General features: G+C 66.9%; 54 protein-coding genes and 2 tRNA genes (1 of these 56 running past the window's edge). 30 read left to right on the top strand and 26 right to left on the bottom strand.

Annotated features, from left to right (window positions below):
• Positions 1–288, bottom strand: partial view of a transcription termination factor Rho gene (gene rho / locus L0D17_RS04965; RefSeq protein WP_039458919.1) — the start only. Its footprint begins 993 nt before the window's first position; only the first 288 of its 1,281 coding nucleotides appear in the window; it begins with the start codon at positions 286–288; its stop codon lies off the left edge, out of view.
• A complete protein-coding gene (gene fsa, locus L0D17_RS04960; protein ID WP_243094176.1) occupies positions 285–956 on the bottom strand; it encodes a fructose-6-phosphate aldolase in 672 nt (223 codons plus the stop codon). Before fsa ends, rho begins: the two co-directional genes overlap by 4 nt.
• A gap of 409 nt (positions 957–1,365) precedes the next feature.
• Here fsa and ileS point away from each other — a divergent pair, with 409 nt between their 5' ends.
• Genes ileS through nfo form a run of 5 tightly spaced genes read left to right on the top strand, consistent with a single transcriptional unit; the run spans position 1,366 to position 7,419 of the window.
• Entirely contained in the window at positions 1,366–4,497 is a 3,132-nt protein-coding gene (gene ileS, locus L0D17_RS04955; RefSeq protein ID WP_243094174.1) for an isoleucine--tRNA ligase, read from the top strand.
• Positions 4,498–4,501: 4 nt separating this feature from the next.
• Entirely contained in the window at positions 4,502–5,056 is a 555-nt protein-coding gene (locus L0D17_RS04950) for a Uma2 family endonuclease (protein ID WP_243094173.1), read from the top strand.
• A 12-nt stretch (positions 5,057–5,068) separates the two neighbouring features.
• A complete protein-coding gene (locus tag L0D17_RS04945) occupies positions 5,069–6,106 on the top strand; it encodes a M24 family metallopeptidase (RefSeq protein ID WP_243094170.1) in 1,038 nt (345 codons plus the stop codon).
• Entirely contained in the window at positions 6,107–6,595 is a 489-nt protein-coding gene (locus L0D17_RS04940; protein WP_243094169.1) for a septal ring lytic transglycosylase RlpA family protein, read from the top strand. It abuts the gene before it with no gap.
• Positions 6,592–7,419 (top strand): endonuclease IV, encoded by an 828-nt coding sequence (gene nfo, locus L0D17_RS04935; protein ID WP_243094167.1) that lies wholly within the window; start codon positions 6,592–6,594, stop codon positions 7,417–7,419. The genes L0D17_RS04940 and nfo overlap by 4 nt, the downstream gene beginning before the upstream one ends.
• On the opposite strand, the gene L0D17_RS04930 is transcribed toward nfo, so the two are convergent.
• Genes L0D17_RS04930 through L0D17_RS04915 form a run of 4 tightly spaced genes read right to left on the bottom strand, consistent with a single transcriptional unit; the run spans position 7,387 to position 11,325 of the window.
• On the bottom strand, positions 7,387–7,605 hold the full coding sequence (locus L0D17_RS04930) for a hypothetical protein (protein ID WP_243094166.1): 219 nt from the start codon (positions 7,603–7,605) through the stop codon (positions 7,387–7,389). The genes nfo and L0D17_RS04930 overlap by 33 nt on opposite strands.
• A gap of 9 nt (positions 7,606–7,614) precedes the next feature.
• The gene (locus L0D17_RS04925) at positions 7,615–8,274 is read right to left on the bottom strand and encodes a site-2 protease family protein (RefSeq protein ID WP_243094164.1); all 660 of its coding nucleotides are present in this window, start codon (positions 8,272–8,274) and stop codon (positions 7,615–7,617) included.
• On the bottom strand, positions 8,271–8,876 hold the full coding sequence (locus L0D17_RS04920; protein ID WP_243094162.1) for a zinc metalloprotease: 606 nt from the start codon (positions 8,874–8,876) through the stop codon (positions 8,271–8,273). The genes L0D17_RS04925 and L0D17_RS04920 overlap by 4 nt, the downstream gene beginning before the upstream one ends.
• The gene (locus L0D17_RS04915; protein ID WP_243094160.1) at positions 8,854–11,325 is read right to left on the bottom strand and encodes a CBS domain-containing protein; all 2,472 of its coding nucleotides are present in this window, start codon (positions 11,323–11,325) and stop codon (positions 8,854–8,856) included. Before L0D17_RS04915 ends, L0D17_RS04920 begins: the two co-directional genes overlap by 23 nt.
• 57 nt (positions 11,326–11,382) lie before the next feature.
• Between L0D17_RS04915 and L0D17_RS04910 the strand changes: the two genes are divergently transcribed.
• Positions 11,383–11,476 (top strand) — tRNA-Ser (locus tag L0D17_RS04910).
• Between the two features lie 23 nt (positions 11,477–11,499).
• On the opposite strand, the gene L0D17_RS04905 is transcribed toward L0D17_RS04910, so the two are convergent.
• Complete coding sequence (locus L0D17_RS04905; protein WP_243094159.1) at positions 11,500–12,741, bottom strand: Gfo/Idh/MocA family protein; 1,242 nt, start codon at positions 12,739–12,741, stop codon at positions 11,500–11,502.
• Positions 12,742–12,784: 43 nt separating this feature from the next.
• Positions 12,785–12,859: transfer RNA gene (locus L0D17_RS04900), tRNA-Ala, on the bottom strand.
• 165 nt (positions 12,860–13,024) lie between these two features.
• Here L0D17_RS04900 and rpsB point away from each other — a divergent pair.
• The 8 genes from rpsB to L0D17_RS04860 all read left to right on the top strand — a co-directional run bounded on the left by rpsB (position 13,025) and on the right by L0D17_RS04860 (position 19,366).
• On the top strand, positions 13,025–13,810 hold the full coding sequence (rpsB, locus tag L0D17_RS04895; protein WP_243094158.1) for a 30S ribosomal protein S2: 786 nt from the start codon (positions 13,025–13,027) through the stop codon (positions 13,808–13,810).
• Positions 13,807–14,397 carry a translation elongation factor Ts gene (tsf, locus tag L0D17_RS04890; protein WP_243094155.1) on the top strand — a complete coding sequence of 197 codons (591 nt, stop codon included), beginning with the start codon at positions 13,807–13,809 and terminating at the stop codon, positions 14,395–14,397. The genes rpsB and tsf overlap by 4 nt, the downstream gene beginning before the upstream one ends.
• A gap of 55 nt (positions 14,398–14,452) precedes the next feature.
• The gene (gene pyrH, locus L0D17_RS04885) at positions 14,453–15,157 is read left to right on the top strand and encodes a UMP kinase (protein ID WP_243094154.1); all 705 of its coding nucleotides are present in this window, start codon (positions 14,453–14,455) and stop codon (positions 15,155–15,157) included.
• 12 nt (positions 15,158–15,169) lie between these two features.
• Positions 15,170–15,727, top strand: a complete 558-nt coding sequence (gene frr / locus L0D17_RS04880) for a ribosome recycling factor (RefSeq protein ID WP_039456448.1) — start codon at positions 15,170–15,172, stop codon at positions 15,725–15,727.
• Between the two features lie 69 nt (positions 15,728–15,796).
• Positions 15,797–16,627 carry a phosphatidate cytidylyltransferase gene (locus L0D17_RS04875; RefSeq protein WP_039456446.1) on the top strand — a complete coding sequence of 277 codons (831 nt, stop codon included), beginning with the start codon at positions 15,797–15,799 and terminating at the stop codon, positions 16,625–16,627.
• On the top strand, positions 16,624–17,727 hold the full coding sequence (dxr, locus tag L0D17_RS04870) for a 1-deoxy-D-xylulose-5-phosphate reductoisomerase (RefSeq protein WP_243094152.1): 1,104 nt from the start codon (positions 16,624–16,626) through the stop codon (positions 17,725–17,727). The genes L0D17_RS04875 and dxr overlap by 4 nt, the downstream gene beginning before the upstream one ends.
• Positions 17,724–18,734 (top strand): M50 family metallopeptidase, encoded by a 1,011-nt coding sequence (locus tag L0D17_RS04865; protein WP_243094150.1) that lies wholly within the window; start codon positions 17,724–17,726, stop codon positions 18,732–18,734. Before dxr ends, L0D17_RS04865 begins: the two co-directional genes overlap by 4 nt.
• Positions 18,734–19,366: a glycosyltransferase family 2 protein gene (locus tag L0D17_RS04860; RefSeq protein ID WP_243094148.1), complete on the top strand. Its 633-nt coding sequence runs from the start codon at positions 18,734–18,736 to the stop codon at positions 19,364–19,366. Before L0D17_RS04865 ends, L0D17_RS04860 begins: the two co-directional genes overlap by 1 nt.
• On the opposite strand, the gene L0D17_RS04855 is transcribed toward L0D17_RS04860, so the two are convergent.
• From L0D17_RS04855 to L0D17_RS04830, 6 genes are all read right to left on the bottom strand, one after another.
• Positions 19,347–19,874 (bottom strand): hypothetical protein, encoded by a 528-nt coding sequence (locus tag L0D17_RS04855; RefSeq protein WP_243094146.1) that lies wholly within the window; start codon positions 19,872–19,874, stop codon positions 19,347–19,349. The two genes, L0D17_RS04860 and L0D17_RS04855, sit on opposite strands and share 20 nt — an antisense overlap.
• Positions 19,875–20,660 (bottom strand): pyrroline-5-carboxylate reductase, encoded by a 786-nt coding sequence (gene proC / locus L0D17_RS04850; RefSeq protein WP_243094144.1) that lies wholly within the window; start codon positions 20,658–20,660, stop codon positions 19,875–19,877.
• Entirely contained in the window at positions 20,657–21,856 is a 1,200-nt protein-coding gene (locus tag L0D17_RS04845; protein WP_243094143.1) for an RsmB/NOP family class I SAM-dependent RNA methyltransferase, read from the bottom strand. Before L0D17_RS04845 ends, proC begins: the two co-directional genes overlap by 4 nt.
• Positions 21,853–22,125 carry a stage V sporulation protein S gene (locus tag L0D17_RS04840; protein WP_014515944.1) on the bottom strand — a complete coding sequence of 91 codons (273 nt, stop codon included), beginning with the start codon at positions 22,123–22,125 and terminating at the stop codon, positions 21,853–21,855. Before L0D17_RS04840 ends, L0D17_RS04845 begins: the two co-directional genes overlap by 4 nt.
• Positions 22,126–22,217: 92 nt before the next feature.
• Entirely contained in the window at positions 22,218–22,655 is a 438-nt protein-coding gene (locus L0D17_RS04835) for a type II toxin-antitoxin system RatA family toxin (RefSeq protein WP_243094141.1), read from the bottom strand.
• A gap of 9 nt (positions 22,656–22,664) precedes the next feature.
• On the bottom strand, positions 22,665–23,099 hold the full coding sequence (locus L0D17_RS04830; protein ID WP_243094140.1) for a regulatory protein RecX: 435 nt from the start codon (positions 23,097–23,099) through the stop codon (positions 22,665–22,667).
• Positions 23,100–23,122: 23 nt separating this feature from the next.
• Between L0D17_RS04830 and L0D17_RS04825 the strand changes: the two genes are divergently transcribed.
• The 6 genes from L0D17_RS04825 to L0D17_RS04800 all read left to right on the top strand — a co-directional run bounded on the left by L0D17_RS04825 (position 23,123) and on the right by L0D17_RS04800 (position 30,405).
• A complete protein-coding gene (locus L0D17_RS04825; protein ID WP_243094138.1) occupies positions 23,123–23,806 on the top strand; it encodes a metallophosphoesterase in 684 nt (227 codons plus the stop codon).
• Positions 23,807–23,813: 7 nt separating this feature from the next.
• The gene (locus L0D17_RS04820) at positions 23,814–24,092 is read left to right on the top strand and encodes an Lrp/AsnC family transcriptional regulator (protein ID WP_243094137.1); all 279 of its coding nucleotides are present in this window, start codon (positions 23,814–23,816) and stop codon (positions 24,090–24,092) included.
• Between the two features lie 65 nt (positions 24,093–24,157).
• On the top strand, positions 24,158–24,643 hold the full coding sequence (locus L0D17_RS04815; protein WP_243094209.1) for a CPBP family intramembrane glutamic endopeptidase: 486 nt from the start codon (positions 24,158–24,160) through the stop codon (positions 24,641–24,643).
• A gap of 137 nt (positions 24,644–24,780) precedes the next feature.
• Entirely contained in the window at positions 24,781–27,972 is a 3,192-nt protein-coding gene (locus tag L0D17_RS04810; RefSeq protein ID WP_243094134.1) for a serine/threonine protein kinase, read from the top strand.
• Positions 27,969–29,030 (top strand): DUF444 family protein, encoded by a 1,062-nt coding sequence (locus L0D17_RS04805; RefSeq protein ID WP_243094133.1) that lies wholly within the window; start codon positions 27,969–27,971, stop codon positions 29,028–29,030. The genes L0D17_RS04810 and L0D17_RS04805 overlap by 4 nt, the downstream gene beginning before the upstream one ends.
• 1 nt (position 29,031) lies before the next feature.
• On the top strand, positions 29,032–30,405 hold the full coding sequence (locus L0D17_RS04800) for a SpoVR family protein (RefSeq protein WP_243094132.1): 1,374 nt from the start codon (positions 29,032–29,034) through the stop codon (positions 30,403–30,405).
• Here the strand turns inward: L0D17_RS04800 and L0D17_RS04795 are convergent.
• Genes L0D17_RS04795 through pdo form a run of 3 tightly spaced genes read right to left on the bottom strand, consistent with a single transcriptional unit; the run spans position 30,402 to position 32,252 of the window.
• Positions 30,402–31,190 carry a TlpA disulfide reductase family protein gene (locus L0D17_RS04795; RefSeq protein ID WP_243094130.1) on the bottom strand — a complete coding sequence of 263 codons (789 nt, stop codon included), beginning with the start codon at positions 31,188–31,190 and terminating at the stop codon, positions 30,402–30,404. The two genes, L0D17_RS04800 and L0D17_RS04795, sit on opposite strands and share 4 nt — an antisense overlap.
• Positions 31,190–31,561, bottom strand: a complete 372-nt coding sequence (locus L0D17_RS04790; RefSeq protein ID WP_039456401.1) for a rhodanese-like domain-containing protein — start codon at positions 31,559–31,561, stop codon at positions 31,190–31,192. Before L0D17_RS04790 ends, L0D17_RS04795 begins: the two co-directional genes overlap by 1 nt.
• Position 31,562: 1 nt before the next feature.
• A complete protein-coding gene (gene pdo, locus L0D17_RS04785; RefSeq protein WP_243094128.1) occupies positions 31,563–32,252 on the bottom strand; it encodes a protein disulfide oxidoreductase in 690 nt (229 codons plus the stop codon).
• 172 nt (positions 32,253–32,424) lie between these two features.
• Between pdo and L0D17_RS04780 the strand changes: the two genes are divergently transcribed.
• The 4 genes from L0D17_RS04780 to L0D17_RS04765 are packed head-to-tail and all read left to right on the top strand — an operon-like array spanning position 32,425 to position 36,133.
• Positions 32,425–33,861: an MBL fold metallo-hydrolase gene (locus L0D17_RS04780; RefSeq protein ID WP_243094127.1), complete on the top strand. Its 1,437-nt coding sequence runs from the start codon at positions 32,425–32,427 to the stop codon at positions 33,859–33,861.
• Positions 33,862–33,872: 11 nt separating this feature from the next.
• Complete coding sequence (locus L0D17_RS04775) at positions 33,873–34,529, top strand: rhodanese-like domain-containing protein (protein WP_243094125.1); 657 nt, start codon at positions 33,873–33,875, stop codon at positions 34,527–34,529.
• The gene (locus L0D17_RS04770; protein WP_243094123.1) at positions 34,526–35,269 is read left to right on the top strand and encodes a sulfite exporter TauE/SafE family protein; all 744 of its coding nucleotides are present in this window, start codon (positions 34,526–34,528) and stop codon (positions 35,267–35,269) included. Before L0D17_RS04775 ends, L0D17_RS04770 begins: the two co-directional genes overlap by 4 nt.
• 15 nt (positions 35,270–35,284) lie before the next feature.
• Positions 35,285–36,133: a nitrilase-related carbon-nitrogen hydrolase gene (locus L0D17_RS04765; RefSeq protein WP_423247948.1), complete on the top strand. Its 849-nt coding sequence runs from the start codon at positions 35,285–35,287 to the stop codon at positions 36,131–36,133.
• Here L0D17_RS04765 and L0D17_RS04760 read toward each other — a convergent pair.
• Positions 36,130–37,047, bottom strand: a complete 918-nt coding sequence (locus tag L0D17_RS04760) for a peptidylprolyl isomerase (protein WP_243094121.1) — start codon at positions 37,045–37,047, stop codon at positions 36,130–36,132. The genes L0D17_RS04765 and L0D17_RS04760 overlap by 4 nt on opposite strands.
• 13 nt (positions 37,048–37,060) lie before the next feature.
• Here L0D17_RS04760 and hemE point away from each other — a divergent pair, with 13 nt between their 5' ends.
• The 6 genes from hemE (at position 37,061) to L0D17_RS04730 (ending at position 48,254) form a co-directional block, all read left to right on the top strand.
• Positions 37,061–38,086 (top strand): uroporphyrinogen decarboxylase, encoded by a 1,026-nt coding sequence (hemE, locus tag L0D17_RS04755; protein WP_243094207.1) that lies wholly within the window; start codon positions 37,061–37,063, stop codon positions 38,084–38,086.
• Entirely contained in the window at positions 38,083–39,036 is a 954-nt protein-coding gene (gene hemH, locus L0D17_RS04750; RefSeq protein ID WP_039456380.1) for a ferrochelatase, read from the top strand. Before hemE ends, hemH begins: the two co-directional genes overlap by 4 nt.
• On the top strand, positions 39,024–40,403 hold the full coding sequence (gene hemG / locus L0D17_RS04745) for a protoporphyrinogen oxidase (RefSeq protein ID WP_243094119.1): 1,380 nt from the start codon (positions 39,024–39,026) through the stop codon (positions 40,401–40,403). The genes hemH and hemG overlap by 13 nt, the downstream gene beginning before the upstream one ends.
• Before the next feature lie 7 nt (positions 40,404–40,410).
• On the top strand, positions 40,411–42,651 hold the full coding sequence (locus L0D17_RS04740) for a diguanylate cyclase (RefSeq protein ID WP_243094117.1): 2,241 nt from the start codon (positions 40,411–40,413) through the stop codon (positions 42,649–42,651).
• A gap of 84 nt (positions 42,652–42,735) precedes the next feature.
• The gene (locus tag L0D17_RS04735) at positions 42,736–45,318 is read left to right on the top strand and encodes a bifunctional diguanylate cyclase/phosphodiesterase (protein WP_243094116.1); all 2,583 of its coding nucleotides are present in this window, start codon (positions 42,736–42,738) and stop codon (positions 45,316–45,318) included.
• Positions 45,315–48,254 carry an HD domain-containing phosphohydrolase gene (locus L0D17_RS04730; protein ID WP_243094115.1) on the top strand — a complete coding sequence of 980 codons (2,940 nt, stop codon included), beginning with the start codon at positions 45,315–45,317 and terminating at the stop codon, positions 48,252–48,254. Before L0D17_RS04735 ends, L0D17_RS04730 begins: the two co-directional genes overlap by 4 nt.
• Here L0D17_RS04730 and L0D17_RS04725 read toward each other — a convergent pair.
• From L0D17_RS04725 to L0D17_RS04690, 8 genes are all read right to left on the bottom strand, one after another.
• On the bottom strand, positions 48,251–48,550 hold the full coding sequence (locus L0D17_RS04725) for a metal-sulfur cluster assembly factor (protein ID WP_039456366.1): 300 nt from the start codon (positions 48,548–48,550) through the stop codon (positions 48,251–48,253). The genes L0D17_RS04730 and L0D17_RS04725 overlap by 4 nt on opposite strands.
• Positions 48,547–49,698, bottom strand: a complete 1,152-nt coding sequence (locus tag L0D17_RS04720) for a hypothetical protein (RefSeq protein WP_243094114.1) — start codon at positions 49,696–49,698, stop codon at positions 48,547–48,549. The genes L0D17_RS04725 and L0D17_RS04720 overlap by 4 nt, the downstream gene beginning before the upstream one ends.
• A gap of 50 nt (positions 49,699–49,748) precedes the next feature.
• A complete protein-coding gene (locus L0D17_RS04715) occupies positions 49,749–50,585 on the bottom strand; it encodes a protoglobin domain-containing protein (RefSeq protein ID WP_039456361.1) in 837 nt (278 codons plus the stop codon).
• Positions 50,582–51,019, bottom strand: coding sequence for a hypothetical protein (locus L0D17_RS04710; protein ID WP_039456359.1), 438 nt, complete (start codon positions 51,017–51,019; stop codon positions 50,582–50,584). Before L0D17_RS04710 ends, L0D17_RS04715 begins: the two co-directional genes overlap by 4 nt.
• Positions 51,019–51,813: a DUF2249 domain-containing protein gene (locus L0D17_RS04705; RefSeq protein WP_243094113.1), complete on the bottom strand. Its 795-nt coding sequence runs from the start codon at positions 51,811–51,813 to the stop codon at positions 51,019–51,021. The genes L0D17_RS04710 and L0D17_RS04705 overlap by 1 nt, the downstream gene beginning before the upstream one ends.
• Before the next feature lie 8 nt (positions 51,814–51,821).
• Entirely contained in the window at positions 51,822–52,040 is a 219-nt protein-coding gene (locus L0D17_RS04700; protein WP_243094112.1) for a DUF2249 domain-containing protein, read from the bottom strand.
• Between the two features lie 93 nt (positions 52,041–52,133).
• Positions 52,134–53,465, bottom strand: coding sequence for an MFS transporter (locus tag L0D17_RS04695; RefSeq protein WP_243094111.1), 1,332 nt, complete (start codon positions 53,463–53,465; stop codon positions 52,134–52,136).
• Complete coding sequence (locus L0D17_RS04690) at positions 53,462–54,790, bottom strand: MFS transporter (RefSeq protein ID WP_243094110.1); 1,329 nt, start codon at positions 54,788–54,790, stop codon at positions 53,462–53,464. Before L0D17_RS04690 ends, L0D17_RS04695 begins: the two co-directional genes overlap by 4 nt.
• Positions 54,791–54,941: the final 151 nt, after the last annotated feature.

Raw genomic sequence — 54,941 nt, 5'->3', positions numbered from 1 at the left:
GCGGATGAGCCCGGCGGATACGATGGCCACCCGGGACTCGAGGTTGTACAGGTTTTCCGTCAAGAAGCCGTAGCCGTCGGGGCTGATCTCCAGGTAGCCCTTGACCAACTGCAGGCCCTCCCCTTGGGTCTGCCGCTCCAGGAGGGCCATGATCAGCTGGTCCTTCTTCATGCGCTTGTAGTTCTCAATCCCCGCCTCCTGGGCCAGGAGGTGCAGCTCGGGCAGGATCTTGCTGGCCAGCTCCTGGTAGGTAAGCGGGGTTTCGGGGGTTTCCGCTCTTCTCCTCATGGCTTAACCTTCTCCCAATCCTCCATAAAGCGCTTCAGGCCGATTTCCGTGAGGGGGTGCTTCAGAAGCTGCTTGAAGACGGCGTGGGGCATGGTGGCGATGTCCGCCCCCAAAAGGGCGGCCTCCGTCACATGGCGGGGATGGCGGATGGAGGCGGCGATGACCTTCACGGGCAGGTCCTGCACCTGGATCATCTCCACGATCTCCCGCAAAAGCTCCCCCCCGTCCCAGGAGATGTCGTCCACCCGGCCGAGGAAGGGGCTCACGTAGGCCGCCCCGGCCCTGGCTGCCAAAAGGGCCTGGTTGGCGGAGAAGATGAGGGTCATGTTCACCCGGATCCCCTCGGCGGAAAGGCGCTTGCAGGCCTTGAGGCCCTCCTCGGTGGTGGGAAGCTTCACCACGATGCTCGGGTGGATGGCGGCCAGGCGCCTGCCCTCCGCCACCATGGCCTCGGCCTCCAAGGCCGTCACCTCCGCGGAAACCGGGCCCCCTGCGGCCTCGGCCACCGCGCGCAGGTGCTCCGCTAGGCCCTCCTCGCTCAGGCGTTCCCCCCGGGCGGCGAACTCCTTGGCCACCAGGGTGGGGTTGGTGGTGACCCCCGAGAGGACCCCCCAAGCGGCGATCTCCCGTATTTCCTCCAGATTGGCAGTATCCAGGTAAAGCTCCATGACGCGCTCCTTGTGTGCGGGAAAAGGACCGGCTTAGCCTGAGTCTAGCAGACCTCTTCGGGGCGTTGTCAAGGGAGGGGAAAGGCTGCTAGCATGGCCTTAGCCGCCAACGGGGGATTTTACCCCAGGGGGCACAGGTTGTAAAGGCGAGGATGGGGAGAGTACCCCTTCCCAATAGCCCAAAGCGAGCCGGGGAGGGTGGGAGCCCGGCGGTGCGGGAAGGCGGGAAGATCACCCCGGAGCCGCGGGAGGAAAGGGGGCATCCCCGAGTAATGCCCGCCGGGTGGCGCCCGTGATCGCGCCCTAACGAGGGCCTGGGAGGCTTCTCCCAGGAAGCGCGGTGGTACCGCGGAAGCCTAAGCGCTTTCGTCCGCGCCTTGGGGCGCGGGCGTTTTGTTGGGAGGTGGGCATGTTCAAGGAAGTGGGCGAACCGAACTTTCCGGTGCTGGAAGAGGAAATCCTGGCCTTCTGGAAGCGGGAGAAAATCTTTGAAAAGAGCGTGGAAAACCGCAAGGGCGGGCCCCGCTTCACCGTCTACGAAGGCCCCCCCACCGCCAACGGCATGCCCCACGTGGGCCACGCCCAGGCCCGAAGCTACAAGGACCTCTTCCCCCGCTACAAGACCATGCGGGGCTACTACGTGCCCCGTAGGGCGGGCTGGGACACCCACGGGCTTCCCGTGGAGCTGGAGGTGGAAAAGAAGCTGGGCCTCAAGAGCAAGCGGGAGATTGAGGCCTACGGCATTGAGCGCTTCAACCAAGCCTGCCGGGAGTCCGTCTTCACCTACGAGAAGGAGTGGGAGGCCTTCACCGAGCGCCTCGCCTACTGGGTGGACCTAAAGGGGGCTTACGCCACCCTCCAACCCACCTACATTGAGAGCATCTGGTGGAGCCTCAAAAACCTCTTTGACCGGGGGCTCCTCTACCGGGACCACAAGGTGGTGCCCTACTGCCCCCGCTGCGGCACCCCCCTCTCCTCCCACGAGGTGGCCCTGGGCTACAAGGAGATCCAAGACCCCTCCATCTACGTGCGCCTGCCCTTGCAGGAACCTGCCGGGCTTGGCCTATCCCAAGCGAGCCTCCTCGTTTGGACCACCACCCCCTGGACCCTGCCCGGGAACGTGGCGGCAGCGGTCCACCCCGAGTTCACCTACGCCGCCTTCCAGGTGGGGGAGGAGGCCCTGATCCTGGAAGAAGGCCTGGGCCGGAAGCTCCTCGGGGAGGAAACCCCCATCCTCAAAACCTTCTTGGGCAAGGAGCTGGAGGGCCTGGCCTACACCCCCCCTTACCCCCAAGGGGTGGAAAGGGGCTACTTCGTGGTCCTGGCGGAGTACGTGAGCCGGGAAGACGGCACGGGCATCGTCCACCAGGCCCCCGCCTTCGGCGCCGAGGACCTGGAGACGGCCAGGGCCTACGGCCTCCCCCTTTTGAAAACCGTGGACGAGGAGGGGAAGCTCCTGGTGGAACCCTTCAAGGGCCTCTTCTTCCGCGAGGCCAACCGGGCCATCCTCAAGGACCTGAGAGCCCGGGGCCTTCTTTTCAAGGAGGAGCCCTACCTGCACAACTACCCCCACTGCTGGCGTTGCTCCACTCCCCTCATGTACTACGCCACGGAAACGTGGTTTATTCAAAACACCCGCTTCAAAGAGGAGCTCCTCAAGAAAAACCAGGAGATTAACTGGGTTCCCCCCCACATCAAGGAGGGGCGGTACGGGGAGTGGCTCAGGAACCTGGTGGACTGGGCCCTAAGCCGCAACCGCTACTGGGGCACGCCCTTGCCCATCTGGGTCTGCGAGGCCTGCGGCAAGGAGGAGGCCATCGGGAGCTTCGCCGAGCTCCGCAAGCGGGCCACCGGCCCCCTTCCCGAGCCCTTTGACCCCCACCGGCCCTATGTGGACCGGGTGGAGCTCGCTTGCGCCTGCGGGGGCACCATGCGGCGGGTGCCCTACGTGATTGACGTCTGGTACGACTCCGGGGCCATGCCCTTCGCCTCCTTGCACTACCCCTTTGAGCGAGAGGAGGAGTTCAAGGAAAGCTTCCCCGCCGACTTCATCTCCGAGGGCATTGACCAGACCCGGGGCTGGTTCAACTCCCTCCACCAACTCGGGGTCATGCTCTTCGGCTCCATCGCCTTTAAAAACGTGATCTGCCACGGCCTCATCCTGGACGAGAAGGGGCAGAAGATGTCCAAGTCCAAGGGGAACGTGGTGGACCCCTGGGACATCCTCCGGGAGTTCGGGGCCGACGCCCTGAGGTGGTACATCTACGTCTCCGCCCCGCCCGAGGCCGACCGCCGCTTTGGCCCCAACCTGGTGCGGGAGACGGTGCGGGACTACTTCCTCACCCTGTGGAACGTGTATAGCTTCTTTGTCACCTACGCCAACCTGGACCGCCCGGACCTCACAAACCCGCCCCCGCCCGAGGCCCGTCCCGAGATGGACCGCTGGCTTCTGGCTCGGCTCCAGGAACTGAAGCACCGGGTGACGGAGGCCCTCGAGGCCTACGACCCCACCACCTCCAGCCGCGCCATCCGGGACTTCGTGGTGGAGGACCTCTCCCAGTGGTACGTGCGCCGGAACCGCCGCCGCTTCTGGAAGAACGAGGACGCCCTGGACCGGGAAGCGGCCTACGCCACCTTGTACGAGGCCCTCCTCACCGTGGCCAAGCTCACCGCCCCCTTCACCCCTTATTTGGCCGAGGAGCTCTGGCAAAACCTGGCGCGGAGCGTGGACCCCATGGCGCCAGAAAGCGTTCACCTCACGGACTGGCCCGAGGTGGAGGAGGCCCTTTGGGACCGGGAGCTCGTGGCCAAGATGCGGGCGGTCCTCAAGGTGGTGGAACTCGCCCGCGCTGCCCGGGCGAGAAGCGGGGTGAAGACCCGCATGCCCCTTCCCCTCCTCCTCGTCACCGCCCCCACCCCCTTGGAGCGGGAAGGCCTCAAGCACTTCGCTGAGGAAATCGCCGAGGAGCTCAACGTCAAGGAGGTGCGGGTTCTGGAGCCGGGGGAGGAGGTGCTTACCCACCGGGTCCTCCCGAACCTAAAGGCCCTGGGCCCCAAGTACGGCAGGCTCGTCCCCAAGATCCGGGAAGCCCTGGAGCGGGAGGGAAATCGGGTGGCCGCCCTGGCCCTCAAGGGCGAGGCCATCCCCCTCGAGGTGGAGGGCGCAACCCTCACCCTCCTGCCCGAGGAGGTCCTCCTCGAGGCCCAGGCCCCCCAAGGGTACGAGGCCCTGGAGAAGGAGGGGTACGTGGCGGCGCTAAAGGTGGAGGTGACCGAGGCGCTTCGCCTGGAAGGCCTCGCCCGCGACCTCATCCGCCACCTGCAACAGGCCCGCAAGGAGATGGGCCTGAAGGTTTCCGACCGCATCCGCGTGGGCTACAAGGCGGAAGGCTCCTACCAAGAGGCCTTGAAACGCCACGGGACCTGGATCGCCGAAGAGGTTTTGGCCCGGGAGTTCGGCGAGGGGCTTTTCCCCGGGCACACCACGGAGGTGACGGACGAGGAGGGTAGGGCGCGCTTTAGCCTGGAGCGGGTAGACTGAGGCCATGGGCGAGCCCGCCCGCAAAGGGCTGGACCTCGAGGCCTACCTCCGGTTGGAAGAGGAAAGTCCTTGGCGCCACCACCTGGTGGAGGGCTCCCTCTGGGCCATGGCCGGGGCCGGGCGGGCCCACAACCAGCTCCTCACCCGCCTCCTCCTCCGGCTTGCCCCGTCCGCCCTGGCCCAGGGGTGCGAGGCCTACGCGGCAGACCGCAGGCTAAAGGTCGCCGAGGACACCGTCTTCTACCCCGACCTCATGGTGGTCTGCGCCCCTTCCTCCTCCCCCCTCTACGAGGAAGCCCCCTGCCTCTTGGTGGAAATCCTTTCCCCGAGTACGGAGGCGCTGGACCGAGGGAAAAAGCTTTGGCACTACCTTCGCCTTCCCAGCCTGACCGCCTACCTCCTGGTCCACACGGAACGGGTGGCCCTGGAGGCTTACTTGCGCGAAGGAGAGGGTTTCCGTTACCTGGCCTTGGGGCCAGGGGACGCTCTCACCCTTTCCTGCCCCCCGGTGACCCTCGAGGTGGCCGCCCTCTACGAGGGCGTGCGCTTGGGGGAGTGATATAGTACCCCCGTGCAGGACCTCAGGAACCTCCTAGCGCCCCTAGGGCTTGACGCCCTCTACATCACCCGGCCGGAGAACGTCCGCTACCTTTCCGGCTTCCCCCACCCGGAAGACGCCCAGGTCCTCATCGCCGAGGAGGGGGCCTTCCTCCTCACCGACCCCCGCTACCCCGAGGCGGAACGGGAAAGCCGCATCCCCGCCAAGGTCCTTCGGCGGGAGGAGAAGGAAGCCCTCCTCCAGGGCCTAAAGGGGCGGGTGGGCTTTGAGGCGGAACACCTCCCCTACGCCGCCTTGGAGCGCCTCCGGGAGCTCTCCCCAGCGGAATGGGTGCCCACCAAGGGGGTGGTGGAGCGCCTCAGGCTCAAGAAAACGCCGGAAGAGGTGGCCGCCATCCAGAGAGCCCAAGCCTTGGCGGAGGAAGCCCTGGCCCACGCCCTCTCCCTCCTCAAGCCGGGGGTGGAGGAGCGGGAGGTGGCCTTGGAGCTGGAGTTTTTCCTAAGGCGACGGGGGGCCGAGGGCGTGGCCTTCCCCCCCATCGTGGCCTCGGGGGTGCGGGGGGCCCTTCCCCACGCCGGGGCCTCGGAAAAGCGCCTGGAGGCGGGGGAGCTCGTCACGCTGGACCTTGGGGCCAAGGTGGCGGGGTACCACTCGGACATGACCCGCACCGTGGCCCTGGGCAGGGTGGAGGGCGAGCTCAAGCGCGCCTTCCAGGCGGTGCTTTCCGCCCTGGAGCGGGCCTTGGAAGCCTTAGGCCCTGGCCGCACCGGCAAGGCAATAGACGCCCTGGCCCGGGAGGAGCTTGGGCGCTTTGGCCTGGACCGCTACTTCGTCCACTCCTTGGGCCACGGAGTGGGGCTTGCCGTGCACGAGGGACCCGCCCTTTCCCCTTACACCGAGGAGGTCCTGGAGCCAGGCATGGTGGTCACGGTGGAGCCAGGGGTTTACCTCCCGGGGGTGGGCGGCGTGCGGATTGAGGAGCTCGTCCTCATCACCGAGGACGGGATTGAGCTTCTTTCCCGCTACCCTCGAGGCTGGCAGGAGGTCTAGGTGCGCCTACTTCCCTTGGCCTTTCTCCTCCTCCCCGCCCTGGCCCAGACCTACACCGTGCAAAAGGGGGACACCCTCTTCCGCATCGCCAAGGCCCACGGCCTCAGCGTGGCGGAACTCAAGCGGCTTAACGGCCTCTCCTCCGACCTCATCCGCCCCGGGCAGGTGCTCCGTGTAAGCGCCAAGGAAGCCCCTTCCAACCGCTTCCAGCAAGAGGGCCTCGCCGTCTGGTACGGCCCCGGCTTCCACGGCAAGCGCACGGCGAGCGGCGAGGTCTACAACATGCACGCCCTCACCGCCGCCCACCCCAGCCTCCCCTTCGGCACCCGGGTGCGGGTGACCAACCTCAAAAACGGACGGAGCGTGGTGGTGCGCATCAACGACCGCGGCCCCTTCGGCGGCCGGTACATCATTGACCTCTCCTACGCCGCCGCCAAGGCCATCGGGGCGCTCTCCGCCACCCGAGTACGGCTGGAGGTGCTCCCATGAGGCGCTACGGGTTTCACCTCTCCATCGCCGGGAAAAAGGGAGTGGCGGGGACGGTGGAGGAGGCCATGTCCCTGGGGCTCTCCTGCTTCCAGATCTTCGCCAAAAGCCCAAGGTCCTGGAAAACCCGCACCCTCTCCCCCGGCGAGGTGGAAGCCTTCCGAGCTCTGAGGGAGATGGCGGACCTTCCCGCCGTGATCCACGCCTCCTACCTGGTGAACCTAGGGGCTGAGGGAGAGCTTTGGGAAAAGAGCGTGATGAGCCTGGCGGACGACCTGGAAAAGGCCCGTCTCCTGGGGGTGGAGTACGTGGTGGTCCACCCCGGCTCCGGGGACCCCAAGCGGGTGAAGGAAGGGGCGCTTAAAGCCCTCCGCCTGGCCGGGGTCAAGGACCGCCCCACCCTCCTCCTAGAAAACACCGCCGGGGGCGGGGAGAAGGTGGGGATGAAGTTTGAGGAGCTAGCGTGGCTCATCGCCGACACCCCCCTAGGGGTCTGCCTGGACACCTGCCACGCCTTCGCCGCTGGGTACGACGTGAAGGGAGACCCCGCCGGCGTCCTCACCGCCTTGGACCGGGCCGTGGGCCTGGACCGGGTGCCCGTGGTCCACCTGAACGACTCCGTGGGGGGCTTAGGCCGCCACATAGACCACCACGCCCACCTCCTTCAGGGGGAAATCGGCGAAGGGCTAAAGGGCGTCTTCCTAGACCCCCGGCTAGAAGGCCGCCTCTTTATCCTGGAAACCCCAAGGAGCCCGGAAGAAGACGCCTGGAACCTTAAGGTCCTCCGCGCCTGGCTAGAGGAGGCCCCCGCCCAAAAGGAGACGTAAAGCGGAAACCCCCATCACCAAAAGGCCCAGCTTGAACGCCCGCTCCTCCCCGCTCAACACCCCAAGCCCCGCCCCCAGAAGGGCTAAGGGCAGGACCATCCAGTTGAGCCAACCCAAAAGGGGCAGGAGGGCGGGAAAGAGGAGGAGCAAGGCCAAGACCACGAGGACCAGGCTCAGGACCCGCATGGGAGAAGTTTAGCCGAAGAAAAACCCGAAAAACACCCGCCGTGCCCAGCGCAAGACCTCCTGCACCGGTCCCCGAAGCACGGTGAGGAGGAGGAGAAAGGAAAGCCAGGCGTACTGCTCCAGCCGCCAAAGAAACGGGTGCCAGGAAAGGGGCAGGAGGCTTTGCAGGATCTTGGACCCGTCCAAAGGCGGGATGGGCAGGAGGTTGAAGACCGCCAGGACCAGGTTGATGGAGCTGGCGTAAAAAGAAGCCAGCGCCAAGACCCCCACCACCCCACCCCCCTCCCCCCGGAAGGCCAGGGCCACCGCCCAAGGGTCTAGAGCAAAAAACCCTCGCACCAAGAGGGCAAAGAGCACGGCGAGACAAAGGTTTAGGACGATTCCCGCCACCGAAACCACGAAAAGGCCGAACCGGTAAGCGCGAAAGGCCACGGGGTTTATGGGCACCGGTTTGGCCCAACCAAAGCCCACCAGAAGGAGGAGCAGGGTGCCCCAGGGATCCAGGTGCTTTAAGGGATTCAGGGTGAGCCGGCCCAAGCGTTCGGCCGTGGGGTCCCCAAAGCGGAAGGCGGCGTAGGCGTGCCCCCACTCGTGCAGGGTGAGGCTTAGGAGGAGGGCAAAAAAGGCCAGGAAAAAGGCCAGGGGGTCTTGCTCCAGCAGGGCAATCATAAGCCAAGCGCCCGGTAGAGGGTACCCAGGAGGCCCCCAAGCCCCTGGACCACCGCGCCCGTCACCCCGGTGTAGGAGAGGACTAAGAAGACGAGGATAAAGCCCAGGGGCCCGTAGCCAGCCAGCTGGTCCAAAAACCGCCGCGCCTCCGGCCCGCCCACGGCGTAAAGAGCCTTGGCCCCGTCCAAGGGCGGTACGGGAAAAAGATAGATTGCGGCGTGAAGGAGCATTAGCTGTTCCCCCACCAGGAAACCCTCGCCAAAAGGGTACGGGAGGAAGCGGGCCAAAAGCCCGTATAGGAAAGCGGCCACAAAAAAGCCCAAGGGTCCCATGAGGGCCACCCAAGCTCCCTTCCGCCCGGGAAGCCCCGTGGGCACGAAGCGGGGCCAGCCGAAGCCCAAAAGGACCAGGAGGACCAGGCCCAAGGGCTCGAGGTGAACCCGGGGGTCCAGGGAAAGAAAGCCGTAGCGCCTGGGGGCCACCTCCCCGTAGCGGTGGGCGAGCCAAGCCTGGAAGAGGTTGTGGAGCATGAGGCCCAAGGCCCCCAGGAGGAAGGCCAAAACGAAAACCGGCGGGTCGTTAAGGAGCGGAAAGAGTCCCATCCCCCACCAGTTTACGGGCAAGCTCAAGCTCCTCCTCAAAGGTCTTTACCTCGCCCCGGGCCCGGGCCTCCGCCACCCGGCGGAGGATCTCCCCCACCTTGGGCCCCGGCTTCAAGCCAAGCTCCAAAAGGTCACGGCCCCGAAGGGTCCTGGGTCTTTCCAGAAGCCAGGCTTCCCGCTCGGGAAAAAGGGCGAGGAAGGCACTACGCACGGGTTCTTTGGCCAGGGCTTCCCGCTCCACCTCTTCCCTTCGTTGCGCCCTGAGGAGAAGGGAGAGCCCCTCCCGGAGCTTCCGGGAAAGCCAGAGGGCCTGGGCCCGGGCCAGGGGGTCTTCCTGAAAGAAGAGGAGGACCAAAAGCCTCGCCTCCACCAAAAGGCGCTCGGGGTGGGGCCCCTCAGGGGGCTTGAGCTGGGCGAAGGGCTCCTTGGGGGGAAGGCTTAGGCCGTACAGGGGCCTTAGGGCGCCTAACTCCTCCAAAAGGGCCAGGGCCTGGTAAAAGGTGTCCTCCTCCAAGGTCAGAAGGAGCTCGTCCCTAAGGCGGCTTTGGCTCGCTGTCTTCAAGACCTCGGGGAGAAGGGCCGGGGGAAGGGCCTTTAAGGCCTCCTCGGCGAAGCGGAAGGAAAGCCGGGCCGCAAGGCGCGCCCCGCGAACGATGCGGCTTGGGTCCTCCACAAAGGAAAGGGGGTGGAGAGGGCGGAGGAGGCGGGCCTCGAGGTCCTTTAGCCCCCCGTAAGGGTCCAAAAGCTCCCGGGTGGCCAAGGAGAGGGCCATGGCGTTCACGGTGTAGTCCCGCCGCTCCAGATCCTTGGTGATGGGGGCCGGGCGGACCTTGGGAAGCGCCCCGGGATAGGGATAGACCTCCTCCCGGCTTTCAGCCAAATCCACCACCAGGCCGAAGGGAAGCCGCACCCGCCCGGTGCCAAAAGCGTAGTGGAGGGAAAAGCTACCCCCAAAACGCTCCACCAAATAGCGGGCCACCGCCTCCACCCGGACCTCCGGCTCCAGGACCAGGTCTATGTCAGGCCCCGAGCGGAGCAAAAGGGCATCCCGCACCGCCCCGCCCACCAGGTAGAGGCCCTGGGGAAAGGCTTCCTTCAAGGCCTCCAGGACCCGCCTCGCCCCCTCGGGAAGTGCCTCCAGAACCCTCTCCCCCACGGGCTTTTCCCCTAGTGGCCGCCTCCGGTAGAGGTCCGTGCGGGTGAAGATGCCAAGAAGCTGCCACCCTTCCCCCACCCGTTCGCCCACAAGTACCCGCCCTCCGCCCTCCTTCAGGTGTTGTTCCACCTGGGAAAGGGGCGTCCTTGGGGGGAGAACCACCGCCCGGGCCAAAAACCCCTCCACGGGGTGGTCCCCCAGGCCCAGCCGCTCCGCCTTCTTCAGGTCCCGCCGCCGGGCTAAGCCCAAGACCCTCACCCCTTCCCCCCCGGGCACCACCACGGGCATGGCCCCGTAGCCCCTTTCCTCCAAAAGGCGGAGGGCCTCCCTCACCGAGGTGGGGGCTAGGGTTTCCACGGGGGCGGTCATGGCCTCGCCCAGGGTGGGCTCCGGCTCCAGGTACCGGGGAAGGCTTTGGAGGAGGCGCCGCACCGCCCCCTTAACCCCCCGCACCCGGGCGAAGGCTGCCCGGGGATGCCCCCCGCCCCCCACCTCTCCTAACCACCGAGCCACGTCCAGCCGGGCCTTGCTCCGGGCGATGAGGAGGGTTTCCTTCCCTAGGCGGAGCACCAGGAGCACCCCTTCCGCCTCGTGGAGGTCCAAGAGGGTGTGGGCCAAGGGAGCCAGGGCGGGCACGTACCCCTCCTCCTTGGCCTCCGCCACGAGGAGGCGGAAGCCCTCCCTTTCCACCACCCGGGCGCTCCTAAGGAGGGCCTTTAAGACGCTTCGGGCCTCCTCGGAGAGGTGGGGCCTAACCCACTCCCTCACCCGCCAGGCCTCCGCCCCGATCTCCAGAAGAAGCCGCCCCGCCTCCAGGTCCAGGGCCGTGGTGGACGGGAAGCTAAACCCCCCAGTGTCCTCCCACACCCCGGCGTAGGCCAAGGTAGCCTCCAAGGGGGTGAGGCTGAGCCCCCGCTCCAGAAGGAGGGGAAGGAGAAGGCTCACCGTGGCCCCCACCGCCTGCACCCTCCCCCCCACGGCGGGCACGTCCCCCGGGGCCTTGGGGTGGTGGTCAAAGACCAGGAAGGGAACCTTCCCCACCAAGGCCTTGAATGGCCCAATGCGCTCGGGGCGGGCGTTGTCCACCAGGACCACCTCGGACACCTTGTCCAGGGAGATCTCGGCGGCGGGCACCAGGTCCAGGCGGTCCTCCAGAAGGGGCGCGAGGTCCTTCAGGGGACCCTCGAGGCCCCCCACCAAGGCGAGGAGGCTTCCCGGGAAAAGCTTCCCCGCCAGGACCATGGAGCCCAGGGCGTCAAAGTCCAGGTTCTCGTGGGCCACCACCACCCGCACGCCTTTAAGATTACTTGACGCTAGGAATGGGCCTTGCTAGACTCAAGGTCGGCGCTTGGAGAGGTGCCCGAGCGGCTGAAGGGACACGACTGGAAATCGTGTAGGCGGGCTTAAACCTGCCTCGCGGGTTCGAATCCCGCCCTCTCCGCCAAGAATGCGCCCCTAGCCCTAAGGCTAGGGGCCTTGTGTTTCCATCACCCTTCCCAAACGCCGCCCCTCCTCGGCGAGGAAGGCCAGGCGGTGGGCGTAGACCGCCTCGGGGAAGGGCTCTAGGAGGCTTTCGTCCTCCTTTGCCACCGCCTGCAAGAAGGCCCGCATGAGCCCAAAGTCCCCGCCCCCGTGCCCGGTGCGCACGGAGCCTTCCCGCTCCAGCTCCAGGTCTACCACCCGCTCCCCCTTCACAAAGTGAGAGAGGCGCAGGTACCGCCCATCCCCGTACAATTCTCCCTCCGTGCCGAAAAGCCTGGTCTCCCGGAACCGCATCCGCGATAGCCCTTCCGTGTGGAAACTCGCCGTTTTGCCATCCTTGTATTCCAGAACCACCACCTGGTGGTCCGCCACGTCGTTCCTCCCCAGGTACACGCACTCCCCGTAGGGGCCCTCCTCCAGGGCCCGCAGGAGGTTCTCCCGGGTCAGGGGGAAGGCCACCACGTCCAGGGGCCAGCCCCGCTCCCCCCGGTCAAAGGCCTCCAGGTAAATGCGCTTGGCGGAAAAGGGGCAACGGCGCTCCACCCCTTCCGGGCAGGCCAGGCAACGCTCCGCCGCCCCAGCCGGCCTCCGCTCCGGCCGGAAGTGGTAAAGCCCCCCAAAGGAGGCCACCCGCGCCACCTCCCCCGGCAGGAGGAAAAGGAGCCAGTCCAGGTCGTGCACGCTCTTGGCCAAAAGGAAGAAGCTGGACTCCGCCTCCTTCCGCCAGTTCCCCCGCACGAAGCTGTGGGCGTAGTGCCAGTGGCCCACGGGCTCCAGGTGCTGCGCCGACACCACCTCCCCGATGGCCCCTTCCCGGAGGAGGGCTTTGAGGGCCTGGGCGTAGGGGGTGTAGCGGAGAACGTGGGCCACGGCCACCAGGCGGCCGGTTTTCGCCTTGGCCTTCGCCACCTCCTCCACCTCGGGCCAGGTGGGGGCGATGGGCTTTTCCAGGAGGAGGTGGTAGCCCTTCTCCATGAGGGCCACCGCCGCCTCCTTGTGCAGGCGGTCGGGGAGGGCCACGATGGCGGCCTCCCCTATGCGCGGGGCATCCAGGGCTTCTTGCCAGGTGGTGAAGGCCCGCTCCACCCCAAAAGCCTTCTGGAAAGCTTCCCGCCGCTCCCGCCGGGGCTCGGCCACCCCCACCACCGCCGCCCCCAAGGCGGTGGCGTGGCGCGCATAGGCGAAACCCCGGTTTCCCGCCCCCAGAAAGAGGATCCTTGGGGCCATAGGGCCATCATAAAAAAGGGGCCGGTTTCCCGGCCCTTGTGCCTGGTGGAGCGGAGGGGATTTGAACCCCTGACCTCCCGCTTGCAAGGCGGGTGCTCTCCCTCTGAGCTACCGCCCCATGCCCTAGGGAGTATAGCCCAAAGGGGGGGCTTACGCAAAGGGGAAAGCCCCCCTATAATCGGAGAGGTGTGCCGGACCAGCCCGTCAGGCAGGGGAAGGTCCTGCGGGAACGAGGCCGGCGCACGGGTAACGCCAAGCCCAACCTTCCCCGAACGGGAGGAATATGCCTGTAAACATCAGCGTGAAGGAACTTTTGGAAGCCGGGGTCCACTTCGGCCACGAGCGCAAGCGTTGGAACCCCAAGTTCGCCCGCTATATCTATGCGGAGCGCAACGGCATCCACATCATTGACCTGCAGAAGACCATGGTGGAGCTGGAGCGCACCTTCCGCTTCCTCGAGGACCTGGCCATGCGGGGCGGCACGGTGCTCTTCGTGGGCACCAAGAAGCAGGCCCAGGACATCGTGCGCATGGAGGCGGACCGGGCGGGGATGCCCTACGTGAACCAGCGCTGGTTGGGCGGGATGCTCACCAACTTCAAGACCATCGCCCAGCGGGTGAACCGCCTGGAAGAGCTGGAGGCCCTCTTCGGCTCCGAAGCCATCCAAGAGCGGCCCAAGAAGGAGCAGGTGCGCCTGAAACACGAGCTGGAGCGCCTGCAGAAGTACCTCTCGGGCTTCCGCCGCCTGAAGCGCCTGCCCGACGCCATCTTCGTGGTGGACCCCACCAAGGAGGCCATCGCGGTGCGGGAGGCGAGGAAGCTCTTCATCCCCGTCATCGCCCTGGCGGACACCGACTCCGACCCCGACCTGGTGGACTACATCATCCCCGGCAACGACGACGCCATCCGCTCCATCCAGCTCATCCTCTCCCGGGCGGCGGACCTGATCATTGAAGCCCGGGGCGGGGTAGTGGAGCCCTCCCCCTCCTACGCCCTGGTGGAAGAAGCGGAGCGCCAGGCCCAGACGGCCACCGAGGACTTTGGCGGCGAGGACGAGGTGGAAGCATGAGCCAGATGGAACTCATCAAGAAGCTGCGCGAGGCCACGGGGGCCGGGATGATGGACGTGAAGAAGGCCCTCGAGGACGCCGGCTGGAACGAGGAAAAGGCGGTGCAGCTCCTCCGGGAGCGGGGGGCCATGAAGGCCGCCAAGAAGGCGGAGCGGGAGGCCCGCGAAGGGATCATCGGCCACTACATCCACCACAACCAGCGGGTGGGCGTCCTGGTGGAGCTCAACTGCGAAACCGACTTCGTGGCCCGCAACGAGCTCTTCCAGGCCTTGGCCAAGGACCTGGCTATGCACATCGCCATGATGAACCCCCGCTACATCTCCGCCGAGGAGATCCCGGCGGAGGAGCTGGAGAAGGAGCGGCAGATCTACATCCAGGCCGCCCTCAACGAGGGCAAGCCGCAGCAGATCGCCGAGAAGATCGCCGAAGGCCGCCTGAAGAAGTACCTGGAGGAGGTGGTCCTCCTGGAACAGCCCTTCGTCAAGGACGAGAAGGTCAAGGTGAAGGAGCTCATCCAAGAGGCCATCGCCAAGACCGGGGAAAACATCGTGGTGCGGCGCTTCTGCCGCCTGGAACTGGGGGCGTAAGCCATGCGGCCAAGCCGGGGCCCAAACCCCAAGGGCCCCGGTTTTTCCTAGAGCCATGAAGTACAAGCGCGTCCTCCTCAAGCTTTCCGGCGAGTTCCTAACCTCCAACGGCTTCGGCATAGAGCCCGAGGCCACCAAGGCCTTGGCCCGGGAGATCAAGGCCGCCTACGAAACCGGGGTGCAGCTCGCCATCGTCATCGGGGCTGGGAATCTCTGGCGCGGGGCCCGCCAAGGCGTGGGCATGGACCGGGCCACCGCCGACTACATCGGCATGCTGGCCACCATCATGAACGCCCTGGCCCTGCAGGACGCCCTGGAGGCCTTGGGCATCCCCACCCGGGTCCAGACCGCCCTCACCATCACCCAGGTGGCGGAGCCCTACATCCGCCGCCGCGCCTTGAGGCACCTGGAGAAAGAGCGCATCGTCATCTTCGGCGGGGGCACGGGCAACCCCTTCTTCTCCACCGACACCGCCGCCGCCCTCAGGGCCTTGGAGGTGGGGGCCGAGGTGGTCCTCATGGCCAAGAACAAGGTGGACGGGGTTTACTCCGATGACCCCCGCAAGAACCCAAACGCCGTGCGCTTCGACGAGCTCACCTACCTGGAGGTCCTAAACCGCGGCCTCCAGGTCATGGACACCACCGCCATCACCCTGTGCATGGAGGCGGGGCTTCCCATCGTGGTGTTTGACATCTTCAAGCCGGGCGCCTTGGTGGGTATTATCCAGGGGGAAAAGGTGGGCACCCTCATCCACACCTAGAAAGGAGGCGCCATGACCCTGAAGGAGCTGTACGCGGAAACCCGAAGCCACATGCAAAAGAGCCTCGAGGCCCTGGAGCACAACCTGGCGGGCCTGCGCTCGGGGCGGGCCAACCCCGCGCTTCTCCTCCACCTCAAGGTGGAGTACTACGGCACCCACGTCCCCCTCAACCAGATCGCCACCGTCAGCGCCCCGGACGCCCGGACCCTGGTGGTCCAGTCCTGGGACCAAAACGCCTTAAAAGCCATTGAAAAAGCCATCCGCGACTCCGACCTCGGCCTCAACCCCGCCAACAAGGGGGACGCCCTTTACATCAACATCCCCCCCCTCACGGAGGAAAGGCGCAAGGAGCTCGTCAAGGCGGCCCGGCACTACGCCGAGGAAGGCCGGGTGGCCATCCGCAACATCCGGCGCGAGGCCCTGGAAAAGCTCAAAAAGCTCGCCAAGGACCTCCACCTCTCCGAGGACGACACCAAGCGGGCCGAGGCGGAGATCCAGAAGATCACCGACGAGTTCATCGCCAAGGCGGACGAGCTTTTGGAGAAGAAGGAGCAGGAGATCCTGGGCTAGGCCCAGGGCGAGGGGCGGGGTGCCGGCGCTAGGGGTGGGCAAGCCGCCCCCCTTTGCTGGGGGTTCGGGATGACCGGACGGGAGGACCTCCCCACCCGGGTGGTTTCCGCCTTGGTGGGGGCGGGGCTTCTCCTCCTCGTCCTCTGGGCCGGGGTGGCCCTCATCCTGCCCACCTTGGTCCTGGTCCTCCTCCTGGGGGGGCTGGAACTCAAGGAGATGCTGGCCCGGCGGGACATCCGTCTCAATCTGCCCCTTTTCTACCTGGGGGGCGTGGGCGTCTACCTCTTTTCCTTGCCCGCCCTTTACTGGCACTTTCCCCAGGTCCCCTGGCGGGAGGTGGCCTTGGGGCTTTTCCTCATGGCGAGCTTCAGCTACGAGCTTCTTCGGGGCGCCGACCTCACCCGCTTCGTCTTCACCCTCTTCGCCTTCCTCTACCTACCTTGGAGCCTGGGCTACGTCCTCCTCCTGCGGGAAACCCCCGATGGCCACCTGGGCCTTTGGACCCTAAGCCTCCCCATCGTGGCCAGCTTCGCCACGGACATCGGGGCCTACTTCGTGGGCCGGGCCTTTGGCCGCCGGAAGCTCGCCCCGGAGATCAGCCCGGGGAAGACCCTGGAAGGCTCCTTGGGCGGCATCCTGGTGAGCTTTCTGGCCCTCTTGGCCTACACGGGAATGGTGCGGGAGGTGTTTCCCTTCGGCCTTTTGGAGCTCTGGCTCTTTAGCCTCCTCCTCTCCTTGGCGGCGCAACTGGGCGACCTGGCGGAGTCCATGCTCAAGCGCTTCGCCGGGGTAAAGGACTCCGGGCGCTTCCTTCCCGGGCACGGGGGGCTTTTGGACCGCATAGATAGCCTGCTTTTCACCTTCCCCCTCACGTACTTTCTGGTGGTGCTCTTCACATGAAAAGGGTCGTGATCCTGGGTTCCACGGGCTCCATCGGCCGGCAGGCCCTGGAGGTCTGCCGCTGGCGGGGCTACAAGGTGGTGGGCCTAGCGGCGGGGAAGAACCTGGAGGCGCTTTCCCAGCAGATCGCCGAGTGGGAGCCCCTCCTGGTGGCGGCGGAGGAAAGCTTGCACCCCGCGCTCAAGGCGCGCTTTCCCGGGCTAAAGCTCGGCACCCCGGAGGAGGTGGCCGCCCTCGAGGCGGAGGTGGCGGTGGCGGCCATCCCGGGCCTGGCGGGCCTCTCCCCCACCCGGGCGGCGGTGAGAAGCGGCAAGCGCCTCGCCCTGGCCAACAAGGAGGCCATGGTGGCGGCGGGGCCCCTCCTCTGGCAGGAAGCGGAGGCCCACGGGGCCGAGGTCCTTCCCGTGGACTCGGAGCACTCCGCCCTCTTCCAGGCCCTTTTGGGGGAAAGGCGGGAGGACGTGGCCGAGCTCATCCTCACCGCCAGCGGAGGGCCCTTCCTCAAGGAACCGGCGGACCTCTCCCAGGTGACCCCGGAGATGGCCCTGAACCACCCCCGTTGGAAGATGGGCCCCAAGGTCACCGTAGACTCCGCCACCCTCTTCAACAAGGGCCTCGAGGTCCTGGAGGCCAAGGAGCTCTTCCGCTTCCCTTTGGAAAGGATCAAGGTCCTCATCCACCCCCAGGCCTACGTCCACGGCCTGGTGCGCTTCACCGACGGCAACCTCAAAGCCCAGCTCGGCCCCACGGACATGCGGCTTTTCATCCAGTACGCCCTCACCCACCCCGAGCGGGCGGAAACCCCCCTAAAAGACCTTCCCCTCCCCGGGGTCTTGGAGTTCCTGGAGCCCGACCCCAACCGCTTCCCTGCCTTAGAGGTAGCCTATGAGGCGGGAAGGAGGGGCGGGGTGGCCCAGGTGGCGGTCTCCGCCGCCGACGAGGTGGCGGTGGAGGCCTTCTTGGCGGGTCGCATCCCCTTCACCCGCATCCCAGCGATCCTCGCCCGGGTCCTGGAAGCCACCCCCACCCTTCCCCTAACATGGGAGAACCTCTTCGCCGTGGACGCTTGGGCCCGGGAAGAGGCCAAGAGGTGGACATGAGCCTTCTTTGGTTCCTCCTCATCATCGGCGTGAGCGTCTTCGTCCACGAGCTCGGGCACTACCTGGCCGCCCGCCTCCAGGGGGTGCGGGTCAAGGCCTTCAGCGTGGGCTTCGGCCCCGTCCTCCTGCGGCGGGAAGCCTTCGGCACCGAGTGGCGGCTTTCCGCCATCCCCTTGGGCGGCTACGCCGACATTGAGGGGCTCCTCCCCGAGGAGCGGGGCCGGGGGTACGACACCCTCCCCTTCTTGGGCAAGCTCTTCGTCCTGGTGGCCGGGGTGGGGATGAACGTCCTCCTGGCCTGGGGGCTTTTGGGCTACCTCTTCAGCGCCCAAGGGGTGCCCGAGGCCACGGGGCGGGCGGTGGTCTTGGAGGTGGTGCCGGGAAGCGTGGCGGAAGGCGTGGGGCTAAAGCCCGGGGACGTCCTCTTCGCCGTGGACGGCACCCCCTTCCAAAGGCCCCAGGACCTGGAGCGGGTCAAGACCCCCGGCACCCACACCCTCTCCCTCCTGCGCCGGGGGGAAGTGGTCCAGCTCACCCTCACCTGGGAAGCGGGGATGGAGCGGCTTGGGGTGGTTTACCAGCCGGAGGTGGTCTACCGCAAGGTGGGCTTTGGGGAAGGGCTCGCCTTGGCGGCGGGCCGCACCCTGGCCTTCGGCCCGGAGATGGTGCGGGCCCTGGTGGGGGGGCTCCTTGGGGTCCTCTCCGGCAACCCGGATAGCGGGGTCATGGGGCCGGTGGGCATCGTGGCGGAAACGGGCAGAGCGGCGCAGGAGGGGCTTTTGCGCCTGGTGGAGCTCGCGGCGGCCATCAACCTCTCCCTGGCCCTCTTCAACCTCCTCCCCATCCCCGCCCTGGACGGGGGGCGGATCCTCCTCCTCGCCCTCGCCCGCCTCTTCCGCATCCGCCCCGAGCAGGAGGCGGTGGTCCACTACCTAGGCTTCCTCTTCCTCATCCTCCTCGTCCTCCTGGTCACCTTCCAGGACCTGAGGCGGCTTCTGGGGGGCTGATGGAGGCCACGGTCCTCATCCCCGCCTTCAACGAGGAGGCCACCATCGCCCGGGTGGTGCGGGTGGCCCGGGAGGCGGGCTTTCCCGTGGTGGTGGCGGACGACGGCTCCAAGGACGGCACGGCCCAAAGGGCCGAGGAGGCGGGGGCGGAGGTGGTGCGCCTCCCCGAGAACCGGGGCAAGGGCGGGGCCATCGCCACCGGGCTCGGGCGGGTGGCCACCCCTTACGTGATCCTCCTGGACGCCGATCTCCTTGGGCTCAAGCCCGAACACCTCCAGGCCCTCCTGGACCCCGTGCGCGCCGGCGAGGCGGAGATGACCGTGGGCGTCTTCCAGGGGGGGCGGCTTTCCACGGATTTGGCCATGCGCCTCACCCCCTTCCTCTCTGGGCAGAGGGCCCTGGGCACGGGGGCGCTACGGGGGGTGCCGGGCCTGGAAAAAGCCCGCTACGACCTGGAGCTCCTCCTCACCCGCCACGCCAAGGCCCAGGGCTGGCGGGTGCGCTACCTGCCCCTTCCCGGGGTGAGCCAGGTGATGAAGGAGGAAAAGCGGGGCCTTCTCCCCGGGCTTCTCCACCGGATGCGGATGTATTGGGAGATCCTCCGCTACTCCTTCAAGGCGCACCTGGGGTGAAGCGGAGGAGCTCCACCCAAGCCTCCCCCGCCCGGTAGGCCACCACCCCCAGGCCCGGAACCAGGTAGAGCTCCTTGAGGTCGGTTCCTCCCTTCTCCGTGGTGTAGGCCACCCGCACCCGGTAGGCGTTGAAGGCACCCGCCCTCACCTTTACCCCCTCCACGCCCTCCACCCGGGCGGAGAGGGCCACCCGTTGCCCAAGGAAGCGGGCGCTTCCCCCCCAGGCCACCCCCGGACCCAAGGGGTTTGGGTAGAGGAGGAGGGGAGGGTCAAAGGGGAAATACCCCTCCGGGAAGCTCACCCCCAGGAGGTACACCCCTTCCGGGGCGAGGCGGAGCCGGTCTTCCCGGAATACCCGCCCTTCCTTCCGGTAGCGCAGGCGGAAGCCCTCCGGGTGCGGGAGGAGTTCCTGGAGCGTCCTGTCGGAGTAGGCGTAGCGGCCTCCCCCTGGGGGGAAGGCCTGGGCCAAGGCCAGGAGGAAAAGGGGAAGAAGCGCCAGGAAGCGCACCTACTCCGCCTCCCCCAGCTCGTGCCCCCGCCGGGTGGCCGCCTCCACCGCCTCGTAGAAGGCGGCGCGGAGGGCGCGGGCCTCCAGGGCGTGAAGGCCGTGGATGGTGGTGCCCCCGGGGCTTGCCACCTCGTCCTTGAGCTGTGCGGGGTGGCGGGTCTTGAGGAGTTCCCCCGTGGCCGCCAAGGCCTCCGCCGCCAGGCGCAGGGCCAGGGCCCTCGGCATGCCCATCTTCACCCCGGCGTCCGCCAAGGCCTCCGCCACCACCGCCAAATAGGCGGGGGCGGAGGCGGACATGGCGGTGAAGGGGTCAAAGAGGTGCTCGGGGATCTCGTACACGTCCCCCACCGTGGCGAAAAGGGCCCGGGCGAAGTCCAAATCCCCCGCCTCCTTGGCCTCGCGCAGCGCGGTGAGGGCGGTGGAGCTTTCCCCGATCACCGCCGCCAGGTTGGGCATGGCCCGCACCACCCGCCGCGTGTCCAGCCTGCGGGCAAGGACCGCGGTGGACACCCCGGCCATGATGGAGATGTAGCCCACCTGGGGAAAGGCGATCTCCGGGGCCAGGTGGGGGAAGTCCCGGGGTTGCACCGCCAAAAGCACCCGCTCCGCCCGGGCCAGGTCCTTGACCTGCAAGGGCCTTATACCGAAGGCCTCCGCCAACTCCCGGGTGCGCTCGGGCGTGCGGCCCACCACCCCCACCTCCTCGGGGCGGAGGAAGCCCCGCTCCAGGGCCCCTTTCAGGATGCTCCGGCCCATCTTGCCCAGGCCCAAAAAGGCAAGCCTCATGCCCTAGAGTCTACCCTCCGCAGGCGCAGGTAATAAAACCCGTCCAGGCCTCCTTCCGGGGCCACGTAAACCCCAAGGCCCTCCCGAAGCACCGGGAAGGGGCAAGAAAAGGGTTCGGGCACGAACTCGGGATGCCGAGCGAGGAAAGCCCGGGCCACCCCCTCCCCCTCCTCCTCCGTGAGGGAGCAGACGGCGTAGACCAACACCCCTCCCTCCTCCGTGGCGGAGGCGGCGGTCTCCAAAAGCTTCAACTGGAGCTCAGCCATGCGGCTTGGATCCTCGGGGCGAAGGCGGTAGCGAAGCTCGGGGTGGGCGCGGAAGGTGCCCGTGCCGGTGCAGGGAGCGTCCAGGAGCACCTTCTTGGCCCGCTCGGGAATGGGAAGGGTGAGGTCTTGGGTGCGGTAGGCCACCGGAAGGCCGAGCCTTTGCGCCGTGCGCTTCCCCGCCTCCTGCCGCTTGGCGTTTAGGTCGTAGGAAACCACCTCCGCCCCGCGGCTTGCCAGGTGGAAGGCCTTTAGCCCCGCCCCGCCGCAGAGGTCCAAGACCCGCTCCCCCGGCCCCGCCTCCAGGAGCTGGGCGGCATAGAGGGAGGCGGGGTTTTGCGGCTGGAGGCCGAGGGCGGGAAAGTCGGCCTTGGGGCCTTCCCAAACGTAACTATCGGGGATGGGCCCGGGTTTTAGCCCCTCCACCGGGCGCACGGCGGTGACGAAAAGGGGCGCGGGCTCGTTGAAGCCTTCGGCAAAAGCCAGGCTCCCCAAAAACCCCCGCCACGCTTCGCAGAGCCAGTCGGGGAGGGATAGGCGCACGCACTCCGGGGCCTCGAGGGGCGCCAGGCGCCGAAGCACGGCGTTCACGAGCCCAGCTAGTCGGGGGTAGCGCCCCTTCACCGCCTCCACCCAGGGGCTCACCCGGGCGTGGTCCGGCTTGCCCAAGAGCCACTCCAAGGCCCCAAGCCGCAAGGCCCAGCGCACCTGGGGGGGCAGGTCTTCAGGGCGGAGCAGGTGGGGGGCGAGGAGATGGTCCAAAAGCCGAAGCCGGCGCAAGGCGCCGTAGACCAGGTGGGTCACGTAGGCCTTGTCCCGCTCCGGCCAAGCCACCCGGTCTAGCGCCCGGTCTAAAAGCTGCTGAGCCCTTCCTCCTCGCTCCACCTCGAGGAGGAGGGCGAGGGCCAGGGCCCTAGGGTTCGCGGCCCTCAAGACTCCAGGGGATGCGCCTTGATGCTGAACTTCAGGGCGGTCCGCTCCTCGTTCTCCAGGTCCAGCTTGACGAAGGCGGGCTTGACCACCAGGTCCAGGTTGTCGGGAGCGATGTAGCCCCGAGCGATGGCGATGGCCTTCACCGCCTGGTTCACCGCCTGGGGCCCGATGGCCTGCACCTCCACCTCGCCTTTGGTGCGCAAAAGCGCCGCGATGGCGCCGGCCACGGAGTTGGGGCGGGACTTGGAAGAGACGCGCAACGTTTCCACTTTGACCTCCTGAAAGCTCTTAGGCCACCCCGTTCGGCAAAAACATGGGCGGCTTCAGGGCCCATGGTAGAACAAACGGGCGGCTTGCGCAACTAGGCGGACTGGACCCGCTCCTCCAGGCCCTTAAGGAGGCTTTCCACGTTCTCTTGCATGAGCTTTTGCACCAGCTTCTGCAAGAGCCCGCCGAAGATGGGGATGGTGAGCTCGTAGGTGAGGGTGAGGACCACCCGGGTCCCCTCCCCCTCGGGCAGGAACACCCAGGTGCCCTCGTAGCGGTCAAAATCCCCCTCGGGGGAGAAGAAGCGGTTCCGGAGGTTCGCGTCGTCCCACTCCTCCTCCTCCAGCCAGCGCACCCGCTTGCCCATGGCCACCGCCACCCACTCGCTCCTAGTGCGGGAACCTTCCTGAGCGAGCACTTTGAGGGTTTCCACCTCTTTTAGGTAGGGCTTTAGCCCCTCCAAGTCCTTGGCCAGGGCGTAGACCTTCTCGGGAGGGGCCGGGATGAAGCGCTCGGCGCGCACCTCGGGCATGGGCCCTTTTTACCCGTTTTCCTCCTCCTTGGCAAGCCGGTAGGCTTCCAGCGCCACCCCCAGGGGAAAGCCCCGCCCCTGGAGGAAGCGCACCGCCTTGGCCTGCTCGTGCCGGCGGGGGTAGCGGCGGAGCACCCTTAAGGCCGCCTCCAAAACCTCCGCTTCCCCCACCTCCCCCAGCACCTCCTCCACCACCTCCCCTGCCACCCCCTGGGCCAAGAGGAGGCGGCGGAGCTTGGCGGGGCCGTATTTGCGCCGGGCGGCCACGAAGGTTTCGGCGAAGGCCCGGTCGTTCAGGTAGCCCAGTTCCTCCAGGCGCACCAAGGCCGCCTCCACCTCCTCTTCGGGGAAGCGGGCGAGGAGCTTTTCCCGAAGGCGGGCCCGGCTCAGCCCCCGGCGGGCCAAGAGCCTAAAGGCGTAGGCCAAAGCTTCCGTCTTCCCCACCCCTTTAGGGTACGCTATGGCCCATGCGGGTCTATGCCATCGCCGACCCCCACCTCTCCCGCGTTCACCCCAAGCCCATGAGCGTCTTCGGCCCCGCCTGGCAAGGACATCCCGAGGCCTTTTTCCGGGGCTGGCGGGAGGTGGTGGGGGAAGGGGACCTGGTCCTCATCCCCGGGGACATCTCCTGGGCCATGCGCCTCGGCGAGGCCATTCCCGACCTCTTAGACCTTGCCGCTTTGCCCGGTAAGAAGGTGCTCCTAAAGGGCAACCACGACTACTGGTGGCCCTCCATCAGCCGCCTTCGCGCCGTCTTGCCCCCGGGGATGTACGCCCTGCAAAACGACGCCCTGGTCCTGGAAGGGGTGGCGGTGGCCGGCACCCGGGGCTGGCAGTACCCGCCCGCAAGCCTCGAGGACGAGAAGATCTTCGCCCGGGAGGTGGAAAGGCTCAAGCTTTCCCTCAACGACCTAGCGGGGAAAACCTACCGCCACCTGGTGGTGGCCTTCCACTTTCCCCCCTTCGGCCCCGGGGGGGAAGCCACGCCCCTTTTGGAACGGGCCGCCGAGGCTAAGCCGGACGCCATCGTCTACGGCCACCTCCACGGGGCCGACCCCGGGAAGCTCCCGCAGAACTACCAGGGGATCCCCTTGCACCTGGTGGCGGCGGACGCCTTGGGCTTCCGCCCCAAGCTGATCCTGGACGTATGATGGGGGCGTGATCACCGCCTTCGTCCTCATCCGCGCCCGGGGGGACCGCATCGCCGCCTTGGGCGAGGCCATCGCCGAGCTGCCCCAGGTGGCGGAGGTCTACTCCGTCACCGGACCCTTTGACCTGGTGGCCCTCCTGCGCCTCAAGGACGTTGAAGAGCTGGACGAGGCCGTGACCCAGGGGATCTTGGGCCTTCCCGGGGTGGAGCGCACGGAAACCCTCTTGGCCTTCCGCGCCTACCCTCGGAAGCTCTTGGACCAGGGCTTTTCCCTGGGCGAGGGCTAGGCGCCTTGCCCCTGAGGTTCCTGCTCCTCCTCCAGGGAGGGCTCCTTCTCCTTGGGGCCTCGGGGATGCTCCTCCTGGGGCTTTCCTTCGGGGAAGCCCACCTTGGGCGCGACCTTTTGCTGGCCCTGGGCCTTCTTCTCGGCCTTTGGGGGCTGGAACACCTCTTCCGCCGCCTATTCCCCCGGTCGTTTGCGGAAGCGGAAAGCCTCCACCAGGAGCTGGGCCGGGCGCTGAAACAAGGGGGGGTTGGTCCTCCCCTCCTCCTGCTTTTGGCCCTCCTTTCCGGGGTGGCGGAGGAGGTGTTCTTCCGGGGCCTCGTGCAAGGCCTTTTGGTCTCCTGGCTGGGAGGGGTGGGGGTCTTCCTCCAGGCCCTCCTCTTCGCCCTCCTCCACCCCGCCCCCAGACGGGCCTTCGCCTACCCCCTCTACACCTGGGTGGCCGGGCTTCTTTTCGGGTGGGCCTACCTCCTCACGGAAAGCCTCCTCCCCGGCATCCTGGCCCACTTCCTCCACAACGCCCGGGGGTTTTACGAGCTTTGGCGGGAAGCTTAGCCTTTTGAACCAAACTAACATCTTGGGGGTTTCCGGACTTTTTGCCTAGGACCCGGGCCACATTTCCCCACGGGGACGTGCTACAATGGGGGTAAGCTATGACAACTCCCGCCAAGCCCCTATGAAGGAGGGCGCACATGAACGAGCTGGAGCGCATTCGCCGCCGCCAGGACCTCGAGGCCTACCGGGCCCTAAGCTGGGAAGGTTCCTTCGCCGATTACCTGCGCCTCCTCAAGGAGGACCCTAGGCCCCTGAGGACCAGCTTCCAGCGGGTCCACGACATGATCCTGGCCCACGGGGTGGAGGAGTACACCCTCTTCCGGGAGAAGCTCCTCCACTACCGCTTTTTTGACGACCCCTTTGAGGGGGGCAAGGACGCCATTTTCGGCCTGGACAAGCCCCTCATGCGCCTGGTGGCCACCCTGAAGGCGGCGGCCCACCGCCTGGGGCCCGAGCGGCGCATCCTCCTCCTCCACGGCCCCGTGGGCTCGGCCAAGAGCACCATCGCCCGCCTCCTCAAGAAGGGGCTGGAAGCCTATAGCCGCACGGAGGAGGGAAAGCTTTACACCTTCTACTGGAAGACACCCGAGGGCCCCCTCCCCTGCCCCATGCACGAGGAGCCCTTGCACCTTCTGCCCAAGCAGATCCGGGACGAGTTCTTGGCGGAGCTACGGTCGCTTCACCCCGAGTACCCGTATCCCCTCGAGGTGGAGGGGGACCTCTGCCCGGTGTGCCGCTTCCAAATGCGGGAAGCCCTGGCCCGCCACCAAGGGGACCTGGCCGCGGTCTTGGAGCACGAGGTGGGGGTGAAGCGGCTGGTCCTTTCGGAGAAGGACCGGGTGGGCATCGGCACCTTCCAGCCCAAGGACGAGAAGAACCAGGACGCCACCGAGCTCACCGGGGACATCAACTACCGCAAGGTGGCCATCTACGGCTCCGACTCCGACCCCCGGGCCTTCAACTTCGACGGCGAGCTCAACATCGCCAACCGGGGCCTGGTGGAGTTCATTGAGATCCTGAAGCTGGACGTGGCCTTCCTCTACGACCTCCTCACCGCCAGCCAGGAGCACAAGATCAAGTCCAAGAAGTTTGCCCAGACCGACATAGATGAGATCATCCTCGGGCACAGCGTGGCAGGGTGGACCCCAATTCTCTTCCGCCACCGGGGGCAACCGGGCTGGACAACCCTGGAAGCGCTCCACGAGCGCTTTGGGGAACGGCCCGAAGGTCTAGAGGTCCTCGCCTACGACACCCAAACCAAAGAGGTCCGTTGGACTCGGGTGCTGGGCCTCTACCGGCACCGCTTCTTTGGGGAACTCCTCACCTCCGCCCAAAAGTGGGGCGTGGTGGAGACCACGCCCAACCACTCCCTCTACGACCGAAAGGGGGAGGTCTTCTACCCCGAGGAGGGGCGTGAGCTGCTCGCCATCCGCAAACTACCCCCCCTCTGCCCCCCGCCCTCGGAGATCAACGTGGTAGAAGGGATACCGGGCTTCGTGATGGAGGAAGAACTCACCCTGGCCCTAGCCGCCCGCCGCCTCACCCGCCCCTCGCCTACCGGATTCGCTCGGCTAGACCTTCCCCGCCACGCCACCAACCTTAAAGCCCGCTACCGCCTACCCCAAGACGAGGAAGACCTTAAAGCCCCACTCACCCTTCTCATCTGGTACGCCACCGAGGGGCACGGGAATGCCCGCAACGGGGGCATCGTCATCTCCTCGGCCAACCGGGAGGAACTGGAGCGGGTCAGAGCAGCCTATGAGCGCATCACCGACGCCAAGGGCTACATCCACTCAGGCTCTAAGCGAGACAGCGCGTGGCGGCTGTACCTGGGTGCCGAGGCTATCCGGATCCTCGCTGAACACCACTGCGGCAAGGGCGCAGCCAATAAGCGGCTCCCCGACTTCCTCTTCCGCCTCCCCCAAACCTACCTGGAACACGCCTGGCAGGAACTCCTCAAAACCGACGGGTCGCGTGCCCTTAGCCAGGCGCAACGCAAGGGCTCGGAAGCATACCAGCGCCTTTACGGCGAGTTCAAAACCATCTCCCCCATGTTGGCAGCCCAAGTCGGGGTTCTCCTAAGCCTTTTGGGACACGACTACAGCGTCTACTTCTACCCCCGGCCCGGCAAACCCCCCGCCTACCGCATCCGCTACGTTTCTGGGGAGGGCAAGCCCGGTGGCCGGCACAAGCGGTACACCCACCGCCTATTCCGCCGTCCCGCCCAGGGAGAATGGGTTTACGACATCGCTTGCGAAGGGCTCCACAACTTTGTTTGTGGGGTAGGGAGCATCGTATGCCACAACACGAACGAGCCTGAATACAGGAAACTCCAGGCCAACGAGTACATGGAGGCCCTGCGGGACCGCACCATCAAGATTGATGTCCCCTACATCCTCCGGGTTTCCGACGAGGTGAAGATCTACCAACGGGACTTCGCCAAGGTGCGGGGCAAGCACATCGCCCCCCACACCCTGGAGATGGCCGCCACCTGGGCCGTCCTGACCCGGCTGGAACCCCCGAGGCGGGCCGGGCTCACCCTGATGCAGAAGCTCAAGCTCTACGACGGCAAGCTCCTCCCCGGCTGGACGGAGGAGGCGGTGCGGGAGCTGATGCAGGAGGCCAAGCGGGAGGGCCTGGAAGGCATTAGCCCCCGCTACATCCAAGACAAGATCTCCAACGTCCTGGTCACCAGCGAGGAGCCCTGCATCAACCCCTTCATGGTGATGAACGAGCTGGAGGAGGGCCTGAAGCACCATTCCCTGATCTCCGACGAGAAGACCAAGGAGCGCTACAAGGCCCTCCTGCAGGAGGTAAAGGCGGAGTACGCCGAGATCGTGAAAAACGAGGTACAACGGGCCATCGCCGCCGACGAGGAGGCCCTGAACCGCCTCTTCCACAACTACATTGACCACGTGAAGGCCTACGTGCTGGGGGAGAAGGTGAAAAACCCCTACACCGGGGCCCCCGAGCCGCCCAACGAGCGGCTCATGCGCTCCGTGGAGGAAAGGATTGAAATCCCAGAGTCCCGCAAGGACGACTTCCGCCGCGAGATCATGAACTACATCGGGGCCCTGGCCCTGGAGGGGAAGCAGTTCACCTACAAGGACAACGACCGCCTCCGCCGCGCCTTGGAGCTCAAGCTTTTTGAGGACCAGAAGGACACCATAAGGCTTTCCGCCCTGGTTTCGGGGGTGGTGGACCCGGAAACCCAGGCGAAGATTGACGTGGTGAAGGCCAGGCTCATCCGCGACCACGGCTACTGCGAGCACTGCGCCGCTGGCGTCTTGGAGTTCGCCGCCTCCCTCTTCGCCCGGAGCGAGCGATGACCCCTGGAGAAGGCTTTTTGCCCATCGCCCGCGACCTGGAGCGCTTCAAGGAGATCGTCCGGGGCGAGGTGAGGAAGCGAGCCCGGGAGTTCCTGACCCGGGAGGAGCTCTTCGGCCAGGTGGACGGGCGGCTCGTCTCCATCCCCCTGCCCCAGCTGGAACTTCCCAAGATCGTCTACGGGGAACCCTTGGGAGAGGGCCTGGGCCTTGGGGGGCCCGGGGACGAGGCCTTAGGGCCTGGGGGGCACATCCCCGTGGCCGAGCTGGAGCTGGAGGAGTTTTTGGACCTCATGGGGGAGGCCCTGCGCCTACCGCGCCTCCTGCCCAAGGGGGAGGGAGAGGTGACGGAGGAGGCCCTCCGCTACGCCACCATCGCCCGGAAGGGCCCAAGGGGGCTTCGCCACGTGCGCCGCACCCTGAAGGAAAGCCTGAAGAGGGCCCTCCTCACCGGGGAGTATCGGCTGGAAGAACCCCGCCTGGTTCCCGAAAGGGAGGACCTCCGCTACAAGGCCCCCAAGAAGCGGCCCAAGCCCCACGCCCAGGCGGTGGTCCTCTTCGCCTTGGACGTTTCCGGGAGCATGCGGGAGGAGGAGCTGCGGCTGGTGAAGACCCTCTCCTTTTGGATCACCCTTTGGATCAAGCGCCACTTCCCCCGCCTGGAAAGGCGCTACCTCCTCCACGACGCCGAGGCTTGGGAAGTCTCTGAGGAGGAGTTCTTCCGCGCCCAAGAAGGCGGGGGCACCCGGCTTTCCAGCGCCCTCCTTTTGGCCGAGGAGATCCTCAAGGCCTATCCCGAGGCCTTCTACAACCGCTACCTCTACCACTTCTCCGACGGGGAGAACTGGCAAGGGGATACCCCCATCGCCCTCGAGGCCCTGCGCCGCCTCCTTCCCACCCTCGCCCTTTACGGCTACGCCCAGGTGCAGGGGCCTTACGGCCAGGGCCGTTTCCTGGAGGAGGTGCGGGAGGCCTTGGCGGGCCAGGCGGGCCTCGCCACCGCCGAGGTGCGGGGCCGGGAGGACCTGCCCGTCGCCTTAAGGCACCTTTTGGGAGGGTAGCGTGGATAGGGAGCTTCGCCAGTGGGCCGAGCGCCTAAGGGAAAGGGCGGAAGCGGAAGGGCTCTCCTTCCCCCCTGTGCTTTTTGAGGAAGTGACCCCCGAGGAGATGGCCATGCTGGCCGCCTACGGGGGCTTCCCCCGCCGCTACCCCCACTGGCGCTGGGGAAGCGAGTACCTGCGCCACCGGGAAACCTACCGCTACGGCCTCGGGCGCATCTATGAGCTGGTGGTGAACACCCACCCCGTGCAGGCCTACCTTCTAAGGGGGAACACGCCCCTGGCCCAGAAGCTGGTCATGGCCCACGTCTACGGCCACGCCGACTTCTTCCACCACAACCTAGCCTTCAAGCCCATCCCCAAGGACATGCTCAGCGAAATGGCCCACCACGCCACCTACGTGGAAAAGGCCATGGAGCGGCACGGGGCCAAGGCGGTGGAGGAGTTTTTGGACCTGGCCCTCTCCTTGGAGAACCTCATTGACCCCCACGCCCCCTACATCCAAAGGCCCCAGGAAGAAGAGGAGGAAAAGGCCCCGGAGCGCCTTCGGGTCCGCCCCTACCTGGACCCCTTCGTCAACCCACCCCCCGAGTTTCCCAAGGAGGCGGAGGAGGGGGCCAAGCCCAAGCCCCTGCCCCCAAAGCCCACCCGGGACATCCTGGGGTTCTTGGCCCGGCACGCCCCCCTGGCCCCCTGGCAGAAGGGGATCCTGGAGATCATCCGGGAGGAAAGCCTCTACTACGTGCCCCAAGCGGCCACCAAGATCCTCAACGAGGGCTGGGCCACGTACTGGCACACCCGGATCCTCCTCCCCCTCCTCACCCCGGAGGAGGCGGTGGAGTTCGCCGAGTTGCAGGCGGGCCTCCTCGCCCCCCACGGGCTCAACCCCTACCGCCTGGGCTACCTCCTCCTGCAAGAGGTGGAGGAACGTTATAACAAGGGGCGCTTCGGCCCGGAGTACGAGGCCCTTCCCCTCGGGGAAAGGCTCCGCTACGAGAGGCCCACGGGCGAGGGGCGGAGGAAGCTTTTCCAGGTGCGCACCCTCCACACCGACCTGAGCTTCCTGGAGGAGTTCCTCACCCCCGAGTTCGCCCTGCGCCAGCGCCTCCTTTCCCCGCAGGACCTGGAAACCTTCCCCCAGGCCAAAAAGGCCCTCCTCTGCCGCCTCACCAACGCCGGCTACCCCATCGTGGAGCTTCTTGACGCCAATTACCAGAACCGGGGCGAGCTCCTCTTGGTCCACGCCTACGAAGGGGTGGAGCTGGACCTGAAGAAGACCCAGGCGGTCCTGGAAAACCTCCACCGCCTCTGGGGCCGCCCCGTCCACCTGAAGACCGTGGTGGGGGGCAAGGAAAGGCTCCTTTCCGCCGGGGCCTAGCGCAACACCCGCAGGTAGCCTAAAAGCAACGCCTCGGAAAGCTCCCCCAGGTGCCGGGCCACGAGCCGCCCCTCCCCGTCAAAGAAGAAGGTGGTGGGCAGGCCCTGCACCCCGAGGGCCTGGGAAAGCCTGGTTTCCGGGTCCAGCAAGACCCAGTCCGCCGCCAAGCCCTCCTGTTCCAGGAAGCTCCGCACCACCGCCGGGCCTTCCCCTTGGCTCACGAAGGCGAAGCGCACCTCGGGGTTTTCCCGGCTCACGCGCACCATCATGGGGAGTTCCCGGCGGCAGGGGGGGCACCAGGTGGCCCAGGCGTTGAGCACCAGAGGTTTGCCCCGAAAATCCTTTAAGTTTACCGAGGTACCCCCCAAGGTGGTAAGGGTGAGGGCGGGAAGCCCCACCTCCTGCCGGGCACCCCCCCGGAGGAAAAGCCCCGCCACGAGGCCCGCCGCCAAGGCGGCCACCAGGGCGTAGCGCCAAAGATGTTTGGGCAAGACCATGAGCGTGTACCCTCCCGAAGCCAAGATACCCCAAAGGGGGTCAAAGCCTCCTTGCCAGACGTAGAGGACGGAAAGGGGGTCGCGGGCGTAGACGGAAAGGTTTTCCAGGACAAACCCAAGCCGCGCCCCCAAAAGCCCTACCAGGAGGGCGTTGTAGGCCCAAGGGGCGAGCCTTTTGTCCACCTTACGGGCGAGGGCCTCCGCCACCACCACCCCGGCGAGGAGGGCCAAAGCCACCTGGACCCGGGCCCAGGGGATGGCGAAAGGCCCCAGCTGCAGGGCATCCATCAGCGGACCAGGGGGTAGCCCGCCCGCGCGATGGCCAGCACCCCCCCTTCCACGTTGTAGAGGTTGGTGTAGCCCTTCTTCTTGAGGTATTCCGCCGCCTGGCGGCTGCGGTTGCCGCTACGGCAGTAGAGGTAGACGGGCTTATCCTTGGGGAGGCTGTCCGCCCAGCGGGCCACCTCCTCCACGGGGAGGTTCACCGCCCCAGGCACGTGGCCTTGGGCGAACTCCTGGGGCGTGCGCACGTCCACCACATAGGCCCCGGCGCTCAAGGCCCGGTAGAGCTCCTCCGGGCCTACGTTTTGGTAGCTCCCCTTGGGGCCGCAGGCGATGAGGAGGAGGGGAAGGAGGGCCAGAAGGGCGCGGCGGGTCATGTTAGGCCTGTACCCCCACGGCCTTGCGGATGGCCTGGAGGAACTGGGAAAGGGGCTGGGCTCCCAGCACCCGCTCCTTGCCCTCGTTGATGATGGTGTCCGGCACCCCGTGGATGTGGTAGCGGTTGGAAAGCTCGGGGAACTCGTTGGCCTCAATCATCTCGCCCCACACCTTGGGAGAAGCGTAGGCCAGGCGGTGGGCGGTGCGCACCGCCTGGGGGCAGTAGGGGCAGGTGGGAGTGACGAAGACCTGGAGCCGCACCTCCTCGGGAAGGCCGTTGAGCTCCTGGACCACGTTTTCCGGCAGGCCGTGCCCGTCGCGGCCCAGCATCTCCAGGTCCTCGAGGAGGCTTGCGAACTCGTAGCCCGCCGGGATCCCCCGGTAGCGGAGGTTGATGGCCTCCGAGCCCTTTTCCCGCAGGATCAGGGTGGGGGCCGCCTCCACCCGGTAGGCCTTGGCCATCTCCTGCCCGTCAGGGGTGGCCAGGTCGTAAACCACCAGGTGAAGCTTGTCGGAAAGGGCGGCGAGCTCCTCCAAAAGCTGCTTGGTTTCCTTGCAGTAGAGGCAGGGCTCCTTGCCCGGGGCGATGAGGGTGGAGGAGTCGGTGAAAAGCACCATCTCCACGTCCCGGTTGAGGCTGGAAAGCCGCTCGCGAACGATCTCTTGCTCCTTCGGTCCCAGTAACGGCATCGCTTCCTCCTTATTCGGGATACCCCCGTAGGGGTACGTCCTTTGACAAATATAGCAGATGGCGCTCCGCCTTCATAGAGATAGACCTCACGTTGCCCCGGCTTGACACCTATTACCCCCATAGGGTATCTTCGGGGCGTGGGGACAAAGGTCCCGCCTAGGAGGTAAACCCATGATCTTCCGGCAAATCTACGAGGAAGGTTTGGCGCAGATGAGCTACTTTCTAGGGTGCGCCGCCACCGGGGAGGCCTTGGTGGTGGACCCCAAGCGGGACGTGGACACCTATCTGGAGCTCGCCCAAAGCCTGGGCCTGCGCATCACCGCCATCGCCGAAACCCACATCCACGCCGACTACCTCTCGGGGGCCCGGGAGCTGGCCAGGGCCACGGGGGCCACCCTCTACCTCTCGGACGAGGGGGACGAGAACTGGAAGTACCGGGGCCTCGAGGGCTTCCCCCACGTTCTCCTCAAGGACGGGGACGAGTTTAGGGTGGGGAACATCCGGGTGAAGGCGGTCCACACCCCGGGCCACACCCCCGAACACCTCTCCTTCCTGGTGGCGGACGGGGCGGTGACGGAGGAGCCCCTCCTCTTCCTCACCGGGGACTTCGTCTTCGTGGGGGACGTGGGCCGGCCCGACCTCCTGGAGGAGGCGGCTGGGCTTAAGGGCACGGCGGAGCCCGGGGCAAGGCGCATGTTCCGAAGCCTCAAGGAGAAGTTCCTCATCCTTCCCGACCACGTGCAGGTTTGGCCGGGGCACGGGGCGGGGTCGGCCTGCGGCAAGGCCCTAGGGGCCCTTCCCGCCACCACCGTGGGCTACGAGCGGCGCTACGCCTGGTGGGCGGAGTACCTGGAGCGGGACGACGAAGAGGGCTTCGTGAAGGCGCTCCTCCAAGGCCAGCCCGAGGCCCCCACCTACTTCAAGGAGATGAAGCGGCTCAACCGGGACGGCATGCCCATCCTGGGCGGCGTCCCCCACCCTGGGCGGCTCACCCAGGCCCAGTTCCTCCGCTGGCTGGAGAAGGGAGCCATCCTGGTGGACACCCGGGACAAGTTCGCCTTCGCCGGGGGGCACATGAAGGGGGCCATCAACATCCCCGCCGGGAAGAACTTCGCCACCTGGGCGGGCTGGCTTCTGCCCTACGATCGGCCCCTCATCCTCCTGGCCCACCCCTCCGAGGTGGAGGCCCTCACCCGGGCCCTCATCCGCATCGGGCTGGACGAGGTGGTGGGGTATATCCCGGGCCTCGAGGGCTACGCCCAAGGGGAGCTGGAAACCGTCCCCCAAATCACGGCCAAGGAGGCCAAGGCCCTTTGGGAGCGGGGCGAGGCGGTGATCCTGGACGTGCGGGGCCGGGACGAGCACCTCGCCGGCCACATTCCGGGGGCCCTAAACATCCACGCAGGCCGCGTGCTGGCCCACCTGCATAGACTCCCCAAGGACAAGCCCCTCATCGTCCACTGTGTGGGCGGGGACCGTTCCAGCACCGCCATCTCCGCCCTCCTCGCCCGCGGCGTCCACAACGCCCTCAACCTCACCGGGGGGATTAGGGCTTGGCAGGAGGCGGGCTTCCCCGTGGTGAAGGGGGAAGAGCTGGTGACGGCCTAAGGAGGCGACCCATGTACGAGACGCAAGTGAAAGACCTTTCCCCCGAAGAGGCCAAACGCCTTTACGACCAGGGCGTGCCCTTCTTTGACGTGCGGGAGGTGGAGGAGTACGCCCAGGCGAGGATCCCCGGGGCCCGCCTCCTTCCCCTTTCCGAGTTCATGGCCCGCTACCAGGAAATCCCCAAGGACCAGCCCGTGGTCCTCTACTGCCGCACGGGCAACCGCTCCTGGCAGGCGGCGGCCTGGCTTAGCGCCCAGGGCTACCCGGTCTACAACCTGGAGGGGGGCATCGTCCGCTGGTACCGCGCCGGGCTTCCCGTGGACACCACCCCGGTGGAGGTGGGCTACGCCGCCACCCCCTACCGGGAAGTGGGGCCCCTGGAGGCGGCCAAGCTCCTGGAGGAAGCCTTCGTGGTGGACGTGCGGGAGGCCTGGGAATACGGGGAAGGCCACGTGCCCAAGGCGGTGAACATCCCCCTTTCCACCCTCCCCCAGCGCCTGGCCGAGCTTCCCAAGGACCGGCCCATCCTCCTCGTGTGCAACTCCGGGAACCGCTCGGGGGTGGCGGCGGACTTCCTGGTGGAGCAAGGCTTTGACGGGGAGAAGGTCTACAACCTGGAAGGCGGCACCTACGCCTGGGCCGCCTCGGGCCTTCCTCTGGAGCGATGAGCCTCGCCCTCCTTGGCGCCCTCCTCATCGGCCTCTCCTTGGGGCTTTTGGGCTCCGGGGGCTCCATCCTCACCGTGCCCGTCCTGGTCTACCTCCTGGGGGAGCCTCCCAAGCAGGCCATCGCCGAAAGCCTCCTCGTGGTGGGGGGAATCGCCCTTCTAGGGGCCACCCCCTACGCCATAAGGGGCCTTGTGGACTGGCGGAACGTCCTCTTCTTCGGCCTCCCCGGGATGGCGGGCACCTATTTGGGGGCCTTCCTCTCCCGCTACGTGTCCGGCCAGGTGCAACTCCTGGTCTTCGCCCTGGTGATGCTCCTCGCCGCCTACTTTATGGCCCGGCCCCTCCCCCTGGCCCGAGGGGGGAAGCGCAAGGCCTGGAAGATCGTCCTGGAGGGCCTAGGGGTGGGGGCCCTCACGGGGTTCGTGGGGGTGGGGGGAGGGTTTTTAATCGTGCCCGCCTTGGTCCTCCTGGGTGGACTTCCCATGCACCTGGCGGTGGGCACAAGCCTCCTCATCATCGCCCTCAAGTCCTTCGCCGGGTTTTACAAGTACCTCCACCTCCTGCCCGAGTACGGCCTGGCCGTGAACTACCCCGTGGCGGGGCTTTTCATCGCCGTGGGCTTCCTGGGAAGCCTCCTCGGGGGAAGGCTCGCCCTAAAGGTGCCCCACGAGGCCCTCAAGCGGGGCTTTGCCCTCTTCTTGGTGGCCATGGGGGTTTTTATCGTGGCGCAAAGCCTCTAGGGGTATCCTAAGGGGGTGCCGTTCCGCACCCTTCTGGCCGTGCAAGCCCAGGTCCTGCCGGAGGCCTACCGCACGGAGGAAGCCTTCCGGGAGCGGGTCCACGGCCTCCTAAGCCCCTTAAAGGGCACCCCCGCCCCCCGCCTGGCCGCCTTCCCCGAGCTCTTCGGCCTCCCCCTCCTCCTCCACTTGGAGGGGGAGTTTGCTTGGGGGGAGCTCCTAAAAAACCCCCTCCTCCCCTGGCGGCGGGCCCGGCGGGCCTACGCGGTCCTCCACCGGGTCATGGCCGAGGCGGCGAGGCGCTTTGGGGCGTACCTCCTTGCAGGAAGCCTCCTTTCGCCGCCTTACGAGGAGGAGCTCGCCCGGGGCCTTTTTTCCCGAAGCCCCCTCTTCCAAAACCTGGCCCTTTTCTATAACCCCGAGGGCCGCCTCCTGGCCCAGGTGCCCAAGATGGAGCGCACTCCCCCTGAGCGCTGGCTCAAGGGGGGGCGCTTTGGCCCCCACCTGGTGGAAACCCAAGCCGGGCGGGTGGGCATCCTCATCTGCCTGGACGGCTTCTTTGAGCGGCACCTGGCCCGGCTGGACGCCCTGGGGGCCGAGGTCCTCCTCCAACCCTCCGCCAACCCCGCCCCCTGGGATAGGCCCTGGCCCCCGGACCCCGAGCGCACGGAAGGGGAGGCGTGGCTCACCTCCGCTAGGGGGCGGCTTTTGGGCCGGGAAAACCTTCGGCTCCTCCTAAACCCCATGCTCAACGGCAGGATCCTGGGCCTCACCTTTGAGGGGCGAAGCGGCATCTACGCCCCCGGCAAGGACCTAGCCTTGGCCCAAAGCCCCGTGGGGGACGCGGCCCTCCTCCACTTCCCCTAAAGCCTTTCCGGGAAAAGCCGGATGGCATAGGGGCGGATGAGGGCCTTGGCTAGCTTTTCCCAGGCCAGGTCCTTCACGCCCAAGGCGAGCTCTTCCGCCACCTCCTCCAAGGGGTAGCGGCCCGCGGGCTTCACCGCCTCCAGGAGGATGACGTGGAAGCCGAACTGGGTCCCCACCGGGCCGGACACCTCCCCGGGCTTCAGGCGCAAAAGGGCCGCTTCAAAGGCGGGGATGTAGGTGCCCTCCGGCGCGCACCCCAAGTCCCCCCCCGCCTCCTTGGAGCCCGGGTCCTGGGAAAGAGCCTGGGCCACCTGGGGGAAGGGCTCCCCCTTCTCCAGGCGGCCTAGGGCCTCCCGGGCCGCCTCGAGGGTGGGCAGGAGGATGTGCCGGGCGCAGTAGAGGGTGCCGCGGCGGTACTCCGGGGAAAGGAGCCAGAGGGCCTTTAGGGCGGCGGGGGAGACCTGAAGCTTCTCCCGGTAGTGCCCTTCCAGGGCCTCGAGGGCCAAGGCCTCCGCCAGGAGAAGGCGGTAGGTTCCCACATCGGGAAGCCCCGCCCCCTTCAGGGCCTCCGCCAAGGCGTTCTCGTCGGGGAAGGACTCCAGGAGGGCCTGCACCTGGGCCTCCACCGCCTCGGGCTTAGGCCAAAATCCCTTGGCCTTCGCCACCTGCAATAGCGCCCGCTCCTCGGCCAAGGCCTCCAGGTACTTTTGCCGGTACTGGGCGAGGAGGGCCCGGGTTTCCTCCGTGTCGGGAAGGCCCAGTTGCCTTAGGGCGCTTTTGGCGAACAGGCCAAAACGGAGCTCAAACTGGCTCTTGGTGAGGGCCTCACCCCCCACCTGGGCCACCACGGGGTCTTCCTGGGCCACGGCCAAAGGGCCTAGGATAAGGGCTAGGGCAAGAAGAAGAGCGCGCATGCCCCATGCTAGCATGGGGGGCGTGAACGACCTCATCCTCAAAGCGGCCCGGGGGGAGGCCACCCCCAGGCCCCCCGTCTGGTTCATGCGCCAGGCGGGCCGCTACCAGAAGTCCTACCGCACACTAAGGGAGCGCTATACCCTGCCGGAAATCGTGCGCCAACCCGAGCTCGCCGCCCAGGTGACCCTAAGCCCGGTGGAGGAGCTCGGGGTGGACGCCGCCATCCTCTTCGCCGACATCACCACCCCGCTTTACGGCATGGGGGTGGACCTGGAACTGGTGGAGGGCAAAGGCCCGGTGATCCACCGCCCCATCCGGGACGAGAAGGGGGTGGAAGCCCTTCTTCCCTTGGAGCCCGAGGAGGCGGTGCCCTTCGTCCTCCAAACCATCCGCATCCTGAAGCGGGTCCTTAAGGTGCCCCTCATCGGCTTCGCCGGGGCTCCCTTCACCCTGGCGAGCTACCTCGTGGAGGGGGGGCCAAGCCGCCACTTCCTGCAGGTGAAAGCCTTCATGTACCGGGAAGAGGCGCTTTGGCACCGCCTCATGGAAAGGCTCACCGAGGCCATGGCCCGCTACCTAAAGGCGCAAAAAGAAGCGGGGGCGGACCTCCTCCAGGTCTTTGACTCCTGGGTGGGGGCGCTCTCCCCCGCCGACTACCGCCGCTACGTGAAGCCCCACATGACGCGGCTCTTCCAAGCCCTAAGGCCTTTAGGGGTGCCGGTGATCCACTTCGGGGTGGGGACCATGGGGCTTCTAAAGGACATGCGGGAGGCCGGGGGCGAGGTCCTGGGCCTGGACCACCACACCCCCCTCCCCTGGGCCCGGGAGGTCCTGGGGCGGGTGCCGGTGCAGGGCAATCTGGACCCCGTCCTCCTCTTCGCCCCGAAGGAGGTCCTCCAGCGGGAGGTCCTGCGCATCCTGGCGGAAAACGGGGGGCGGCCCGGGCACATCTTCAACCTGGGCCACGGCATCCTGCCCAAGACCCCAGAGGAGAACGTGCGCTACGTGGTAGAACTCCTGAAGGAGGTGGCGGCGTGAACGTACTCCTGATGGCCTACGGCACCCCTTATGCCCCCGAGGAGATTGAACCCTACTACACCGACATCCGCCGGGGCAAGAAGCCCTCCGAAGAGCTCCTCAAGGAGCTTAGTGAGCGCTACGAGCAGATCGGCAAAAGCCCCCTGAACGAGATCACCCTGGTCCAGGCCCTGCGGCTCCAGGCCCTTTTGAACCTCGAGGCCCCCGCCTACCCCAAGCGCCTCCTGGGCCCCTTCGGTCCCCGCATCCCCCAGGGGCCGGCCCGGGTCTACGTGGGCACCAAGCACTGGCACCCCACCATCGGCGAGGCGGTGGCGGCCATGCACGAGGACGGGGTGCGGCGGGCGGTGGCCATCGTGGCCGCCCCCCACTACTCCCTAAGGAGCGTGGCGGAGTACAGGGAGAAGGTGGAGGCCGCCCTCAAGGCCCTTCCCGAGCCCATAGACTTCACCTGGGTGGAAAGCTATGAGGCCCACCCCGGCCTCATCGCCGCCTACGCCAGGCGGCTGGAAGAGGCCATCTGGCGGCTAAAAGACCCCAAGGGGGCGGCCTACGTCTTCACCGCCCACTCCATCCCCCTGGCGGCGGTGGAGCGGGGGGACCCCTACCCGCGCCAGGTGGAGAAAACGGCGGAGCTCATCGCCAAGCGGCTTTCCCTCCCCCGCTTCCAGGTGGCCTACCAGTCGGCGGGGCGCACCGCAGAGCCCTGGCTTGGGCCCGACATCAACGAGCTCTTGCGGCAACTTAGGGAAGAGGGCTTCGCCGAGGTGGTGGTGCAGGCGGTGGGCTTCCCCGCAGACCACCTGGAGGTCTTCTACGACCTGGACCTCGAGGCCCAGGCCACCGCGGAGGCGGTGGGGCTCAGGCTCCTAAGGGCCCGGAGCCTCAACGCCGACCTGGACTACATCCAGGTCCTTAAGGACCTGGTGGAGGCGGCGTGGCTCAGATAGCCATCGTGGGCGGAGGGTGGGCGGGGCTCGCCGCCGCCCTTGCCCTCAAGGAAGCGGGGGTGGACTTCCTCCTCCTGGAGGCCACGCCCCGCCTGGGGGGCAAGGTCTTCACCCACCAAGGGGAAGGCTTCCTAGTGGAGGGCGGCCCGGACGCCAGCGTGCGCTACAAGAAGGAGGTCCTGGATTTGGCCCAGGCCTTGGGTCTGGAGCCCATCAGCACCCTTCCCGCCAAGCCCTCCGCCTACATCCTGCGGAAAGGGAAAGCCCACCCCCTCCCCGAAGGGCTTTTGCAGGTGGTGCCGGGGGACCTAAAGGCCCTGGCCAAGACCCCCCTCCTTTCCCTTTCCGGCAAGCTCCGGGCCCTTTACGACCTCTTCCTCCCCCGGGGGGACAAGGAGGACGAAAGCCTGAAGGAGTTCGTGGAAAGGCGGCTTGGCCTCGAGGTCTTCCAGGCCTTGGTGGCCCCTCTGGCCGGGGGGATCTACGGGGGTGAGCCCGAGGAGCTTTCCATGCGGGCCGCCTTTCCCGCCCTTTTGGAACTTGAGCGGAAGCACCGAAGCCTCCTCCTCGGGGCCATGCGGGCGCGAAGGGGGCGGGGAAGCCGGGAAGGGGGAAGCCTCTTCTTTTCCTTCCGAGGGGGGCTTTCCGCCCTCACCCGGAAGATGGCGGAACGGGTGGCGGAGCACACCCTCCTCGCCACCCCGGTCCTGGCCTTGGAGCCTTTGGGGGGCCGCTACCGTCTGCACACCCCACGGGGCGCCTTAGAGGCGGAGGCCCTGATCCTCGCCACCCCCGCCCCCGTGGCCGCCTCCCTCCTCAGGCCCTTCCTCCCCGAGGCCACGGCCCTTTTAAAGGGCATCCCCCACACCCCAGCGGCCACGGTGAGCCTGGCCTTCAAGGAGGCGCTCCCCGTGAAGGGGCACGGCCTCCTCATCGCCAAAGGGGAGAACTACCAAGCGCGCGGCTTCACCTGGACGCACCTGAAGTGGCCGGGAAGGGCCCCCGAGGGCTTTAGCCTGGTGCGGGCCTACTTTTCCGGGGAGGTGGCCCGGATGGGCGAAGGAGAGCTCGCCCGGCTCGCCCTGGCGGAGCTTCGCCGGTACCTGGGCCAGGAGGTGCGCCCGGAGCGCACCTTCGTCTTCCGCTTCCCCGAGGGCATGCCCGCCTACAAGGTGGGGCACCTGGACCGCCTCGCCCGCCTGGACCTCGCCCTCCTCAAAGCCCCGGGGCTTTTCCTGGCGGGGAACTACCTCTTGGGCGTGGGGCTTCCCGAGGTGGTGCGCTCGGGCAAGAAGGCGGCGGAGCGGGCCCTCGCCCACCTCTCCCTAACCCCCCCTGGCGAAAAGGAAACCTCCCGGTTAGGATAACGCCAACATGCTCCTCCCCTACCCTGCCATCGCCCTGGGAGCCCTCCTCCTCGGGCTTTTAGCGGGGCTTTTGGGATATAGCGCCCCTTACATCCTCCCTTGGTTCATGATCTCCACCGCCACCCTGGCCAGCGCCCGGGGGCTTGGCGTGGGCCTGGTGGCGGCGCTCGTTTCCACCCTCCTCCTTCTCCTTTTCCCCGGGTTTGACGGGGTGGCGGTTGCGCTTCTCCTCCTTTCCGCCCTCCTGGCCCACCAGGTGGGCCAAAGCCTCCGGCTAGCCCACCGCCGGGCCAAGCACCTGGCCCGGGCACAGAAGCTTTTGGCCGAGGCCCTCGAGGCCCTCCCCCAGGCCGAGGACCGGGAAACCCTTTTGCGCGGCCTGCCCGAGCGGCTCGCCGCCTTCGGGGAAGGCGGGCACGCCGGGGTCTGGCTCCCGGCTCAGGAAGGCTTCCGCCTCTTGGCCAGCGTGCCCCCCTTGGCCTTGGAAACCATCCCCCCCACCGGGGTGGTGGGGCGGGCCTTCCGCGAAGGCAGGCCTATCCACGTGCCCGACGTGCGCCGGGAGCCTGGCTACATCCCCGCCCCGGGGCACCAGGCCCTGGCCGAGCTCGCCCTTCCCCTCCTGGAGCGGGGCGAGGTGGTGGCGGTCCTCAACCTGGAGAAAAGCCGTCCCTTCTTCCCGGAGGAGGTGGAGGGCCTCATCCGCTTCGCCCAGGCGGTGAGCCTAGAGCTTTCCCGCCTGGCGGACCTGGAGGAGCGGAGGCTCCTCGCCGAGCTCGCCCAGAGGATGCAAAGCGCCGCCACCTTGGAGGAGGCGGGGAGCAAAGCCCTCGCCCTCTTCCTAGAAGTGCTCCACCTGGAAGCCGGCACCCTTTGGGAAGCCCGGGGAAGCCGGATGGAGGCCTTGGCCCACCAGGGGGTCACGGAACCCGCCCTCCTCCAGGTGATCCGGGAGGGCCTACCCTACGGGCTGGGCCTCGCCTGGCAGGTCTACGAGACGGGAAGCCCCGTCTTCACCGCCCGCTACGCCGAGGAAGCCCGGGTGGTCCCCGCCTTGAAGGCCCTGAACTGGCGCACCTTCGCCGCCCTTCCCATTCCCACCCCGGGAAGCCCCCGGGCGAGGCGGGTCCTGGTGCTGGGCCAAAGGGAAGAACGGCTTTGGCGCCGGGCGGAAGAGGAGATGCTCCTATCCGCCTGCCGCGCCTTGGGGCTTGGGCTTGAGCGCCTCACGGAGAAGGCGCGGCACGAAGGGGTGAACCGGCTTTTCCTAAATCTACTGGAGAAGCCCCTGGAAGAGCTTTATCAAGAAGTGCTGGAAGAGGCCATCCGCCAGGTGCCGGGCTCGGAAGCGGGAAGCCTTCTTGTGCTGGAAGGCGGGGAATACCTGTTCAAGGCGGCGGTGGGCTACGACCTGGAGGGCCTAAAGACGGTGCGCTTCACGCCGCAGGGCATGCTCCTCTGGTACGGCCGGGGGGAAGGGGAGGCCCGTCGGGGCGAGCCCCGGATCATGAGCGTGGAGGAAAGGGCCATCCCCGAGATCAGCCACCAGACCGCTCCCCCGGAGGTCATAGACACCGCCGGCCGGGCCAAGGAGATCCAGGCCAACCTCTGCCTCCCCGTTCCCTACAAAGGCGAGGTTCTCGCCTACCTCAACTTGGACAACTTGCACGACCCCAAGGCCTTCGGGGAGGACTCCCTCCATGCGGCCCACTACTTCGCCGCTCCCCTGGCCACCTTGCTCCACGAAGCCAAAACCCGGCGCCTCTTGGAGGAGGCCGCCCTCACCGACCCCCTCACGGGCCTCCTAAACCGCCGGGCCTTTGACCGCCACCTCCTGGAGGAGCTTAAACGGGCGGAGCGCTATGGCTACCCCCTCTCCTTGGCCATCCTGGACCTTAAGGGCTTTAAACCCGTGAACGACCGCCTAGGCCACGCCGTGGGCGACCTGGCCCTCATCAAGGTGGCGGAGGCCCTAGAACGGGAAAGGCGCAACGGGGATCGCATATTCCGCTGGGGCGGGGACGAGTTCGCCGTCCTCTTCCCCCACACCCCCAAGCAGGGCGCCATCGCCGCCGCCTACCGCTACGCCAAGGCCATAGAAAAGCTCTGTTTCGGCGAGATCTGCCTGGGGGTGAACATCGGGGTGGCCACCTTCCCCGAGGACGGCGCCACCCCGGATGAACTCCTCTCCGCCGCCGATACCCGCATGTACCAAGCCAAGGCCAAGGGCCTGGCGGTGGTGGCCTGAAGCGCTCCTAAGACCTCTGGGTCCTCTTCTTTGGAACCGGGTGGTCTCCTGGGGGGGTTGGGGTAAAATGCTCCCGGTCTAGCCATGGGCTCTCCACCGGGCACCCACCTGCCCCAGGCGCTATTGCCCCTGTTACGCCAGGGATTAACGGGGCTTCCCCAAGCCCTGGAGGGCGTGGCCCAGGCGCTCAAGGCGCACCGGGCCTACCTCTTCCGCTTGGAGGAGCGCCAAGGCACCTGGTACACGAGCCAGCTCGCCGAGTGGGCCGGGGAGGGGGTGAGCCCGCAGATCCAAAACCCCGCCCTCCAGGACCTGCCCATGGAGGAGGCGGGGTACGGGCGCTGGTTGAGGCGCTTTTTGGCCAACCAGAGCGTGGGCGGGCCCGTGGCCGCCTTTCCCCAAGAAGAGCAGCCCCTTCTCCTGGCCCAAGAGATCCAAAGCCTCCTGGTGGTGCCCATCTTCGTGGAGGGGAGGCTTTGGGGCTTTTTGGGCGTGGACGACTGCCTTCGGGAGAGGCAGTTCACCCAGGAGGAGGAGGCCCTTCTCCGCCTCCTCGCCGAGGCCCTGGCGCAGACCTTGGAGCTGTGGGAGCGGACCCGCTGGCTCGGCTTTTTGGTGGAGGCCTCCCCCTTTTACCTGGCCCGGCTCTCCCCGGAAGGCAGGCTTCTCCACGCCAACCAAGCCCTAAGGCAGGCCTTTCCCCAAGGGGTTTCGCTCCCGCTAGGGAACGCCTTGGCCGAACCCGGCTCCCCCAAGACCCACTTCGCGCGGGGAAAGCGGGCCGTGGCCTGGACCCTGGTGGCGGTGCCGGGGCCGGGGGGCGTGGCCCTCGAGGTCCTGGCCCTGGGCGTGGACGTGACGGAACGGGAGGAGGCGGAGGCCCGGGAACAGCGCTGGAACGCCTTCCGCAAAAACCTCCTCCGCATCTACGAAACCCTCATGGCCGAAGGGCTTTCCGACTCCATTTTCGGCCTCATCCTGGACGCCGCCTTGGACACCATCCCGAGCGCCCAAGCGGGAAGCGTCACCGTGCTCATGGAGGACGGGTGCTACCACTTCGTGGCGGCCAGGGGCTACGACCTTAGAGCCCTGCGTCAGGTCTGCCTGCGGCCGGAAGAGCCCCTTTCCCTCACCGGGCACCAGACCGCCCAGGTCTTCACCTGGCGGGAACTCGCCCGCTTCAACGCCCGCTTGGACCCCGAAAGGCGGCGGGTGATGGAGGAAGCGGGCCGCGTTGGGGAGATCAAGGCCATCCTCTCCGTGCCCGTCTTCTTGGCGGGGGAGCGGAAGGCCTTTTTGTACCTGGACAACTTTGAGCGGGAAGACGCTTTTACCCCTTTAGACCGGGAGCTGGCCCAGGCCTTTGCCAGCCAGCTGGGCCTCCTTCTAAGGCGGATGGAGCTGGAGGGGCGGCTCCACCACCTGGCCTACCACGACCCCCTCACGGGCCTTCCCAACCGCCTCTTCTTCCTGGAAAAGCTGGCCCAGGCCCTCCAGGAAGACCCCGAGGGCCTAGCCCTCCTCTACCTGGACATGGACGGGCTCAAGCTGGTGAACGACCTGGACGGCCACGCCGCCGGAGACGAGGCGCTTCGGGTGGTGGCCGCCCGCTTGCGGGCCAGCTTGCGCCCCCGCGACCTGGTGGCCCGGCAGGGAGGGGACGAGTTCTTGGTCCTCCTCACCCACCTCAAGAGCCCGGAGGAGGCGGTGGCCGTGGCGGAGAGGCTTCTTGAGGTGGTGCGCCTCCCCATCCCCTTGCGGGAACGGGTCTACCACCTCACCACCTCCATCGGCCTGGTCCTGGGCGCACCCGGGCTTTCCCCGGGGGAGCTCTTGCAACGGGCGGACCTGGCCCTCTACCGGGCCAAGGGGGAGGGAAAAGACCGCCTAGCCTTTTTTGAAGCCCACCTGCAAGAGGCCCTGAGGCGGGAGATGGAGCTTGTGGAAGCCCTGAGGCAGGACCTGGAGCGGGAAGAAGGGCTTAACCTCGCCTACCAGCCCATCGTGGACCTGGAGGCCGGCAAGCCCGTGGCCATGGAAGCCCTCCTGCGCTGGCGCCTCGCCCCGCCGGGCGAATTCATCCCCCTCGCCGAGCGCCACCGCCTCATGGGGGCCTTGGGCCGCTTCGTGCTCAGGCGGGCCTGCGAGGAGCAGGCGAGGCACGGCCTGCCCGTGCACGTGAACGTGAGCCCGCAGGAGCTTCTAGATCCGTCTTATCCCGCCCAGGTGGCCCAGGTCCTCGAGGACACGGGCCTTCCCCCGCCCGCCCTGGTCCTGGAGGTGACGGAGTCCACCCTCATCCCCGACGAGCGAGGCCGGGACGCCACGCAAAGCCTAAAGGTGCTTCGTGCCCTTGGGGTCAAGGTCTTTTTGGACGACTTCGGCAGCGGCCACTCCAGCCTAGAGCGCCTTTCCACCCTGCCCGTGGATGGGCTCAAGCTGGGCCAGGCCTTCACCCAAGCCCTGGGCAGCCCCCCAGACCCCCAAAGCCCCGCCGCCCGGGTGGTGGGGGCCGTCTTGGCCCTGGCCCAGGCCCTGGGCCTCGAGGCCATCGCCGAGGGCATTGAGGACGAGGCCACCCTGGCCTACCTGAAAGCCCTAGGCTTCCGCCTGGGCCAGGGCTACCTTCTCGGAAGGCCTTCTCCCCTATACTCTGAGGAAAGGTGAGGCTCCCTGATCCTTGGAAAATCGCCTTTGCTTACCTCCTCCTTTCCTTGGCCTGGATTTTGGGAAGCGACCGGCTTCTCCTTAACCTCGCCCCCTCACCCCAGGCGCTCACCCTCTGGCAAAGCGTCAAGGGATTGGTCTTTGTCCTCCTTTCTGGCGGGCTCATCCTCTTTTTGACCCAGGCCTTTGAGCGTAAGTGGCAAAGGAACCTCCAATCTTGGAAAACATCGGAAGAGCGCTTCCGAACCCTTCTAGAAAACAGCCGCGAGCTCATCTACCTCCTGGACCGAGAAGGCTATATCCGCTACGTCTCCCCCAACGTGGGCCAGGTCCTAAACTACGACCCCCTGGGCCATACCCGCCAGAACCTCCGCGTCCTGGACTTCGTCCACCCCGAGGACCGCCCCTACGCCGAGGCGGCCCTGGAAGACCTCCTCCGCCACCCCGGGGAGGTACGGGAGTACCGCCTGCGCATCCTGGACGGCTGGGGAAGGGCGCGGGTGGTGCGGGTCTGGGGGAAGAACCTCCTGCGGGATCCTACTGTCCAAGGCATCGTCCTGAACGTCATGGACGAGACGGAAATAGAAGAGGAGCGGAGCCGATTTAAAGGCGTTCTAGAAGCCCTCCCGGGCGTGGTCTACCAGGCCCGGGTGACGGAAGGCCAGGACCCCGCCTACGCTCCCCTCTTCTACGCTAGCCCCCAGTCGGAAACCCTCTTCGGCTATCTGGCAGAAAGCCTCCTGCAAGACCCCGCCTTCTACTTCCAAAAAGTCCATCCCGAGGACCGGGCAGGGCTAGAGGAAACCGTCCGGCGCCCGGTAGCCGAACCCGGCAAGGTTCAGGTCTACACCTACCGCTTTCTCCACGGGAAAAGGAAGACCTGGGTCTGGCTGCGGGACACCCTGGTCTTTGACCCCGAGACCCGCCTCCTCACCGGCTACACCTACGACGTGAGCCAGGAGGTGGAGCAAGAAACCCGCTTCCGCACCCTAGCGGAAACCGCCCCCGCCCTCATCCTCCTTTGGCAACTGGAAAGCCTCGAGGACCCGGAAAGCGCTCGCCTGGTCTTCGCCAACCCCATGGTCACAGAAACCACCGGGTATACCCCGGAGGAGCTCGCCTCCCGACCCATCTGGGAGTTCGTCCACCCCGCCGACCGGGAAACGGTGCGAAACCGGGGCCTGGCCCGCCTAAGGGGGGAAAACCCTCCCGCGCGCTACGCTTGCCGCATCCTGGCCAAAGGGGGCGAGGTGCGCTGGCTGGACTACTCCGCCGCCCGGGTGGAGGTGATGGGCAAGCCCGCCATCCTGGGGGTGGGGCTGGACATCACCGAGGCCAAGGAGAAGGAACTGGCCCTGGAAGCCTTTGCCCGGGTGAGCCTCGCCCTGCGGCGAAGCGAGGACCTAAAGGAAATGATGGAACACGCCCTGGACGCCGCCTTGGGCGCCCTGGAGGCCCCCGTGGGGAGCATCCTTCTCTACGACCGGGATACGGGGCGGCTGGAGGAGGCGGCGAGCCGGGGCTGGCTCAAGCATATCCCCACGCCCCCCACCTTGGCCGAGGAGGGCATGGTGGCCCGGGCTTTCCAAGGGGAGGTGGTGGTGAGCCCCGACCTCAAGAACGATCCCCGGGTGCGCCCAGGGGCCAAGCCCTTGGTGCCCGAGGGCTTTAGCGGGGTGGTGGTCCCCATCCTGGCCGGCACGGAGCCCATCGGGGCCCTGACCTTGGCCTGGCCCCACCCCCGCACCCCCACCCCGGCGGAGGTGGAACGGGCCCAGCTCATCGCCGAGGCCATGGGCAACGCCGTGCGCCGGGCTAACCTAAGGCGGAAGCTTGCCCAGCGAGTGGAACAGCTGGAGGCCCTGCGGGCCATAGACCAAGCCATCCTGGCTTCCTTGGACCTTGCTCCGAGCCTCGAGGTCCTTCTGGACAAGATCTTCCTCCTTCCCGTGGACGCCGCCGCATTCTTCCTTTATAAGCCCGAGGAGAAGGCCCTTGTTTTCAGCGCAAGCCGAGGCTTCCGTAACCCCAAGGCCTTCGCTCCCCGAAGCCTCCGGCTGGGCCAGGGCCACGTGGGACGGGCCGCCCTTTTGGGCGAAAAAGTGGCGGTGGACGACCTGGAAAAGGAACCCGGAAGCCACCCAGCGTTCACGCGGCAGGAGGCCCTGGTCTCAGAAAGGGCCTACCCGCTCCTGGCCCGGGGCAAGCTCCTCGGCGTCCTCGCCGTCTTTACCCGCAGACCCTGGAACCTCTCTCCAGACGAGGAGGAGTTCTTAGAAGCCTTGGTGGGGCAAAGCGCCTTGGCCCTGGACAGCATACAGACGCTGCGGGAGCTTCAGAAAAGCCAAAGGGAGCTGGAAGCCGCCTACGAGCTCACCCTCTTGGGCTGGGCCAAGGCGGTGGAGCTCCGCGACCAGGAAACCGCCGGGCACACGGAGCGGGTCACGGAGCTCACCCTGCGACTGGCCCGGGCCCTGGGCGTGCCCGAGGAGGACCTGGACCACATAAGGCGCGGGGCCATCCTGCACGACGTGGGCAAGATCGCCATCCCCGACGCCATCCTGCTAAAGCCGGGCCCCTTGACGGAGGAGGAGTGGGGGGTGATGCGGCTGCACCCGGTCTACGCCCACGAGTGGCTTTCCGGCATCCCCTTCCTGAAGAAGGCCCTGGAAATCCCCTACTGCCACCACGAGCGCTGGGACGGCTCGGGGTACCCCCGGGGGCTAAAGGGGCTGGAAATCCCCCTTTCCGCCCGCATCTTCGCCGTGGTGGACGTATACGACGCCCTCACCTCCGACCGCCCCTACCGCAAGGCCTGGCCCCGGGAAAGGGCCCTGGCCTACCTAAAGGAGCAAGCGGGCAAGCAGTTTGACCCCGAGGTGGTGGCGGCTTTCCTTCGGATGATGGCGGGGGAGGGCCTCGAGACCACCCCCTAGTCCCAGCCCAAAAGCCGCCTTGCCTCCGGGGAAAGCCTCGCCGGGGTCCAGGGCGGGTCAAAGGTGAGCTCCACCCGCACCTCCTCCACCCCCGGAAGGGCGGACAAGGCCCGCCGCACCGCCTCCCCCAGGCTGTCGTGCAGGGGGCAGCCGGGGGTGGTGAGGGTCATGCGCACAAAGGCCTCGGGAGGCTCCACCCTGAGCTCGTAAACGAGGCCCAGGTTGACCACGTCCAGGCCCAGCTCCGGGTCGTACACCGTCTTGAGCAGGTTCCAGGCTTGCGTTTCCAGGCTCACCGCCGCATCACCTCCCAAAGAGCGTAGGCGTGCACCGCCGCTCCCACGGCCACCCCCCAGGCCGCTTGGGGCAGGACGGGGAAAAGAAGCGCCCCCACCGCCCAAAGCCCCCCTGCCAGGTACCCGAGCCCCTCCGGGAGCATCTCCTTGAGGAGGGGCACCCGCTCCTTCCCCGCCCTAGGGGCGTAGCGGTGGGTCCAGACCAAAAAGGGAAGGATTTTGTAAAGCATCCCGCTCACCGCCAGGCCCACAAAACCCAGGGCGAACCAGAGGGCGGCCCACACCGGTTTAAAGGGGAGGGCCAGAAGGGCCAGGCCCAAAAAGCCAAGCCCCGCCAGGTAGTGCCGCACCCCGATGTCCAGGGCGCGCTTCATGCGGTGCTTGAGGATCCGATAGGTGTCGTAGAGGGCAAGGCCGTAGGCCAGGAGAAGGAGGCCGTACCCCAGCCTCTCCCCCAGGGCCAACCCCCAAAGCCCGAGGTTGGCGGCCCAAAGCAAAAGCCCCAAGACCCCCTCGTCCACCCCGTGGGTGAGGGTGAACATGGAAACCAGCTTGTACCCCACCCCCAGGATGGAAAGGAGGAAAACCCCGCCCAGCCCGGCAAGGAGGTGCCACGCCAAGCGCTCGGGGTCGTAGAAGCCATAGCGGAGGGAAAGGGCCTGGACCAGGCCCAAGAGGGGGGTGAGGAGCAGGTAGAAGACCACCCAGGCCAAAGCGGTGGCCACCCGGTTCCAGCGCGGGGCAAGGCGGAAGGTCCGGTAAGCGTGGTAGGCGAAAAGGAGGATGGCGAGAAGGGCTAGCCCCCCGCCCAAGGGGACAAGGACCGGCAGCCGGGCAAAGCCCAGGGCCAAGAGGACCACCCCCAAGGCCCAAAGGGCCATCACCGGGTAGCCGAGGGCCGGGCGGTAGAGGGGCGCTTCCAGCACCACCGGCAAGAGCTGGTGCATGGCCCCAAGGAGCACCCCCACCCCAAAGCCCAGGAGGTACAGGTGGGCCCCCGCCAGGCCCAAAGGGTGCCGGGGCACGAGGAAGGCCTCCGGGTGGAGGACCCAAAGCCAAGCCCCCCAAAGGAGAAAGGCTTCCCCCAGAAGGATGAACCCGGCGGGAACGGCCAAGGGGATGACCCGGGTGTGGACGGTCGCCACCATGCCCTAATCCTGAGGGGCCCAGGGGGGCTTGGCCATAACCCAAGTCATGGCTAGCGCCCGGGGGGCAGGAGGGTGAGGGTGTCTCCCTCGGCCAAGGGGGTGGCCAGGCCCTGGAGGTAGCGGACATCCCGGCCGTTTAGGAGGACGGCAAAGCGGGGACGGAGGCGCCAAAGCGTCTTGGGCTCCAACCATAGGCCCACCGCCTCCTCGGCGAAGAGGGGCTCCAGGGAAACGTCCCTTAGGGCAGGAAGGGCGGCATACACCTTGCGCAAGGCTTCCTCCACGCTTAGAGCCCGCAGGGAAAGGGGCTTGGGCAAGGCGGGCTGGGCCAGGCCCAAGGCCTGGAAGCGGACGGAAACCCCCCCTTCCCGAAGCGCCAAGGCGGCGTCAAACCCCTTGCGCATCACCTCTTCCTGGGCCGAAAGGTATGCGAGCCAAGGGCGCACGTCCCGCACCCTTTCCGCCACGTACCGCCCCACCTGGGCGAAGGAAAGCCCCACGTACTCCGGGGGAATGTGGGCCCCCTTGGGCCCCAGGCCCCCGTGCCAGAGCCCCGCCCGGTACACCTCCCGGGCGAACTCCGCCGAGGTGTCCACCCCCAGGGTGCGGGCGAGCCAGGCGGCGAAGAAAGCCCGCCTCAGGTAAAGCTCTTCCTCCGGCACCCGCCCTTCCCAGCCCAAAGCCTTGGCGGTGCCCGGGTGACGGCTCAGGTGGTCGTACACCAGGGCCACAAAGGAAGCGGCGCCCTCCAGAAGCTTTTCCGCATCCAGGCGCATGGCCCGCTTGGCCTCCTCGGTAAGCCCCCCGAAGGCGAGGAGGTCCTGGAAGACCTCCTCGGGCAAGGGGGGCAGGTCCAGGACCAACGCCTCCACCTCCACGGCGCTCATATCCCCCTCCTTTCCCGCTCCTCGCGCATTTTTCTCAGCATATCCGCCGTCACCACCCGCTTGGTCATGGCGTGGGCGAAGACCAGGGTGGCAAGAAGCTGGAGGGCGCCGGAAAGGCCAAGCCAAGGCCGGGCTTGGGCGTGGCCCATGAGGTAAAGGGGCTCCAGGAAAAGGCGCAGGAGAAGCCCAGCGTTGAGGAGGAAAAAGGTGAGGGCCTCGAGGCGGTCCTGCCTTAGCCCCCCGGGCCTGGGCATCATCCAGTAGGCCACGCCCATGACCATCTGCAAGAAGAAGCCCACGAGCCCGGCGTGCACGTGGCTTGGGCGAAAGGGGCCCACGAGGCTTGGGAAGAGGTAAAAAAGGGTGCCCAACAAGGCGGTGTAAACCAGGTAAAGGAGGGCGGCCCGCACGAAGAGGAAGTGCCAAAAGCCCATTACCCCCCCTTGCGGATGAGGAGCTCCACCCGCCCCGGGCCCAGGTCCTTTAGGGCGTAGGCATGCCCCTCCTCCTCCAAGCGGGCCAGGAGGTGGACGGGGCGGCGCACGTGGTGGACCAAGAGCTTCTCCCCTGGCTTTAAAGCGGCCAGGGCCTCGAGGACCCGCACCATGGGCAGGGGCGGCTCCAGGTTCTCCTCAATGAAGACCTCCGCCTGGTAGGTTTCCCAGTCGGCCTCGGTGAGGGAGGCGACCCCTTTACCTCCCCCTATTCCCCCCTCCGCCCCTTGCCGGTAGAAGTGGGCCCGGTAGTGCCGCTCCCCGAGCTTTTCGCACCAGGCCAAAAAGCCCTGCTTGGCCAAAACCCGGTAAAGGGGCACAGGCTCAAAAAGGACCTCCAGCACGAGCCGCTTCCCCGGCTTCACCTCCTTGGCGGCGGCCATGATGTTTGGGAAGGGTTCGCCTCCCCCTTCCAGGATGGGCCGCACGTCCAGGTGGAAGCCCACGGGGGCGGAAAGCCAGGCGGGGGGCGGGGTGCCCACCAGGCTCTCCTCCGCCAGGGGCATAGAAGGGTTGGCCTCTACCCCCAAGGCGCGGTTGAGCCTAGCCACCAGCTCCTCCGGGGCAAGCCCCCCGATCCTCGCCGCCTGGGCCACGGTGACGAGGTTAGGCATGGTCCGGCGCAGAAGGGGGTTTTTGAGCTTGTGGAAAGCGGGGCTCGCCTCCAAAAAGACTTCTAGGAGCTCGGGCCAGCGCTTCAGCACCTCCGCCACCTTCATCTCCGGCCGGACCATACCGCCTCCTACCGCCGGGTGATCCGCACCCGCCACACCTCGGGGCCGGCCTCGAGGTACTCCCAGGCGAAGGCCCCGGGCCACTCCGCCTGGAACTGGTAGTAAAGGGGCTTAGGATCGTGGTCGTTGACCAAAACGAAACTCTCCCCCGGTGCCAGGCCGTCAAAGACGCCAAAGATCCGGGGGTGCCGCTCCCTTGGGGGTATGCTCCGCACGTCCAGCTCCATAGCGCCCCCAGTTTCCCGAAACCGGCTCCTCCTTCGCCATGACCCAGGTCAAGGCCCCCGCCTTTGGCGGGGGCCCACCGGGTAGGCTTTGGCTCAGCAGGGCTTCTCCGCCCCCTTGCGGGCGTAGTAGTACCAGTTTAGGAAGAGGTTTAGGGCGTAGAAGACCATGAGGCCGTAGAAGAAGGCGGTAAAGCCCCCCGTGGCCTTCTGGGTGTAAGCGGCCAGGGTGGAGAAGATAAAGGGCCCATAAGCGGCGATGGCCGCCGTCCAGCCGATCACCCCCCCCGCCTGCCTCGGGGGGAAGATCATGGGCATCTGCTTGAAGGTGCTGGCGTTCCCCACCCCGCTAAAGAAGAAGACCAGGAGCATGGCCAGCACAAAGAGGGGGAACTGCTCCAAGGAAGTCGGCCGGGTGAAGAGGGTGACCAAGAGGGCGGATAGGAAGATGCCCAGGGCGGAAACCTGGGTCACCACGGCTCCGCCATAGCGGTCGCTCACGGGCCCAGCCAACACCCGGGCCAAGGAACCCACCAGGGGCCCAAGGAAGGCATAGCGCAGGGGATCGGGGGCGCCATCAAACTTCCCGTAGACCTCCCGGATGAGCAAGGGGAAGATGGCGGAAAAGCCCGAGAAGGAGCCGAAGGTCATGATGTAGAGGCTGGTCATGATCCAGGTGTGCTTGTCGCGGAAGATGTCAAACTGCTCGCGGAAGTTGGCCCGCACCGGGACGCTCCGCAAGAAGGTCCAGGCGAGCCAGGCTCCCACCAGAACAAAGGGGATCCAGATAAACGTGGCGTTTTGCAGCCAAATGGGCTGGCTGACCCCAGGCTTAGGGGTAAAGGTCTGGGGGCCCCCCAGCAGGGAACCGAAGAGGCCGAAACCGATGATCCAAGGGGTTACGAACTGGACCACGGAAACCCCGAAGTTACCGATTCCCGCCTGCAAGCCCAAGGCCGTTCCCTGCAGGCGTTTGGGGAAGAAGTAGCTGGTGGAGGGCATGAAGCCGGAGAAGTTCCCCCCGCCAATCCCCGCCAAGAAGGCGAGGAAAAGGAGAACCCCATACGGCGTGTGGGGGTTTTGCACGGCAAAGCCCCAGCCCAAAAGGGGGATCAGGAGGAGCAAGGTGGAGAAGGTGACCAGGTGCCGGGTGCCCAAAATAGGGGGCAGGAAGGTCCAAACGATGCGCAACGTCCCCCCCGCCAGCCCTGGCATGGCGGTGAGCCAGAAAAGCTGGGTCGTGTCCAGGGGGAAGCCGGACTTGGGCAGGCGCACCACCAGGGCGCTCACCACGTACCAGGTGATGAAGGAGAGGGTGAGGTTGAAGGTGGTGATCCAAAGGGTGCGCCAGGCCAAGGCGGGGTCCCAGCGCTTGGGGTCTTCTGGGTTCCACTCTTTCAGCCAGGTGCCCTTGAGGGTCTTGGTCATGGCCGGTCTCCTTTCAGCTCAAACTCGTGCCGCAGGTGCTTGGCCTCTTCCTGGAGAAGCTTGATCACCGTGAGGTGCATCCAGAGGAAGGCGAGGGCGGTGAGGAGGAAGAGCACGAAAAAGGTCGTCTGGGGGAGTCCCGTCCAAGCCTGGGTGTAGGCGAAAAGGGGCGGCAGGAAGAAGCCTCCCAACGCCCCGAGCATCCCCACTAACCCCCCCACCGCGCCCACGTCCTGGGGGAAGTAGGTGGGGATGTGCTTGTACACCGCCGCCTTGCCGATGCCCATCCCCACCCCGATGAGGAAGACCAGAAGGGTGAAGAGCCAGACATTCATGGTGAACCGCATAACCTCCTTGGTCCCCTCCTTGGTGTAAAGAACGATGTGCCCTTCGGGCATCATGAGCACTCCCGAGGCCAGGAGGATGATGCCGAAGGTCCAGTACATGACCCGCCGAGCCCCAAGGCGGTCAGAGAAATAACCGCCCACGGGGCGGAGGAGGCTCGCCGGGAAGATGAAAAGGGCGGTGAGGAGCGCGGCTTCGTGCAGGGGCAGGCCGAAGACGTCCACGTAGTACTTGGGCAGCCAGGAGGACAAGGCCACGTAGGCGCCGAAGACCACCACGTAGTAAAGGCTGAAGCGCCAGACCCGCACGTACCTGAGGGGCCTGAGCATCGCCAATAGGGGCCGCCCCTGCCCCGGCCGCTTGTCTTGTCGGGGGGTGCCGAACCACAGGACCAGGCCCATGAGGACCAGAAGGATGCTGTAGAGGAAGGGGATGAAGCGCCAACCCCCGGGGATGAGCCCCCCCAGGTACCCAGCGGGCGGGATGCTGGCAATGAGGGCGGGGCCGATGAACTTAGTGACGCTGGCCCCCACGTTCCCCGCCCCGAAGACCCCCAGGGCGAAGCCCTGTTGCTCCTTGGGAAACCAGGCGGAGTTCCAGGCGATCCCCACGCTGAAGCTGTTCCCGGCGAAGCCCACCAAGAAGGCGTAAAGGAGGAGCTCCTCGTAGCTTCCGGCGCGGGACACCAGGTAGGCGGGGATGGCGGTGAAGAAGAGCATCAGGGTGAAGACCAGCCTTCCCCCGTAGCGGTCGGCAAAGATGCCCGCCAGGAGCCGCCACAAGGAGCCGTTCAGGATGGCCACCGCCGAAAGCCAGGAAAGCTGCACGTCCGTGAGCCCAAACTCCTTGCGGATGGGCACGCCCAGCACCCCGAACATGAGCCAAACGGCAAACATCAGGGTGAAGGCCAGGGTGGAAAGCCAAAGGACGCGGAGGCGGTCCGGCTTTTCCCGTTCCAGTTGCGCAGGATCATGGACCATGGTTCACCTCGCCAGCTTCCTAATCCACATCACGATCTGCCAAGGCCGCACCAGGTATCCCAAGGGCACGGTGGTCGTGTAAGGATTTATGTGTAAGGGTCCGTGTTTAATAGGGGGGCACACCTTAGCACGAGGAGGTGCCCCGTGGACC

The sequence above is a fragment of the Thermus thalpophilus genome (genome assembly GCF_022760915.1).
Lineage (GTDB): Bacteria > Deinococcota > Deinococci > Deinococcales > Thermaceae > Thermus > Thermus thalpophilus.
This window is presented reverse-complemented; position numbering and strand designations above follow the sequence as displayed.

What these genes read in the sequence shown, in the direction of transcription:
- fsa (WP_243094176.1), bottom strand. Translation starts at nt 956, where the DNA reads ATGGAGCTTTACCTGGATACTGCCAATCTGGAGGAAATACGGGAGATC.
- ileS (WP_243094174.1), top strand. Translation starts at nt 1,366, where the DNA reads ATGTTCAAGGAAGTGGGCGAACCGAACTTTCCGGTGCTGGAAGAGGAA.
- L0D17_RS04950 (WP_243094173.1), top strand. Translation starts at nt 4,502, where the DNA reads ATGGGCGAGCCCGCCCGCAAAGGGCTGGACCTCGAGGCCTACCTCCGG.
- nfo (WP_243094167.1), top strand. Translation starts at nt 6,592, where the DNA reads ATGAGGCGCTACGGGTTTCACCTCTCCATCGCCGGGAAAAAGGGAGTG.
- L0D17_RS04930 (WP_243094166.1), bottom strand. Translation starts at nt 7,605, where the DNA reads ATGCGGGTCCTGAGCCTGGTCCTCGTGGTCTTGGCCTTGCTCCTCCTC.
- L0D17_RS04925 (WP_243094164.1), bottom strand. Translation starts at nt 8,274, where the DNA reads ATGATTGCCCTGCTGGAGCAAGACCCCCTGGCCTTTTTCCTGGCCTTT.
- L0D17_RS04920 (WP_243094162.1), bottom strand. Translation starts at nt 8,876, where the DNA reads ATGGGACTCTTTCCGCTCCTTAACGACCCGCCGGTTTTCGTTTTGGCC.
- L0D17_RS04905 (WP_243094159.1), bottom strand. Translation starts at nt 12,741, where the DNA reads ATGGCCCCAAGGATCCTCTTTCTGGGGGCGGGAAACCGGGGTTTCGCC.
- rpsB (WP_243094158.1), top strand. Translation starts at nt 13,025, where the DNA reads ATGCCTGTAAACATCAGCGTGAAGGAACTTTTGGAAGCCGGGGTCCAC.
- tsf (WP_243094155.1), top strand. Translation starts at nt 13,807, where the DNA reads ATGAGCCAGATGGAACTCATCAAGAAGCTGCGCGAGGCCACGGGGGCC.
- pyrH (WP_243094154.1), top strand. Translation starts at nt 14,453, where the DNA reads ATGAAGTACAAGCGCGTCCTCCTCAAGCTTTCCGGCGAGTTCCTAACC.
- frr (WP_039456448.1), top strand. Translation starts at nt 15,170, where the DNA reads ATGACCCTGAAGGAGCTGTACGCGGAAACCCGAAGCCACATGCAAAAG.
- L0D17_RS04875 (WP_039456446.1), top strand. Translation starts at nt 15,797, where the DNA reads ATGACCGGACGGGAGGACCTCCCCACCCGGGTGGTTTCCGCCTTGGTG.
- dxr (WP_243094152.1), top strand. Translation starts at nt 16,624, where the DNA reads ATGAAAAGGGTCGTGATCCTGGGTTCCACGGGCTCCATCGGCCGGCAG.
- L0D17_RS04865 (WP_243094150.1), top strand. Translation starts at nt 17,724, where the DNA reads ATGAGCCTTCTTTGGTTCCTCCTCATCATCGGCGTGAGCGTCTTCGTC.
- L0D17_RS04860 (WP_243094148.1), top strand. Translation starts at nt 18,734, where the DNA reads ATGGAGGCCACGGTCCTCATCCCCGCCTTCAACGAGGAGGCCACCATC.
- proC (WP_243094144.1), bottom strand. Translation starts at nt 20,660, where the DNA reads ATGAGGCTTGCCTTTTTGGGCCTGGGCAAGATGGGCCGGAGCATCCTG.
- L0D17_RS04835 (WP_243094141.1), bottom strand. Translation starts at nt 22,655, where the DNA reads ATGCCCGAGGTGCGCGCCGAGCGCTTCATCCCGGCCCCTCCCGAGAAG.
- L0D17_RS04825 (WP_243094138.1), top strand. Translation starts at nt 23,123, where the DNA reads ATGCGGGTCTATGCCATCGCCGACCCCCACCTCTCCCGCGTTCACCCC.
- L0D17_RS04815 (WP_243094209.1), top strand. Translation starts at nt 24,158, where the DNA reads ATGCTCCTCCTGGGGCTTTCCTTCGGGGAAGCCCACCTTGGGCGCGAC.
- L0D17_RS04810 (WP_243094134.1), top strand. Translation starts at nt 24,781, where the DNA reads ATGAACGAGCTGGAGCGCATTCGCCGCCGCCAGGACCTCGAGGCCTAC.
- L0D17_RS04805 (WP_243094133.1), top strand. Translation starts at nt 27,969, where the DNA reads ATGACCCCTGGAGAAGGCTTTTTGCCCATCGCCCGCGACCTGGAGCGC.
- L0D17_RS04795 (WP_243094130.1), bottom strand. Translation starts at nt 31,190, where the DNA reads ATGGATGCCCTGCAGCTGGGGCCTTTCGCCATCCCCTGGGCCCGGGTC.
- L0D17_RS04790 (WP_039456401.1), bottom strand. Translation starts at nt 31,561, where the DNA reads ATGACCCGCCGCGCCCTTCTGGCCCTCCTTCCCCTCCTCCTCATCGCC.
- pdo (WP_243094128.1), bottom strand. Translation starts at nt 32,252, where the DNA reads ATGCCGTTACTGGGACCGAAGGAGCAAGAGATCGTTCGCGAGCGGCTT.
- L0D17_RS04780 (WP_243094127.1), top strand. Translation starts at nt 32,425, where the DNA reads ATGATCTTCCGGCAAATCTACGAGGAAGGTTTGGCGCAGATGAGCTAC.
- L0D17_RS04775 (WP_243094125.1), top strand. Translation starts at nt 33,873, where the DNA reads ATGTACGAGACGCAAGTGAAAGACCTTTCCCCCGAAGAGGCCAAACGC.
- L0D17_RS04770 (WP_243094123.1), top strand. Translation starts at nt 34,526, where the DNA reads ATGAGCCTCGCCCTCCTTGGCGCCCTCCTCATCGGCCTCTCCTTGGGG.
- L0D17_RS04760 (WP_243094121.1), bottom strand. Translation starts at nt 37,047, where the DNA reads ATGCGCGCTCTTCTTCTTGCCCTAGCCCTTATCCTAGGCCCTTTGGCC.
- hemE (WP_243094207.1), top strand. Translation starts at nt 37,061, where the DNA reads ATGGGGGGCGTGAACGACCTCATCCTCAAAGCGGCCCGGGGGGAGGCC.
- L0D17_RS04740 (WP_243094117.1), top strand. Translation starts at nt 40,411, where the DNA reads ATGCTCCTCCCCTACCCTGCCATCGCCCTGGGAGCCCTCCTCCTCGGG.
- L0D17_RS04735 (WP_243094116.1), top strand. Translation starts at nt 42,736, where the DNA reads ATGGGCTCTCCACCGGGCACCCACCTGCCCCAGGCGCTATTGCCCCTG.
- L0D17_RS04720 (WP_243094114.1), bottom strand. Translation starts at nt 49,698, where the DNA reads ATGGTGGCGACCGTCCACACCCGGGTCATCCCCTTGGCCGTTCCCGCC.
- L0D17_RS04715 (WP_039456361.1), bottom strand. Translation starts at nt 50,585, where the DNA reads ATGAGCGCCGTGGAGGTGGAGGCGTTGGTCCTGGACCTGCCCCCCTTG.
- L0D17_RS04710 (WP_039456359.1), bottom strand. Translation starts at nt 51,019, where the DNA reads ATGGGCTTTTGGCACTTCCTCTTCGTGCGGGCCGCCCTCCTTTACCTG.
- L0D17_RS04705 (WP_243094113.1), bottom strand. Translation starts at nt 51,813, where the DNA reads ATGGTCCGGCCGGAGATGAAGGTGGCGGAGGTGCTGAAGCGCTGGCCC.
- L0D17_RS04700 (WP_243094112.1), bottom strand. Translation starts at nt 52,040, where the DNA reads ATGGAGCTGGACGTGCGGAGCATACCCCCAAGGGAGCGGCACCCCCGG.
- L0D17_RS04695 (WP_243094111.1), bottom strand. Translation starts at nt 53,465, where the DNA reads ATGACCAAGACCCTCAAGGGCACCTGGCTGAAAGAGTGGAACCCAGAA.
- L0D17_RS04690 (WP_243094110.1), bottom strand. Translation starts at nt 54,790, where the DNA reads ATGGTCCATGATCCTGCGCAACTGGAACGGGAAAAGCCGGACCGCCTC.